The 56,056-nt window shown below is 70.8% G+C and carries 60 protein-coding genes (2 of these 60 cut by a window edge); 29 read left to right on the plus strand and 31 right to left on the minus strand.

The features are described 5' to 3' along the window. Positions 1 to 891: the 5' portion of a YeiH family protein gene (locus tag MZC64_RS30880; RefSeq protein ID WP_247760920.1), read on the minus strand. 45 nt of this gene lie to the left of the window's left edge; 891 of the gene's 936 nt are visible here — the first part of the coding sequence; it begins with the start codon at positions 889 to 891; the stop codon falls past the left edge of the window. A 96-nt stretch (positions 892 to 987) separates the two neighbouring features. On the opposite strand from MZC64_RS30880, the gene MZC64_RS30885 reads away from it, so the two are divergent. Genes MZC64_RS30885 through MZC64_RS30905 form a run of 5 tightly spaced genes read left to right on the plus strand, consistent with a single transcriptional unit; the run spans position 988 to position 6,042 of the window. After that, the gene (locus tag MZC64_RS30885; RefSeq protein WP_247760739.1) at positions 988 to 1,899 is read left to right on the plus strand and encodes a LysR family transcriptional regulator; all 912 of its coding nucleotides are present in this window, start codon (positions 988 to 990) and stop codon (positions 1,897 to 1,899) included. A gap of 54 nt (positions 1,900 to 1,953) precedes the next feature. After that, positions 1,954 to 2,625 carry a hypothetical protein gene (locus tag MZC64_RS30890; RefSeq protein ID WP_247760737.1) on the plus strand — a complete coding sequence of 224 codons (672 nt, stop codon included), beginning with the start codon at positions 1,954 to 1,956 and terminating at the stop codon, positions 2,623 to 2,625. A gap of 41 nt (positions 2,626 to 2,666) precedes the next feature. After that, positions 2,667 to 4,832: an NAD-dependent DNA ligase LigA gene (ligA, locus tag MZC64_RS30895; protein WP_247760735.1), complete on the plus strand. Its 2,166-nt coding sequence runs from the start codon at positions 2,667 to 2,669 to the stop codon at positions 4,830 to 4,832. Next, positions 4,807 to 5,301 (plus strand): GNAT family N-acetyltransferase, encoded by a 495-nt coding sequence (locus MZC64_RS30900; protein WP_247760734.1) that lies wholly within the window; start codon positions 4,807 to 4,809, stop codon positions 5,299 to 5,301. The genes ligA and MZC64_RS30900 overlap by 26 nt, the downstream gene beginning before the upstream one ends. A gap of 9 nt (positions 5,302 to 5,310) precedes the next feature. Next, positions 5,311 to 6,042 (plus strand): 3-keto-5-aminohexanoate cleavage protein, encoded by a 732-nt coding sequence (locus MZC64_RS30905; protein WP_247760733.1) that lies wholly within the window; start codon positions 5,311 to 5,313, stop codon positions 6,040 to 6,042. Between the two features lie 5 nt (positions 6,043 to 6,047). On the opposite strand, the gene MZC64_RS30910 is transcribed toward MZC64_RS30905, so the two are convergent. Beyond that, complete coding sequence (locus MZC64_RS30910; protein ID WP_247760729.1) at positions 6,048 to 6,929, minus strand: Lrp/AsnC family transcriptional regulator; 882 nt, start codon at positions 6,927 to 6,929, stop codon at positions 6,048 to 6,050. A 54-nt stretch (positions 6,930 to 6,983) separates the two neighbouring features. Here MZC64_RS30910 and MZC64_RS30915 point away from each other — a divergent pair, with 54 nt between their 5' ends. Further along, a complete protein-coding gene (locus MZC64_RS30915) occupies positions 6,984 to 7,763 on the plus strand; it encodes a sugar nucleotide-binding protein (protein ID WP_247760728.1) in 780 nt (259 codons plus the stop codon). Here the strand turns inward: MZC64_RS30915 and MZC64_RS30920 are convergent. The 4 genes from MZC64_RS30920 to MZC64_RS30935 form a co-directional block, all read right to left on the minus strand. Further along, entirely contained in the window at positions 7,760 to 8,392 is a 633-nt protein-coding gene (locus tag MZC64_RS30920) for a response regulator transcription factor (protein WP_247760726.1), read from the minus strand. The genes MZC64_RS30915 and MZC64_RS30920 overlap by 4 nt on opposite strands. Next, positions 8,389 to 9,438 carry a sensor histidine kinase gene (locus MZC64_RS30925; RefSeq protein WP_247760725.1) on the minus strand — a complete coding sequence of 350 codons (1,050 nt, stop codon included), beginning with the start codon at positions 9,436 to 9,438 and terminating at the stop codon, positions 8,389 to 8,391. Before MZC64_RS30925 ends, MZC64_RS30920 begins: the two co-directional genes overlap by 4 nt. A gap of 11 nt (positions 9,439 to 9,449) precedes the next feature. Then, on the minus strand, positions 9,450 to 10,913 hold the full coding sequence (locus MZC64_RS30930; RefSeq protein WP_247760724.1) for an alpha/beta fold hydrolase: 1,464 nt from the start codon (positions 10,911 to 10,913) through the stop codon (positions 9,450 to 9,452). A gap of 72 nt (positions 10,914 to 10,985) precedes the next feature. After that, positions 10,986 to 11,639, minus strand: coding sequence for an ACT domain-containing protein (locus MZC64_RS30935; RefSeq protein ID WP_247760723.1), 654 nt, complete (start codon positions 11,637 to 11,639; stop codon positions 10,986 to 10,988). Between the two features lie 187 nt (positions 11,640 to 11,826). Between MZC64_RS30935 and gatC the strand changes: the two genes are divergently transcribed. Genes gatC through gatB form a run of 4 tightly spaced genes read left to right on the plus strand, consistent with a single transcriptional unit; the run spans position 11,827 to position 15,416 of the window. After that, positions 11,827 to 12,123 (plus strand): Asp-tRNA(Asn)/Glu-tRNA(Gln) amidotransferase subunit GatC, encoded by a 297-nt coding sequence (gene gatC, locus MZC64_RS30940; protein ID WP_185009277.1) that lies wholly within the window; start codon positions 11,827 to 11,829, stop codon positions 12,121 to 12,123. 2 nt (positions 12,124 to 12,125) lie between these two features. Continuing rightward, positions 12,126 to 13,649: an Asp-tRNA(Asn)/Glu-tRNA(Gln) amidotransferase subunit GatA gene (gene gatA / locus MZC64_RS30945; RefSeq protein WP_247760722.1), complete on the plus strand. Its 1,524-nt coding sequence runs from the start codon at positions 12,126 to 12,128 to the stop codon at positions 13,647 to 13,649. Next, positions 13,646 to 13,915, plus strand: a complete 270-nt coding sequence (locus MZC64_RS30950; RefSeq protein ID WP_247760721.1) for a hypothetical protein — start codon at positions 13,646 to 13,648, stop codon at positions 13,913 to 13,915. Before gatA ends, MZC64_RS30950 begins: the two co-directional genes overlap by 4 nt. Beyond that, positions 13,905 to 15,416 carry an Asp-tRNA(Asn)/Glu-tRNA(Gln) amidotransferase subunit GatB gene (gene gatB / locus MZC64_RS30955; protein WP_247760720.1) on the plus strand — a complete coding sequence of 504 codons (1,512 nt, stop codon included), beginning with the start codon at positions 13,905 to 13,907 and terminating at the stop codon, positions 15,414 to 15,416. The genes MZC64_RS30950 and gatB overlap by 11 nt, the downstream gene beginning before the upstream one ends. An 81-nt stretch (positions 15,417 to 15,497) precedes the next feature. Here gatB and MZC64_RS30960 read toward each other — a convergent pair whose 3' ends face one another. Further along, positions 15,498 to 16,616, minus strand: coding sequence for a sorbosone dehydrogenase family protein (locus MZC64_RS30960; RefSeq protein WP_247760718.1), 1,119 nt, complete (start codon positions 16,614 to 16,616; stop codon positions 15,498 to 15,500). Positions 16,617 to 16,707: 91 nt separating this feature from the next. On the opposite strand from MZC64_RS30960, the gene MZC64_RS30965 reads away from it, so the two are divergent. Together MZC64_RS30965 and MZC64_RS30970 are read left to right on the plus strand one after the other, a co-directional pair. After that, positions 16,708 to 17,631, plus strand: coding sequence for a 2-hydroxyacid dehydrogenase (locus MZC64_RS30965; protein ID WP_247760717.1), 924 nt, complete (start codon positions 16,708 to 16,710; stop codon positions 17,629 to 17,631). Positions 17,632 to 17,789: 158 nt separating this feature from the next. Further along, positions 17,790 to 18,428, plus strand: a complete 639-nt coding sequence (locus tag MZC64_RS30970; RefSeq protein ID WP_247760716.1) for a DoxX family protein — start codon at positions 17,790 to 17,792, stop codon at positions 18,426 to 18,428. Positions 18,429 to 18,506: 78 nt separating this feature from the next. On the opposite strand, the gene ilvD is transcribed toward MZC64_RS30970, so the two are convergent. Then, positions 18,507 to 20,351 carry a dihydroxy-acid dehydratase gene (gene ilvD / locus MZC64_RS30975; protein WP_247760714.1) on the minus strand — a complete coding sequence of 615 codons (1,845 nt, stop codon included), beginning with the start codon at positions 20,349 to 20,351 and terminating at the stop codon, positions 18,507 to 18,509. A 22-nt stretch (positions 20,352 to 20,373) separates the two neighbouring features. Then, positions 20,374 to 20,760 carry a PH domain-containing protein gene (locus MZC64_RS30980; protein WP_247760712.1) on the minus strand — a complete coding sequence of 129 codons (387 nt, stop codon included), beginning with the start codon at positions 20,758 to 20,760 and terminating at the stop codon, positions 20,374 to 20,376. 279 nt (positions 20,761 to 21,039) lie between these two features. Here MZC64_RS30980 and MZC64_RS30985 point away from each other — a divergent pair, with 279 nt between their 5' ends. The 4 genes from MZC64_RS30985 to MZC64_RS31000 all read left to right on the plus strand — a co-directional run bounded on the left by MZC64_RS30985 (position 21,040) and on the right by MZC64_RS31000 (position 25,018). Beyond that, positions 21,040 to 22,866 carry an acetolactate synthase large subunit gene (locus MZC64_RS30985; protein ID WP_247760711.1) on the plus strand — a complete coding sequence of 609 codons (1,827 nt, stop codon included), beginning with the start codon at positions 21,040 to 21,042 and terminating at the stop codon, positions 22,864 to 22,866. Positions 22,867 to 22,870: 4 nt separating this feature from the next. Beyond that, positions 22,871 to 23,377, plus strand: coding sequence for an acetolactate synthase small subunit (gene ilvN / locus MZC64_RS30990; RefSeq protein WP_247760709.1), 507 nt, complete (start codon positions 22,871 to 22,873; stop codon positions 23,375 to 23,377). Positions 23,378 to 23,406: 29 nt separating this feature from the next. Beyond that, positions 23,407 to 24,420, plus strand: a complete 1,014-nt coding sequence (gene ilvC / locus MZC64_RS30995; protein ID WP_247760703.1) for a ketol-acid reductoisomerase — start codon at positions 23,407 to 23,409, stop codon at positions 24,418 to 24,420. 244 nt (positions 24,421 to 24,664) lie between these two features. Beyond that, complete coding sequence (locus MZC64_RS31000) at positions 24,665 to 25,018, plus strand: hypothetical protein (protein ID WP_247760702.1); 354 nt, start codon at positions 24,665 to 24,667, stop codon at positions 25,016 to 25,018. A gap of 729 nt (positions 25,019 to 25,747) precedes the next feature. On the opposite strand, the gene MZC64_RS31005 is transcribed toward MZC64_RS31000, so the two are convergent. Further along, positions 25,748 to 26,191, minus strand: a complete 444-nt coding sequence (locus tag MZC64_RS31005; protein ID WP_247760701.1) for a hypothetical protein — start codon at positions 26,189 to 26,191, stop codon at positions 25,748 to 25,750. A gap of 296 nt (positions 26,192 to 26,487) precedes the next feature. On the opposite strand from MZC64_RS31005, the gene MZC64_RS31010 reads away from it, so the two are divergent. From MZC64_RS31010 to MZC64_RS31035, 6 genes are all read left to right on the plus strand, one after another. Continuing rightward, positions 26,488 to 27,336: a helix-turn-helix transcriptional regulator gene (locus tag MZC64_RS31010; RefSeq protein ID WP_185009245.1), complete on the plus strand. Its 849-nt coding sequence runs from the start codon at positions 26,488 to 26,490 to the stop codon at positions 27,334 to 27,336. A gap of 68 nt (positions 27,337 to 27,404) precedes the next feature. After that, positions 27,405 to 27,614: a DUF397 domain-containing protein gene (locus tag MZC64_RS31015; protein WP_247760700.1), complete on the plus strand. Its 210-nt coding sequence runs from the start codon at positions 27,405 to 27,407 to the stop codon at positions 27,612 to 27,614. Continuing rightward, positions 27,611 to 27,919 (plus strand): DUF397 domain-containing protein, encoded by a 309-nt coding sequence (locus tag MZC64_RS31020; RefSeq protein ID WP_247760696.1) that lies wholly within the window; start codon positions 27,611 to 27,613, stop codon positions 27,917 to 27,919. The genes MZC64_RS31015 and MZC64_RS31020 overlap by 4 nt, the downstream gene beginning before the upstream one ends. 159 nt (positions 27,920 to 28,078) lie before the next feature. Then, positions 28,079 to 29,677, plus strand: a complete 1,599-nt coding sequence (gene serA, locus MZC64_RS31025; RefSeq protein WP_247760695.1) for a phosphoglycerate dehydrogenase — start codon at positions 28,079 to 28,081, stop codon at positions 29,675 to 29,677. Positions 29,678 to 29,927: 250 nt separating this feature from the next. Continuing rightward, positions 29,928 to 30,533: a DUF6461 domain-containing protein gene (locus MZC64_RS31030; protein WP_247760694.1), complete on the plus strand. Its 606-nt coding sequence runs from the start codon at positions 29,928 to 29,930 to the stop codon at positions 30,531 to 30,533. A gap of 326 nt (positions 30,534 to 30,859) precedes the next feature. Next, on the plus strand, positions 30,860 to 31,900 hold the full coding sequence (locus MZC64_RS31035) for a 3-isopropylmalate dehydrogenase (RefSeq protein ID WP_185009237.1): 1,041 nt from the start codon (positions 30,860 to 30,862) through the stop codon (positions 31,898 to 31,900). A gap of 244 nt (positions 31,901 to 32,144) precedes the next feature. On the opposite strand, the gene MZC64_RS31040 is transcribed toward MZC64_RS31035, so the two are convergent. Together MZC64_RS31040 and MZC64_RS31045 are read right to left on the minus strand one after the other, a co-directional pair. After that, a complete protein-coding gene (locus MZC64_RS31040) occupies positions 32,145 to 32,966 on the minus strand; it encodes a phosphoenolpyruvate hydrolase family protein (protein WP_247760693.1) in 822 nt (273 codons plus the stop codon). After that, the gene (locus tag MZC64_RS31045; protein ID WP_282106174.1) at positions 32,963 to 34,240 is read right to left on the minus strand and encodes a Tm-1-like ATP-binding domain-containing protein; all 1,278 of its coding nucleotides are present in this window, start codon (positions 34,238 to 34,240) and stop codon (positions 32,963 to 32,965) included. The genes MZC64_RS31040 and MZC64_RS31045 overlap by 4 nt, the downstream gene beginning before the upstream one ends. A gap of 162 nt (positions 34,241 to 34,402) precedes the next feature. Here MZC64_RS31045 and MZC64_RS31050 point away from each other — a divergent pair, with 162 nt between their 5' ends. From MZC64_RS31050 to MZC64_RS31070, 5 genes are all read left to right on the plus strand, one after another. Beyond that, on the plus strand, positions 34,403 to 35,887 hold the full coding sequence (locus tag MZC64_RS31050; protein ID WP_247760690.1) for a PLP-dependent aminotransferase family protein: 1,485 nt from the start codon (positions 34,403 to 34,405) through the stop codon (positions 35,885 to 35,887). A gap of 230 nt (positions 35,888 to 36,117) precedes the next feature. Continuing rightward, the gene (gene cimA, locus MZC64_RS31055) at positions 36,118 to 37,755 is read left to right on the plus strand and encodes a citramalate synthase (protein ID WP_247760688.1); all 1,638 of its coding nucleotides are present in this window, start codon (positions 36,118 to 36,120) and stop codon (positions 37,753 to 37,755) included. Between the two features lie 121 nt (positions 37,756 to 37,876). Then, positions 37,877 to 38,659, plus strand: a complete 783-nt coding sequence (locus MZC64_RS31060) for a serine protease (protein WP_247760687.1) — start codon at positions 37,877 to 37,879, stop codon at positions 38,657 to 38,659. Between the two features lie 79 nt (positions 38,660 to 38,738). Then, positions 38,739 to 39,443, plus strand: coding sequence for a response regulator transcription factor (locus MZC64_RS31065; RefSeq protein WP_247760685.1), 705 nt, complete (start codon positions 38,739 to 38,741; stop codon positions 39,441 to 39,443). 9 nt (positions 39,444 to 39,452) lie between these two features. Further along, on the plus strand, positions 39,453 to 40,235 hold the full coding sequence (locus MZC64_RS31070) for a fumarylacetoacetate hydrolase family protein (RefSeq protein ID WP_247760684.1): 783 nt from the start codon (positions 39,453 to 39,455) through the stop codon (positions 40,233 to 40,235). Between the two features lie 261 nt (positions 40,236 to 40,496). On the opposite strand, the gene MZC64_RS31075 is transcribed toward MZC64_RS31070, so the two are convergent. The 5 genes from MZC64_RS31075 to MZC64_RS31095 form a co-directional block, all read right to left on the minus strand. After that, a complete protein-coding gene (locus tag MZC64_RS31075) occupies positions 40,497 to 40,736 on the minus strand; it encodes a hypothetical protein (RefSeq protein WP_247797764.1) in 240 nt (79 codons plus the stop codon). 2 nt (positions 40,737 to 40,738) lie between these two features. Next, positions 40,739 to 41,104: a DUF6247 family protein gene (locus MZC64_RS48880; protein ID WP_247760681.1), complete on the minus strand. Its 366-nt coding sequence runs from the start codon at positions 41,102 to 41,104 to the stop codon at positions 40,739 to 40,741. A 290-nt stretch (positions 41,105 to 41,394) separates the two neighbouring features. Continuing rightward, positions 41,395 to 41,739 carry a hypothetical protein gene (locus MZC64_RS31085; protein ID WP_247760680.1) on the minus strand — a complete coding sequence of 115 codons (345 nt, stop codon included), beginning with the start codon at positions 41,737 to 41,739 and terminating at the stop codon, positions 41,395 to 41,397. Then, entirely contained in the window at positions 41,736 to 42,299 is a 564-nt protein-coding gene (locus MZC64_RS31090) for a hypothetical protein (protein WP_247760679.1), read from the minus strand. The genes MZC64_RS31085 and MZC64_RS31090 overlap by 4 nt, the downstream gene beginning before the upstream one ends. Positions 42,300 to 42,402: 103 nt before the next feature. After that, positions 42,403 to 42,711: a hypothetical protein gene (locus tag MZC64_RS31095; protein WP_247760678.1), complete on the minus strand. Its 309-nt coding sequence runs from the start codon at positions 42,709 to 42,711 to the stop codon at positions 42,403 to 42,405. A gap of 628 nt (positions 42,712 to 43,339) precedes the next feature. Between MZC64_RS31095 and MZC64_RS31100 the strand changes: the two genes are divergently transcribed. Continuing rightward, positions 43,340 to 44,368: an XRE family transcriptional regulator gene (locus MZC64_RS31100; RefSeq protein ID WP_247760677.1), complete on the plus strand. Its 1,029-nt coding sequence runs from the start codon at positions 43,340 to 43,342 to the stop codon at positions 44,366 to 44,368. On the opposite strand, the gene MZC64_RS31105 is transcribed toward MZC64_RS31100, so the two are convergent. The 4 genes from MZC64_RS31105 to MZC64_RS31120 all read right to left on the minus strand — a co-directional run bounded on the left by MZC64_RS31105 (position 44,362) and on the right by MZC64_RS31120 (position 46,739). Continuing rightward, positions 44,362 to 44,925: an NUDIX hydrolase gene (locus MZC64_RS31105; RefSeq protein WP_247760676.1), complete on the minus strand. Its 564-nt coding sequence runs from the start codon at positions 44,923 to 44,925 to the stop codon at positions 44,362 to 44,364. The two genes, MZC64_RS31100 and MZC64_RS31105, sit on opposite strands and share 7 nt — an antisense overlap. 159 nt (positions 44,926 to 45,084) lie before the next feature. Next, entirely contained in the window at positions 45,085 to 45,465 is a 381-nt protein-coding gene (locus tag MZC64_RS48885; protein WP_308301092.1) for a holin, read from the minus strand. Positions 45,466 to 45,522: 57 nt separating this feature from the next. Then, positions 45,523 to 45,804 (minus strand): hypothetical protein, encoded by a 282-nt coding sequence (locus tag MZC64_RS31115; RefSeq protein WP_247760674.1) that lies wholly within the window; start codon positions 45,802 to 45,804, stop codon positions 45,523 to 45,525. After that, positions 45,801 to 46,739: an N-acetylmuramoyl-L-alanine amidase gene (locus tag MZC64_RS31120; protein WP_247760673.1), complete on the minus strand. Its 939-nt coding sequence runs from the start codon at positions 46,737 to 46,739 to the stop codon at positions 45,801 to 45,803. The genes MZC64_RS31115 and MZC64_RS31120 overlap by 4 nt, the downstream gene beginning before the upstream one ends. Before the next feature lie 156 nt (positions 46,740 to 46,895). Here MZC64_RS31120 and MZC64_RS31125 point away from each other — a divergent pair, with 156 nt between their 5' ends. After that, entirely contained in the window at positions 46,896 to 47,360 is a 465-nt protein-coding gene (locus MZC64_RS31125) for a hypothetical protein (protein WP_247760672.1), read from the plus strand. Positions 47,361 to 47,363: 3 nt separating this feature from the next. Here MZC64_RS31125 and MZC64_RS31130 read toward each other — a convergent pair whose 3' ends face one another. From MZC64_RS31130 to MZC64_RS31175, 10 genes are all read right to left on the minus strand, one after another. Further along, the gene (locus MZC64_RS31130) at positions 47,364 to 48,062 is read right to left on the minus strand and encodes a hypothetical protein (RefSeq protein WP_247760671.1); all 699 of its coding nucleotides are present in this window, start codon (positions 48,060 to 48,062) and stop codon (positions 47,364 to 47,366) included. A 67-nt stretch (positions 48,063 to 48,129) separates the two neighbouring features. After that, positions 48,130 to 49,242: a hypothetical protein gene (locus MZC64_RS31135; protein ID WP_247760670.1), complete on the minus strand. Its 1,113-nt coding sequence runs from the start codon at positions 49,240 to 49,242 to the stop codon at positions 48,130 to 48,132. Between the two features lie 5 nt (positions 49,243 to 49,247). Beyond that, the gene (locus MZC64_RS31140) at positions 49,248 to 50,363 is read right to left on the minus strand and encodes a hypothetical protein (RefSeq protein ID WP_247760669.1); all 1,116 of its coding nucleotides are present in this window, start codon (positions 50,361 to 50,363) and stop codon (positions 49,248 to 49,250) included. 98 nt (positions 50,364 to 50,461) lie between these two features. Next, positions 50,462 to 51,340 (minus strand): phage tail domain-containing protein, encoded by an 879-nt coding sequence (locus tag MZC64_RS31145; RefSeq protein ID WP_247760668.1) that lies wholly within the window; start codon positions 51,338 to 51,340, stop codon positions 50,462 to 50,464. Between the two features lie 53 nt (positions 51,341 to 51,393). Continuing rightward, on the minus strand, positions 51,394 to 53,889 hold the full coding sequence (locus MZC64_RS31150) for a hypothetical protein (protein WP_247760667.1): 2,496 nt from the start codon (positions 53,887 to 53,889) through the stop codon (positions 51,394 to 51,396). Between the two features lie 136 nt (positions 53,890 to 54,025). Continuing rightward, positions 54,026 to 54,445: a hypothetical protein gene (locus tag MZC64_RS31155; RefSeq protein WP_247760666.1), complete on the minus strand. Its 420-nt coding sequence runs from the start codon at positions 54,443 to 54,445 to the stop codon at positions 54,026 to 54,028. Beyond that, entirely contained in the window at positions 54,397 to 54,747 is a 351-nt protein-coding gene (locus MZC64_RS31160) for a phage tail assembly protein (RefSeq protein WP_247760665.1), read from the minus strand. Before MZC64_RS31160 ends, MZC64_RS31155 begins: the two co-directional genes overlap by 49 nt. A gap of 44 nt (positions 54,748 to 54,791) precedes the next feature. Continuing rightward, complete coding sequence (locus MZC64_RS31165; protein ID WP_247760664.1) at positions 54,792 to 55,364, minus strand: hypothetical protein; 573 nt, start codon at positions 55,362 to 55,364, stop codon at positions 54,792 to 54,794. 15 nt (positions 55,365 to 55,379) lie between these two features. Continuing rightward, on the minus strand, positions 55,380 to 55,787 hold the full coding sequence (locus MZC64_RS31170; RefSeq protein WP_247760663.1) for a hypothetical protein: 408 nt from the start codon (positions 55,785 to 55,787) through the stop codon (positions 55,380 to 55,382). 46 nt (positions 55,788 to 55,833) lie between these two features. Further along, positions 55,834 to 56,056, minus strand: the 3' portion of a protein-coding gene (locus tag MZC64_RS31175) for a DUF5403 family protein (RefSeq protein WP_247760662.1). The gene runs 65 nt beyond the window's last position; the window shows 223 of its 288 coding nt (coding positions 66-288); the start codon falls outside the window, past its right edge; its stop codon occupies positions 55,834 to 55,836.

Below are 56,056 nucleotides of genomic sequence, written 5' to 3' on the forward strand. Positions count from 1 at the left end.
CAGCGCGGTGGATCCCGCGCCCAGCACCAACGCGCGTGGCCCGGTGGCCAGCAACTCCTTGAGCCGCACCGTGCTGCCGAGGGCGAACAACGCCCCGGCCATCAGCACCGTCGCCGCCAGTTTCGCCACGTCGAGCACCGGCACCGGCAGGATTCCACTGCTGCGCACCAGGATCATCGCCACGAAGCCGAGCACGAACACCGGCGGCAGCCAGCGTCCCTGCCGACGGCCCACGATGGCCACCAGCGGCGCGAGCAGCACCACCCGGCTCAGCTTCACCACCACGGCCACCGACACCGCCGCCGCACCCGCGGGCGCCGCGCCGACCAGCACCTGCGCCACCTCGTGCACGCTCGCCCCGGCCCAGCCGCCGGTGGCCCGCGCGGACAGCCCGAGCAGTTCGGCGACCAGGGGCAGCGCGAGCATCCAGACGCTGCCGAACAGGGTGACCAGCGCCACCGCGGTGGCCACATCCCGGTCCCGCCGCGGCACCACGCCCTCCATCGCGGCCACCGCGGCCGCGCCGCAGATCGAGAACCCGGTGGCCACCAACGTGCTCAGTCCCGCGGGCAGCCCGAGCCAGCGGCCGAGCAGCCGGGTGCCGAGGAAGGTGCCCGAGACGGTGGCCAGCACCACCACCAGCATGCCGCCGCCCAGGTCCAGCACATCGGTCACCGCGAGTTGCAGGCCGAGCAGCACCACCCCGGCGCGCACCAGCCGCTTGGCCGCCCAGGCCAGTCCGGGGCCGCAGCGCTCCGGCAAGAAACCCAGGTTCCCCACCGCGATGCCCAGCACCACCGCCACGGTCAGCGCGCTCACCGCGGGCGCCACCGCCGCCACCGCCAGCGCGATCGCCACACCGATGGCGACCACGGCCAGACCCGGCGCCATTGCCAGGCCACGCACAGAAGTCCTCACCACCTCAGAGTCGCCCCGTCTGTGACACTCCGGTAGGCCGTCTTCGGCAGGTCGTCATACCCTCCGGTTATGAGCAAGCCGCCGGACCCCGAGTCACTCGCCCTGCTCGTCCGGCTCGCCGAGCTGGGCAGCCTGGGCCAGGCCGCCACCCAGCTGGGCATCAGCCAGCCCGCGGCCAGCAAACGCCTGGCCACCCTGGAGAAGCGGCTCGGCCTGGCGCTGGTGGACCGCAGCACCAGGGGCTCCACCCTCACCGAGTCCGGCCAGATGGTCACCGAATGGGCCAAACGGGTACTCGCCGAACTGGACGTGCTGCTGCACGGCGCGGCCGCGTTGCGCGCCCGCCGGGTGGCGCAGCTGAGCGTGGCGGCCAGCATGACCGTGGCCGAGCACCTGGTGCCCGGCTGGATCACCGAACTGCGCCGCGGCAACCCCGAGCTGTACGTGGGCCTGCAGGTGACCAACTCCGCCGCGGTGGCCGAACTGGCCCGCCGCGGCGAGGTCGACCTCGGCTTCGTCGAATCCCCGGCGGTGCCGCGCGGCCTGCGCACCCGGCGGGTGGCGGTGGACCGGCTGGCCGTGGTGGTCGCGCCGGGACATCCGTGGGCGAAACGGCGCAGGCCGGTTGGACCGGGGGAACTCGTGGGTACCCCGCTGGTGGTCCGCGAACGGGGTTCCGGCACCAGGGAAACCCTCGAACGGGCGATGGAACGCACTGGAGTGGGTAAGGTCCGGGCGCTCGTCGAACTGGGCTCCACCACGGCCGTGCGCGGCGCGGTGGCCGCCGGATCGGGTCCGGCGGTGCTCAGCGTGCTCGCGGTCGAGGCGGACCTGGCAGACCGGCGCCTGGTCGAGGTGCCGGTCAGTGGCATCGACCTGCGGCGGGAACTGCGGGCGGTGTGGCCTGCCGGCCGGACCCTGGCGGCGCCGGCGGCAGCATTGCTGGCAGTCGCGACCCGAGCTTCTCGCCCGGCCCGGTGACATCAACGCTACGGTGGGTTCAGATACCGCGATCAGAGGTAAGGAATGGCGGCCATGAAACGGTTCCTGCGCAAACTGCGCGGCGGCTTCGAGCCCGACCCGGTCGAGCCCGCCGACCCGCGGGAGGCCGCCGTGCTGTTCTGGCAGCGCTGGAACGACGAGCTGCTGCCGCAGGTGAGCGCCGCGCTCGGGGACAAGGACCCGGGCCGGGTGGAGAACCTGGTGGTCGAGGCGGTCACCGCGATCCACCCCAACCTCCAGTTCGCCGTCGAACGCGGCCAGCATGCCATCTACGCGCTGGTCCTGAGCGCCCAGGGCGACCCCGACCTGCGGCCCTACACCGACGCCTGGCTGGCCGCCGCGCCCGATCCCGGGCCGATGTGGGAGTTCTACGACGCGGTCCCGCCGGTGCCCGATCCCAACGAGGTCACCGTCAACCTCGGCGCGCACCGGCTGCCGCTGTCCCAGGTGCGGCTGGCCGCGCTGATCGACGAGGAGGCCGGGCTGGTCGACGTAGCGGTGTTCCACCCCGGCATCGCCGCCCTGGACGACGCGGGCAAGGCCGCGATGACCTTCCTGCCGCTGGACGCCACCCTGGGCGAGCGGCTGGCCGGGGACCGGCTGGGCCGGGTGGAGACCGCCGACGCCGAACCCGAGGACGCCATCACACTGGTCGAACTGCGCGAACTCGTGCGGGAGCTGGACCGCCGACACTCCGGCCGCTGACCGGCCGGAACTGTCGGTGGGGATGACTAGTCTTTCCTACTGTGACCAGGAACGACAGCAGTGAGCTAGCCGTCGCGCCGGAGGGCGTGCAGGACCTGTCCGCGGCGGTGCGCGAGCGCCACGCGGAGCTGGCCCAGGAGATCACCGACCACCAGTACCGGTACTATGTGACCTCCCCGATCATCTCCGACGCCGAGTTCGACCTGCTCTTCCGCGAGCTGCAACGGCTGGAGGCCGAGCACCCGGTCCTGATCACCCCCGACTCGCCCACTCAGCGGGTCAGCGGCAGCTTCGCCACCGAGTTCGTCCCGGTGGACCACCTGGAGCGGATGCTCAGCCTGGACAACGCGTTCAACGCCGAGGAACTCCAGGCCTGGGTGGAGCGGGTGCAGAAGGAGGTCGGCGCGGACGCGCACTTCCTGTGCGAGCTGAAGATCGACGGCCTCGCGGTCAACCTGCTCTACCGGGACGGGCGGCTGGAACGCGGTCTCACCCGCGGCGACGGGCGCACCGGCGAGGACGTCACGCTCAACCTGCGCACCCTGGCCGACGTGCCCGAACGCCTGGTCGGCACGGACGGGTACCCGGTGCCGGAGCTGGTGGAGATCCGCGGCGAGGTCTTTTTCACCCTGGTGGAGTTCGCCGAGCTGAACGCCGCGCAGGTGGAGGCGGGCAAACCGCCCTTCGCCAACCCGCGCAACGCGGCGGCCGGCTCGTTGCGGCAGAAGGACCCCAAGGTCACCGCGAGCCGCCCGCTGCGGATGATCTGCCACGGCCTTGGCAAGCGCGCGGGCTTCGAGCCGGAGCGGCAGTCCGACTCCTACAACGCGCTGCAAGCCTGGGGATTGCGGGTGTCCGCGCACACCCGAGTTCTGTCCACAGTGGACGAGGTCACCGCGCACATCGCCTACTGGGGTGAGCACCGGCACGACGCCGAGCACGAGATCGACGGCGTGGTGGTCAAGGTCGACGAGGTCACCCACCAGCGCCGCCTGGGCGCCACCTCCCGCGCCCCGCGCTGGGCGATCGCCTACAAGTACCCGCCGGAGGAGGTCACCACCCAGCTGCTCGACATCCGGGTGAACGTGGGCCGCACCGGCCGGGTCACCCCGTTCGCGGTGACCGAGCCGGTCAAGGTGGCCGGATCGGTGGTCGCGCGAGCCACCCTGCACAACGCCAACGAGGTCCGGCGCAAGGGCGTGCTGATCGGCGACCGGATCGTGCTGCGCAAGGCGGGCGATGTCATCCCCGAGGTGCTCGGCCCGGTGGTGGAGGCCCGCGACGGCAGCGAACGCGAGTTCCTGATGCCGACGGAGTGCCCGGAGTGCGGGGCCACGCTGCGGCCGATGAAGGAGGCGGATGTGGACATCCGCTGCCCGAACGCCGAGTTCTGCCCCGGCCAGCTGCGCGAGCGGCTGTCCTACCTGGCAGGCCGGTCCGCGCTGGACATCGAGGTGCTCGGCTTCGAGGCCGCCGCCGCCCTGGTCGGCTCTACTGTATACACTAACGAGCGCGATCTATTCGACCTGGACGCGGCCAAGCTGGTCCAGGTCCCGCTGTTCCGCACCATGGCCGGCGAGCTGTCCGCGAACGGGCAGAAGCTGCTGGAGAACCTGGAGGCGGTCAAGACCCGGCCGCTGTGGCGGATCCTGGTCGCGCTGTCCATCCGGCACGTGGGCCCCAAGGCCGCCCGGGACCTGGCTCGTGAGCTGGGCTCGATCGAGGCGATCGCGGCGGCCGATGAGGAGCGGTTGGCCGCGGTCGACGGGGTCGGCCCGACCATCGTGGCGGCCGTGCGCGAGTGGTTCGAGGTGGACTGGCACCGCGCGGTGGTCGAAGCCTGGGCCGCGGCGGGTGTCCAGCTGGCCGAGCAGCGCGACGAGTCGGTGCCGCGCACGCTGGACGGACTGTCCATTGTGGTCACCGGCAGCCTGCCGGGCTTCTCCAGGGACGAGGCCAAGGAGGCCATCCTGTCCCGGGGCGGCAAGGCGGTCGGCTCGGTGTCGAAAAAGACCAGCTTTGTCGTGGTCGGCGAGGCACCAGGATCCAAGTACGACAAGGCGGTGCAGCTCAGGGTGCCGGTCCTCGACGAGGACGGCTTCCGGGTGCTGCTGGAATCCGGTCCGGCGGCGGCCACCGAGGTCGCCGCGATCGGTGAGGACGGGAGTGCGCGGGATGGGGATGGGGATTCGGGTCCGCAAGGCTGACCCCGGCGAGATCGAGGCGGTCGGCGCGGTCACCGTGGCGGCCTACGCCGCCGCCGAGGTCATCCCGGAGGGCAGCGGCTATGAGGAGAAACTGCGCGACGCGCAGGCCCGCTCGGACGGCGCGGAGCTGCTGGTCGCGGTGAACGGCGACGGCGCCGTGCTCGGCACGGTCACCGTGGTGCACCCGGGCACGATCTTCGCCGAGATCTCCCAACCGGGTGAGCTGGAGTTCCGGATGCTGGCCGTCGACCCGGCCCAGCGCGGCCGCGGCATCGGCGAGGTGCTGCTCCGCGCGGTGCTGGAACGCGGCCGTGACCTGGGCGTGAGCCGGGTGGTGATGTGCAGTGCGAAGAACATGACCGCCGCGCACCGGCTCTACGAGCGGCACGGGTTCACCCGGTTGCCGTCGCGCGACTTCTCCCCGGTTCCGGGAGTCTGGCTGCAAGGCTTCGTCCGGGAACTCAGCTAGGAGCGAGCAATGCTTCCGCTGCTGCAGTGCTGTCCCAACGGCAACCGACCGGCGGAGGCGCACCCCGCCGTGCCCATCACCCCCTGGCAACTGGCCAGCACGGTGGCCGAGGTCGCCGAACTGGGCGTCACCTCGGTGCACCTGCACCCGAGGGACGCGGTCGGCCTGGAGACCCTGGCCGGCCCCGAACTGGCCACCGTGGTCGCCACCGTGCGCGCCGCGGCCCCCGGCGTGGAGATCGGCGTCAGCACCGGGGCCTGGATCACCCCCGACCCGGTGCGCCGCGCCCAGCTCGTCGCGGGCTGGTCCGGCCTGGCCGCGGGCCGTCCCGACGTGGCCTCGGTGAATGTGCACGAACCCGGCTGGCTGGAGGTCTGCGCGGTGCTGCACCGGGCGGGCATCGGCATCGAACTGGGCGTGTTCACCATCCCGGCCGCCGGCCGCCTGCGGGCCGCCGGTGGCCCGCCACCCGGCACGGTCCGGGTGCTGGCCGAGGTCCAGGAAACCCACCCGGACCGCTCCCTGCCCGCCGCCACCGCCCTGCTCGACGCCCTGGACTTCCTGCCGGACGACCTGCCGATCCTGTTGCACGGCGAGGAGGCCGGCGCCTGGCCGGTCCTGGCCGAGGCCGCCCGCCTGGGGCTGCCGCGCCGGATCGGGTTGGAGGACACGCTGGTGCTGCCCGACGGCGAGCCAGCCGCGGACAACTCGGAGCTGATCCGGGCCGCCCAGGCGTTCTGACCCGGTCAGGTCAGCACCGGTCCGGCCCGTTTCACCGTGCGGATCACCGGCGCGGTCTCCGCGGTGTGCACCTCGTCCAGTCCGCCGATCCGGTCGGTCAGATACCGGTACAGCGCACCGGAATCGCGGCAGGCCACCATCGCGGTCAGGTTGGTCCGGCCGGTGGTGACCGCGCTGAAGACCACCTCCGGGTGGGCGGCGATCGCCGCGGCGACCCGGCGCAGCGCCGAGGGCCGGACGGTCAGCCACAGCCGCGCCTCGGCCCGCAGGCCCAGCGCCGCCGGGGGCAGATCCACCTCGAACACCAGCACTCCGGCGGCGCGCAGGCCCTCGATCCGGCGCTTCACCGTGGACTCCGACCAGCCGGTGGCGGCGGCCAGTTCGGTGTGCCGGGTCCGGCCGTCCCTGGCGAGTGCGGCCAGCAGCGTGTGATCGCCCTCGTCCAGTGCCACCTCGGGGCCGGATTCGCCGAGCAGGGCGTGCGCGCTGACGTCCAGGACCCGGCTGGTGCGCGGCAGTTTGTCCATCAGCAGCTGGTCGCGGGCGGTGTCGGAGCTGGCCTGGACGTTGCAGGAGATCTCGGTGCCGCCGGCGAGCAGGTGCACCCAGAAGGTGTCCGGGCGGCGGGCCAGCGCGGTGGCGATGGGGTCGGCGGCGTCGGGGGTGCAGCGGATGCGCAGGGTCCAGGAGGTGCGGCCGATCAGCGGGCCGTCGACCGAGCCGACCACCCGCAGCACCCCGGCCGCGCGCAGCTTCTGGTACCGGCGGGCCACGGTGTTCTCCGAGACCTCCAGGGCCGCGGCGATCCGGCGGAACGGGGCCCGCCCGTCCGCCCGGAGCCGGCTGACGATTTCCCGCTCCAGCTCGTCCAGCATGACGGATTCCACCGGATCACGGTAAGCCACGGGCGGAAATCCGCACCCCGAGCCAACGCTGGGGGCATGACAACACGGATTCTGGTGACCGGGGCGACCGGCAACGTCGGCCGCGAGCTGCTCGCTCAGCTGTCGGAGGTGGAAGTCGTTACGCCACAACGAGATCGGGTCGATCTGGCGCGGCCGGAGAGCCTGCGGGACTGTCTGCGCGGGGTGGACGCGGTGTTCCTGCTCTGGCCACTGCACAGCGGCGCGGCCCTGCCCGGCGTGCTGGCCGAGATCGCCCGGCACGCGCGCCGGGTGGTGTTCCTGGGTTCGGGCGGGGTGCGCGACCTGAGCATGGACCGGCAGGAGGAGCTGATCCGCCGCTGCGGTCTGGAGTGGACGGTGTTGCGGCCGAGCACGTTCGCGGTCAACACCCGGTGGTGGGCAGGGCAGATCCGGGCCGGGGACCAGGTGCGCGGCAGTCACGGCGGGCTGGGCATGGCGCTGCTGCACGAGGCGGACATCGCGGCGGTCGCGGTGCGCGCGCTCACCGCGGACGGCCATCACGGCCGGGTGTACCGGCTCACCGGGCCCGCGGTGCTCAGCCAGGCCGAGCAGGTGCGGATCCTCGGCGAGGTGCTCGGCCGCCCGCTGCGCTGGGTGGAACTCGACCGGCCCGCCGCCCGCGCCCAGCTGATCGCCGACGGCATTCCACTGTCCTTTGTGGACGTCCTGCTGGATGCCTACGCGACCATGGCCGCCCAGCCCGATCCGGAGATCACCGCTGACGTGGCTGCGGTGACCGGTCGGCCAGCCCGCACCTTCCGGCAGTGGGTGGCCGACCACCGGGCCGAGTTCTAACCCAGGTCGTGCTCGTGCGCGTAGATCACCGCGTGCACCCGGGTGCGCAGTCCGAGTTTGGCCAGCACCCTGGCCACGTGGGTTTTCACCGTGCCCTCGCCCACGCCGAGTTCGGCGGAGATCTCGGCGTTGCTCAGCCCGCGGGCCAAGGCGCGCAACACGGTTCGCTCCCGGCCGGTCAGCGCGGCCAGTTCCGGTCCCGGCGGCGCGGGTGAGAGTTCGGCGAACCGCCGCACCAGGCTGCCGGTCACCTTGGGATCGATCAGCCCGTGCCCCTGGTGGGCCGCCCGGATCGCGCTGGTCAGCAGCTCGGGATCGTTGTCCTTCAACAGGAATCCGGCCGCCCCGGCCCGCAGCGCGCGGTAGAGGTAGTCGTCCAGGTCGAAGGTGGTGAGCACCAGGATCCGGGCCGGGGTGCCTGCCAGCTCCTCGATCGCGGACAGGCCGTCCTGGTGCGGCATCCGGATGTCCATCAGCACCACGTCGGGGCGGCGCCAGCGGGTCAGGTGCACGGCCTCGGCGCCGTTGGCCGCCTCGCCGACGATCTCGATATCGGGTTCGGCGGAGAGCAGCAGGCGCAGTGCCTCGCGCACGGGTTGCTGGTCGTCGGCCAGCAGCACCCGGATCATCGCGGGTCCCAGGGCAGCACCGCGTGCACCCGCCAGCCACCGTCGACCGGCCCCGCCGCACAGGAGCCGCCGAGCAGCTCGGCCCGCTCCCGAAGGCCGCGCAGACCGTGGCCGCCGCTGTTCGACGCCGGCCCGCCCGACCCGTTGTCGCTGACCGTGATCTCCAGCTCCGTCCCGTTCCGCCGCAACTCCACCTCGATCTCCGCCGCGCCCGCGTGCCGCACCGCGTTGGTCAGCGACTCCTGCACGATCCGGTAGGCGTGCTGCCCCAGCAACTCCGGCACCGGCGTGTCCGCCCCGCGCACGGTGATCCGCGGCCCGCCGTGGCCCAGCCGCGCCGTCAGCTCCGGCAGCCGGTCCAGTCCCGGCTCCTCCCGCAGCGCCGCCAGCAACTCGCGGGTCTCGGTCAGCGCCGTCGCGGACAGCTCGGTGATCCGTTCCAGGGCGCCCGGCGCGGCCGTGGGCACCCGGCTGCCCGCCATGGCCTGCAACCGGATTGCGGTCAGGTGGTGGCCCACCGCGTCGTGCACGTCGCGGGCGATCCGCAGCCGCTCGTCCGCGACCACCCGGCCCAGTTCGGCCCGCCGCAGCGAGGCCGCCGACTCCACCCGCTCCCGGTGCAGCCGCAACGCGGTCCCGGCTGCGATCGGGGACAGGCCCAGCAGCAGCGCCTCGGTGATGAACGGGGTCGCGGGCGGGGCGGGCGCGGCGAGACCGTAGAGCACGGTCCAGGTCAGCGACAACGTCACCACCAGCGCGAACCGGTCCCGCCGGTGGTAGACGGCGGAGCAGAACGCGGCCGCGGTGACCGTGCGGCCGGACCAGCCGGGCAGGCCGGTGCCCAGGAAGGCGATCACCGCGCAGACCAGGGCCACGCCGACCGGGTACCGGCGGCGCAGCACCAGCGGCAGGCTCAGCGCCAGGCTGGCCAGCACCGGCGGCCAGGACAGCGTGCCGCGTTCCAGCAGCACGCCGCCGGCCAGGGCGAGGAAGGCGGCCCCGGCCAGGAGGGCGTCCTGGCGCAGGGGCCGCGACAAGGCGATCACGGGGTCAGTGTTCAGGGATTGGCCGGGCAGGTCGTGCCGTTTGGCGGAAGTGCGCCGGTGGTGAAGTAGCGGTGCACGTGGTCCCGCAGGCAGCGGTTGCCGCCGTAGAGGTAGTTCGCGTGCGCGCCGTCCACCGCGATGTGCCGGGAACCGGGCAGCTGCGCGGCCACCCGGCGACCGTAGTCCACTGTGGTCACCGCGTCGTGGATGCCGTCGGCCAGCAGCGACGGCGGCCGGAGCGCGGGCCGGATCGGTTGCGGAGCAAAGGGTTTCACCGCGGGGAAGCCGGTGCACTTGAGCACGTTCACCCACGCGTGCCGCCAGCCCAGCAACGGCGCCACGGTGGCGCGGACATCCGCCACGATCCGGCTCACTTCCGCGTACCCGGTGGGGTAGGGAAAATCCGAGCAGCTGATCAGCCGGTTGACGTCGGTCTCCACCGGGATCGACGGCACGCCAACGAGTTTGCTGGCATCGCCCGCCGCGGCCTCGGCGATGCCCTCGGCCAGCCGCGGCCACTCCCGCTCGAAGTCCGAGAAGGTGCTGGAGATGATCCGCGAGGCCGTGCCCGGCCCGCCGTGCACCGCCCCCGGCGCCGGGATCGGCTGCCGCTCGGCACGGGCCACCAGCTCGGTCCACACCCGCACCAGATCCCGCCCGTGCAGCGCGCAACTCTGGGTGCGATCACACCATTGGGCGAACCGGTGCAGGTTCCGCTCGGTCACCGCGGCCCGCGAGGCCACCCAGTCCCGCTGCGAGCGGTTGGTGTGGTCGTACACGCTGTCCAGGAAGAACCGCCCGGCCCGGTGCGGGAACAGGGACAGGTAGGCCTGGCCGAACACGGTGCCGTAGGAGTTGCCCAGGTAGCGCAACCGGGATTCGCCGAGCGCGGCCCGCAGCGCGTCCAGGTCGTGCGCGACCTGCCTGCTGTCCAGCTTGCCTGCCAGCGGTCCGGCCGCGGCCGTGCAGCTCTCGCCGAAAGCCCGGCTGCGCACGGTGTACTCGTCGAAGGCGGCCTTGGTCGGAAAGGTCCATTCCAGCGGCATGGGGGCCGGACTCGGGCAAGTGATCCCGGCGCTGCGGCCCATCCCACGCGGGTCGAACAGGACCACGTCGTACCACTGGGTCAGGTCGGTGAACTGCTCGCGCAGGTGCGGCAGCAGGTCGATGATCGCGCCCGGCCCGCCGGGGTTGATCACGATGGAGCCGAGGCGGCGGGACTGGTCGCGGGCGGGGAAGCGGGCCAGGCCGAGGTCGAAGCGCGGGCCGGCGGGGGCGGCGTGATCGGTGGGCACGGACAGGGCGGCACACTGGAGGCCGGGGCCGCAGTCCCGCCAGGACAACGAGGGCGGCGGACTCGGCTCGACGGCGTCGGCCATGGGGCTCGGGACGGGCAGGGCACTGGCGGGTTGCCCGATCAGCGCGGCCAGCGTCGCGCCGACCGCCGCGGCGAGCACCCGAAAGGTCAAGTTCACCCGCCCAGGCTCGCCGCCCGGACGGTCCCGCCGCGTCTGCAATCCGGCAGACGCGGGCCGCCGGAACCCGCGCTAGTCGGGCAGGACCACCGCGACGATCCCGGCCAGGTGCGCCAGCCTGGCCACCTCCGCCGCCCGGAACATCGGCCCGCCCGGCCGTCCCACCAACAGCACCCGCTCCGGGTTGCCCAGCGGGGTGGCGGCCAGCTCGGTGCCCAGCTCCTGCCAGGTCTCCGGCACCCACGGCTCCTCGCCGTCGAGCACCGTCGCCTTGTGCAGCGGCAGCCAGGGCAGCTCGATGGCCTTGGTTTCCGGCGCGGCGCTGCTGGCCGCCATCCGGTACGGGCCGTCGCCGTTGACGCCGACCACCACGGCCCAGCCGGCCCGGATGATCCGCGGCACGCCCTCGGTGAACACCGCCAGCCCCTTGCGCGGCTCGGCGGCGATCTCCTCGACCAGTTCCAGCTCACGGTGGGTGTTCAGGATGCCCGCGTACGGCCGGACCGCGTCCACCTCGACGCCCTCGACCGATTCGGCCGCGGTGATCAGCACGTCCGGCAGGCGGCCCGAGGGCAGCTCCACCACCAGGTCGTCGATGGCCACGCCGACCCCGCGTTCGACCACGTCCACGCTGAGAATGTCGGCCCCGATCTCCCCGAGCGCCGACGCGACCGCCCCCAGGGTGCCGGGACGGTCGGGTAGCTGCACGCGGATCAGGAAGGACACGGCCGCCGATTGTCGCAGACCCGGATGACAACGCCGATTCCGCCGTCCACATGTCGGGAGAACCCGCCCAGTTATCCACAGCGTGACCGTCCGACCAACAACCCGTTCGGGACCGCGCATGGGTGCGCCATAGACTCGCCCCGAACAATGCCCCGCATCCGGGCAGCAACTTTCAGGGAGTCCACCAGTGCCCACCATCTCGCGCGACGAGGTAGCGCACCTGGCCAGACTGGCCAGGCTCGCCGTCACCGATGCCGAACTGGACCTGTTCGCCGGCCAGCTGGACGGCATCATCCAGGCGGTGGCCAAGGTCGGCGAGGTAGCCGCCGAGGACGTCCCGCCGACCTCGCACTCGGTGCCGCTGACCAACGTCTTCCGCGCCGACGAGATCGTGCCCTGCCTGTCACACGAGGACGCGCTCGCCGCCGCGCCCGCCAGCGAAGACGGCCGCTTCCGCGTGCCGCGCATCCTCGGGGAGGCGTGATCATGACTGACCTGACCAGGCTCACCGCGGCCGAGCTGGCCGCGAAGATCCACTCGCGGGAGGTCTCCGCGGTGGAGGTCGCCAAGGCGCACCTGGACCGGGTGGCCGCGGTGGACGGCGCGGTGCACGCCTTCCTGCACGTGGACACCGCGGGCGCGCTGGCCGCCGCCGAGGCCGTGGACAAGTCCATCGCCGCCGGAGAGGCCCCGGCCTCGCCGCTGGCCGGGGTGCCGCTGGCGCTCAAGGACGTGCTCACCACCAAGGGCGTGCCCACCACCTGCGGCTCCAAGATGCTCGAGGGCTGGATCCCGCCGTACGACGCCACCGTCACCCGGCGGCTGCGCGAGGCGGGCGTGGTCATCCTCGGCAAGACCAACATGGACGAGTTCGCGATGGGCTCCTCCACCGAGAACTCCGCCTACGGCCCCACTCGCAACCCGTGGGACCTGGACCGCATCCCCGGCGGCTCCGGCGGCGGCTCCTCCGCCTCGCTGGCCGCCTTCGAGGCCCCCCTGGCCATCGGCACCGACACCGGCGGCTCGATCCGCCAGCCCGGCGCGGTCACCGGCACCGTCGGCGTCAAGCCCACCTACGGCGGCGTTTCCCGCTACGGCCTGGTCGCCTTCTCCTCCTCGCTGGACCAGGCCGGGCCGTGCGCGCGCACCGTGCTGGACGCGGCGCTGCTGCACGAGGTCATCGCCGGGCACGACCCGCTCGACTCCACCTCGCTGAACGTGCCGGTGCCACCGGTGGTCGCGGCCGCCCGCCAGGGCGCCACCGGCGACCTGTCCGGCCTGCGCATCGGCGTGGTCAGCGAGTTCAGCGGCGACGGCTACCAGCCGGGCGTGCTGCGCTCCTTCGAGGCCGCGGTGGCCACCCTGGAGAAGCTGGGCGCGGAGGTCGTCGAGGTCTCCTGCCCCAACTTCACCTACGCGCTGCCCGCCTACTACCTGATCGCGCCCAGCGAGTGCTCCTCCAACCTGGCCCGCTTCGACGCCATGCGCTACGGCCTGCGGGTCGGCGGCGACGACCCGTCGCTGGACGCCGAGCAGGTCATGTCGCTGACCCGCGAGGCCGGGTTCGGCGCCGAGGTCAAGCGCCGGGTCATCCTGGGCACCTACGCGCTCTCCGCCGGCTACTACGACGCCTACTACGGCTCGGCGCAGAAGGTCCGCACGCTCATCTCGCGGGACTTCAGCACCGCGTTCGAGCAGGTCGACGTGCTGATCTCGCCGACCACGCCGACCACGGCCTTCCGCATCGGCGAGCGCACCGCCGACCCGATGCAGATGTACCTGGCCGACCTGTGCACCATCCCGGCCAACCTGGCGGGCAACGCGGCGATGAGCGTGCCCAGCGGCCTCTCCGACGAGGACGGGCTGCCGGTCGGGCTGCAGATCATGGCGCCCGCGCTGGCCGATGAGCGGATGTACCGGGTGGCCGCGGCCTATGAGGTCGCGCGCAACGACGCCGAGGGCGGTGCGCAGATCCACCGGGTGCCGGACCTCGCGGCGGGCGTGCGGTGAGCGAACGCAGTGAGCGGGAGGACACCCGCCAGGCGGTCGGCCAGGTGCTGCGGGGACTGGAACTGTTCCCGCTGCCCGAGGGCTGGACGCCGATCGAGGCGCTCGCGGTGGTGAAGTGCCTGGACGCCAGCGGCACGCCCACCTGGTGTACCCGGCGCACCGCCGGGATCAACGACGAGGAACTGCTCGGGACGATGGTGCTCCAGTCCGAGCTGCTCAAGCGGGACATCCTGTCCGACTGGGAGGACGACGGCGATGACGACTGACGTCACGGCAGACCTGCTGCCCTACTCCGACGTGGTCGAGCGCTTCGACCCGGTGCTGGGGCTGGAAGTGCACGTCGAGCTGCACACCAACACGAAGATGTTCTGCGGATGTCCGACACAGTTCGGCGCCGACCCCAACACCCAGGTCTGCCCGACCTGCCTCGGCCTGCCCGGCGCGCTGCCGGTGGTCAACGGCAAGGCGGTCGAGTCGGCCATCCGGATCGGTCTCGCGCTCAACTGCGAGATCGCGGAGTGGTGCCGGTTCGCGCGCAAGAACTACTTCTACCCGGACATGCCGAAGAACTTCCAGACCTCGCAGTACGACGAGCCCATCGCCTTCAACGGCTACCTGGACGTGGTGCTCGACGACGGCGAGATCTTCCGGGTGCAGATCGAGCGCGCGCACATGGAGGAGGACACCGGCAAGTCGCTGCACGTCGGCGGCGCGACCGGGCGCATCCACGGCGCGGAGTTCTCCCTGCTGGACTACAACCGGGCAGGCGTGCCGCTGATCGAGATCGTCACCAAGACGATCCACGACACCGGTGAGCGCGCGCCCGAGGTGGCCCGCGCCTACGTCAGCGCGCTGCGCGACCTGCTCAAGGCCCTCGACGTCTCCGACGTGCGGATGGACCAGGGCTCGCTGCGCTGCGACGCGAACGTCTCGCTGATGCCCAAGGGCAGCACCGAGCTGGGCACCCGCTCGGAGACCAAGAACGTCAACTCGCTGCGCAGCGTCGAGCGGGCCGTGCACTTCGAGATGCGCAGGCACGCCGCGGTGCTGACCAGCGGCGGCGAGGTCATCCAGGAGACCAGGCACTTCGACGAGTCCACCGGCAGCACCAGGGCCGGACGGCGCAAGGAGACCAGCGAGGACTACCGGTACTTCCCGGAGCCCGACCTGGTGCCGATCGCGCCCACCCGGGACTGGGTCGAGGAGCTGCGGGCGACCCTGCCCGAACTGCCCTGGCAGCGCCGCAAGCGCATCCAGCAGGACTGGCAGCTCTCCGACCTGGAACTGCGTGACCTGGTCAACGCGGGCGCGCTGGACCTGGTCGCGGCCACCGTCGAAGCGGGCGCCTCGCCGGATGAGGCCCGCTCCTGGTGGGTGGCCTACCTGTCCCAGCAGGCCAACACCCAGGGCATCGAACTGACCGCGCTGGCCATCACCCCGGCCCAGCTGGCCAGGGTGATCGTGCTGGTGGCCGAGGGCAAGCTGACCAACAAGCTGGCCCGCCAGGTCGTCGACGGCGTGCTCGCCGGCGAGGGTGACCCGGACACCGTGGTGCAAGCCCGCGGCCTGGTCGTGGTCTCCGACGACTCGGCCCTGCTCGCCGCGATCGACGAGGCCCTGGCCGCCCAGCCGGACGTGGCCGAGAAGATCCGCGCCGGCAAGGTCGCCGCGGCCGGCGCCGTGGTCGGCGCGGTCATGAAGGCCACCAAGGGCCAGGCCGACGCCAAGCGCGTCCGCGAACTCATCCTGGAACGCTGCGCCCAGTAGCAAGCTCGTACGACTTGGCCCAACCGGTACGCCCGGTTGGGCCAAGTCGTACGCCGAGTTGGGCCAAGTGGGCAGGGTGGCCTAGTCGTTCCCGCCGCCCCCGCCGCCCTGCGGCGGCAGTACGAACACCCGGTCGTCGCTGGACACCGGTTTGCCGCCGGCCTTGTTCAGCGTGCCCACCCAGGAGTTGCCGTCCGGCGCCAGGTCGACCCCGCCGAGCTGCCCGTAGACGCCCTTCAACGTGGTCTCCGGCCGGCCGGTGAACGCGCCGGTGTTGCTCAGCGCCAGGTTGAACATGCCCGCGCCCGCGGTCAGCGCCACCGACAACCGGTCGGTGTAGGCCGCGCAGCCCGCCACACCAGGGCGGTCCGGCCAGGTCCAGGCCGGGGTGCCCAGCGGCTTGCCCAGGGCGAGCTTGTAGACCACGTCCTGCTTGTCAGCGCGGTCGGTGACCCAGGTGCTGCGGTGGTCGCTGGTGCTGCAGATGCCGCCGGGGCTGGTCAGACCGTTGGCGATGACCGCGCTGGCCGCCGTCGGATTGCCCTCGGCGGGCTTGCCGGAGGTGGTGATCCGCAGGACCTTGCCGGCCAGCGAGGCGGGATCGTTGGCGGCGTTGCCGTTGCCCGCGTTGCCGGTGGCCACCAGCAACGCGCCGGTGCGGTCCTTGGCCAGCGCGCCGCCGTTGTTGCGCGCGCCGCGCGGGATGCCGGTGAGCACCGGCTTGGGGCCGTCACCCTTGGCGATGCGCACCACCCGGTTGTCCGCGCCGGTGGTGATGTAGGCGAAGACCAGGCCGTCCTCGGCGTAGCTGGGCGAGAGCGCCAGGCCGGTCAGCCCGCCGCCACCGGCGCCGTCCACCGGGATGCGGGCGAACTCGACCGGGGCCTGGCCGGGCTGGACCTTGAAGATCCGGCCGCTGACCCGCTCGGCGGCCAGCGCCGACTGCCCGTCCGGCAGCACCGCGACCGCGGCCACCTGGTCCAGGCAGGTCGCCACCACGGCGGGGTCGAAGTCCTTGCAGCCATCCGGCGGCGGCACCGGGGTGTTCGGCCGCTGCTGCTGGCCACCGCCGCTGCCGCCCCCGCCGCCACCGGGCGGCGGACCGCCCTGCGGCTGCAGCCGGGGCTGTTCGGTCCAGTCGGCCTGGCGGACCTCGGGGAAACTCGCGCAGCCGGAGACCAGCAGGGCGAGCGCCACCATCCCGACAAGGGACGTCCGTCGCGTCGAACCCGGGGCTGGCATGGTCACCAGGGTAGGTGGGCGCAGGTGAACCCGGGGTTAGAGTCGGCGGGTGACCCTGACAGTGCTCTTGCCCGACTACCCGGGGGCCGCCGAGCTGGTCTCCGCGATCGACGGGGTGCGGGTGGTCAGTTACGACCCGCAGGACCAGCTCAGCATGCCCGCCGAGGCGGTTGAGGCCGAGGTCTTCGTGCCCCCGTTCCTGGCCTCGCGCAAACTGGTGCCGCTGGCGAAGACCTTCCCGAAACTCAAGCTGGTGCAGCTGCTCAGCGCGGGCGCCGAGGCGTGGATCGGCGCGCTGCCCGAGCACGTGCGGCTGTCCAACTGCCGGGGCGCGCACGGCGGCAGCACCGCGGAATGGGTGGTCGGCGCGCTGCTGTCGATCTACCGCGACTTCCGCGAGTTCGACGCCGCCCAGCGCGCGGGGGAGTGGACCTACCACCCGACCGACACCCTCCAGGACAAGCGGATCCTGGTCGTCGGCGCCGGTGATCTGGGCTACCAGCTCGAACGCAGGCTGACCCCGTTCGACACCGAGGTCACCCTGGTCGGCCGCACCGCGCGGGCGGGCGTGCGTGGCGAGGACGAGCTGCCCGACCTGCTCGGCAACTACGACGTGGTGATCGTGGTGGTGCCGATGACCGAGGACACCCGGCACCTGGTGGACGCCAAGTTCCTGGCCTGCATGGCCGATGGCGCGATCTTCGTCAACGCCGCCCGCGGCCCGGTGGTGGACACCGACGCGCTGCTGGCCGAACTCACCAGCGGCCGCCTGCGCGCCGCCCTGGACGTCACCGACCCGGAGCCGCTGCCTGCCGGCCACCCGCTGTGGACCGCGCCGAACCTGCTGCTCACCCCGCACGTGGCGGGCAGCGTGGCCGGTCAGCACCAGCGGGCGTTCACCATCGTGGCCCGGCAGATCGCCCAGTTCGCCGCCGGCCAGGACCCGGACAACCTGATCCGCGGCAGCTACTGACCCAGCCCGGCCGCCACCGGGCCCAACCTCCGCGGCGAGGCCGATCTCACAGGCCCGCGCGCTGACCAGCGCCGTTGCCGCGTCCACCGCTCGCGCGCCGAACCCCGGCCCACCGCCCGGGTCGCCGAAGTGGCCCGGATCACCTAGCCTGCTTGGGCGTGAGCACTCACGACAGCGGCCCCGGCACCAGCGGGGGCGCGCACCACTTCGACGACGCGGGCTACACGGCCACCGGAACCACGGCGGCGCTGCCCGTTGACCAGGCCGGCGGTGCGGACACCGTGCGGCGCAAGCCCTTCGCGTGGAACGGTGGCGCCGACCTCGGGCTGCTCGTCCTGCGCCTGGTGCTCGGTGGCACGTTCATCGCGCACGGCGCGCAGAAACTCTTCGGCGCGTTCAACGGACCGGGCATCAGCGGATTCGCCAAATTCCTGGAGTCCTTCGGGTTCCAGCAGACCCGGATCCTGGCCTACGTCACCGGGATCACCGAGCTGGGCGGCGGCGCGCTGATCGTGCTCGGCTTCCTGACCCCGCTCGGCGCGGCCGGACTGCTCGGCGTGATGATCAACGTGGTCACGCTGAAGTGGAACAACGGCTTCTTCCTCGGCTCCACCGGCACCGGCTTCGAGTTCGACCTGGTGCTCGGCGCCCTGGCCGCCGCGCTGCTCTTCCTCGGCCCCGGCCGCGCCGCGCTGGACAACGGCCGCGCCTGGGCGCGCGTCCCACTCCCGTGGGGCGTGCTCTTCCTCCTGGTCGCGGCAGGCTCCTCGGTAATCACCCTGGTAGTCCTCCGCTAACCCACTCCGCTCGTCAATTTGGCCCAACTGGTACGCCCAGTTGGGCCAAATTGGCGTCCCAGTTGGGCCAACTGGCCGTTATTTGCCGGGGTCGCGGACGGCGCCGGTGGCGGCTGAGGTGGCCAGCCGGGCGTAGGCGCGCAGGGCCTTGGACACCGGGCGCTGCCGGTCCACCGGCTGCCACGGGTTCTCGCTGGCCTCCATCTTGGCCCGCCGCTCGGCCAGCACCGCCGCGTCCACCAGCAGTTCCAGCTTGCGCTGGTGCACGTCGATGACGATCTCGTCCCCGTCCTGGACCAGCCCGATCAGCCCGCCGTCGGCCGCCTCCGGCGAGATGTGCCCGACCGAGATGCCCGAGGACCCGCCGGAGAAGCGGCCGTCGGTGATCAGCGCGCACACCTTGCCCAGCCCGGCGCCCTTGAGGAACGCGGTGGGGTGCAACATCTCCTGCATCCCCGGCCCGCCCGAGGGGCCCTCGTAGCGGACCACCACGACCTCGCCGGGCTGCACCTGCTTGCCCAGGATCGCCGAGACCGCCTGCTCCTGGCTCTCCACCACCCGGGCCGGGCCGCGGAAGACCCACAGCTCCTCGTCGATGCCGGCGGTCTTGATCACCGCGCCGTCCTCGGCCAGGTTGCCGCGCAGCACCGCCAGGCCGCCGTCCTTGGTGTAGGCGTGCTCCCGGTCCCGGATGCAGCCGCCCGCCGCGTCGGTGTCCAGCGAGGACCAGCGGTTCTCGGTGGAGAATGCCTGGGTGGTGCGCACCCCGCCGGGCGCGGCGTGGAACAGCTCCACCGCCTCGGCCGAGGGCGATTCGGCGCGGATGTCCCAGGCGCCCAGCCACTCGTCGATGTTCGCGCTGTGCACCGTGTGCACCGCGCGGTTGAGCAGCCCGCCGCGGTCCAGTTCGCCCAGGATGGCCGGGATGCCACCGGCCCGGTGCACGTCCTCCATGTGGTAGTCGGAGTTCGGGCTGACCTTGGCCAGGCAGGGCACCCGGCGGCTGACCGCGTCGATGTCGGCCATGGTGAAGTCGATCTCCGCCTCGTGCGCGGCGGCCAGGATGTGCAGCACCGTGTTGGTCGAGCCGCCCATGGCCACGTCCAGGGCCATCGCGTTCTCGAACGCGGCCCGGTTGGCGATGTTGCGCGGCAGCGCGGATTCGTCGTCCTGCTGGTAGTACCGCTTGGCCAGCTCCACCACGGTGGTGCCGGCCCGCTCGAACAGCGCCCGGCGGGCGGCGTGCGTGGCCAGGGTGGATCCGTTGCCGGGCAGGGACAGCCCGAGCGCCTCGGTGAGGCAGTTCATCGAGTTCGCGGTGAACATGCCGGAACAGGAGCCGCAGGTCGGACAGGCTGAGCGCTCCACAATGGACAGGCCCTCGTCATCGACGTCCGGGCTGGCCGAGGCGGCGATCGCGGTGATCAGGTCGGTGGGCGCCTGGGCGACCCCGTCCACCACCACGGCCTTGCCTGCCTCCATCGGCCCGCCGGAGACGAAGACCACCGGGATGTTCAGCCGCAGCGCGGCCATCAGCATGCCGGGGGTGATCTTGTCGCAGTTGGAGATGCACACCAGCGCGTCCGCCGCGTGGCCGTTGACCATGTACTCCACCGCGTCCGCGATCAGCTCGCGGGAGGGCAGCGAGTAGAGCATGCCGCCGTGCCCCATGGCGATGCCGTCGTCCACCGCGATGGTGTGGAACTCCCTGGCCACCCCGCCGGCCTCGGCGATCTTCTCGGCCACGATGTCCCCGAGGTCGCGCAGGTGCACGTGGCCCGGCACGAACTGGGTGTAGGAGTTGGCGATCGCCACGATCGGCTTGCCGAAGTCGGAATCGGTCATACCGGTGGCGCGCCACAGCGAACGGGCGCCTGCCGCGTTGCGGCCGTGGGTGGTCACGCGGGAGCGGAGCGGGGGCACTGCTCCTCCTTAACGGGGTTCGTCAGTCTTTGCCGGGTTCGGTCGTGCCGGACTCGCCGAAGCGGCCGCCACTGGCCTGGGCCAGCGCGTCCAGATCGCGCACCCGCACCGCGGGCAGCGTGACCTCGGACTCGTCGGCCAGCACGGCCTTCACGCCGGAGCGCTTGGTCAGTCGCAGCGAGGCGATGTCCGACCAGGCGATGCTGCGGGCGCCGAACATCGTGCGGATGCGCACCTGTTCGGCGTCGACCACGGTCCTGGTGCGGATCACCCACAGGACCAGTGCGATTGGCACCAGGTAGATCACCTGGAGCCCCGGCGCGCCGAAGGCGAGTGGTGTCGCGCACAGGAACAGCAACGCCACCGGAATCATAGCCGTGGTGGGGATCCGGAAAATCAGTCCGCTCACGGAACCGATCCTCCCACGTGCGTGAACACCCCCTGTCGAAGGTTCTATGTCCCTCGGTCGTGTCCAACATGCGGGAGTACCGTCCCGCAGAGTTGACGCCTGTCCCGGCCAAGGACTAGCGTCGACAGGGTGCAGCGCAAGACTTTCCTCCTCGTACTTCCCAGGCGCGTCGACGCCTAGGAAGCACTCGTCGACGCGCAACCCTCGTATGGCCGACCCGGGCCGACGAGGGTTTTTTGTTGCCCTTAGCTTGCTCACACCGAACACGAGGCAGACCCGATGACCCAGGTGAGGCCCACGCCGCCGCCCCCGCCGTCCCAGGGGGCAAGACCCCGCCCGACCCCGCCGGCCGGCGCTCCGGTCCGGGTGACCGGCGCGCAGTCGCTCGTGCGTTCGCTCGAGTCGGTGGGCTGCGAGATCGTCTTCGGCATCCCCGGCGGCGCCATCCTGCCCGCCTACGACCCGCTGCTGGATTCCACCAAGCTGCGGCACATCCTGGTCCGGCACGAGCAGGGCGCGGGCCACGCCGCCTCCGGGTACGCCCACGCCACCGGCCGGGTGGGTGTGTGCATGGCCACCTCCGGACCTGGCGCGACCAACCTGGTCACCCCGATCGCCGACGCCTACATGGATTCCATCCCGATGGTCGCGATCACCGGTCAGGTGGCCCGCTCCTCCATCGGCACGGATGCCTTCCAGGAAGCCGACATCTGCGGCATCACCATGCCGATCACCAAGCACAACATCCTGGTGACCGAGGCCGCGGACATCCCGCGCGCGATCGCCGAGGCATTCCACATCGCCAGCACCGGCCGGCCCGGCCCGGTCCTGGTCGACCTGCCCAAGGACATCCTGCAGGCCACCACCTCCTTCACCTGGCCGCCGGAGATGCGGCTGCCCGGCTACCGGCCGACCACCAAACCGCACGGCAAGCAGGTGCGCGAGGCGGCCAAGCTGATCGCCGCGGCCAAGCGCCCGGTGCTCTACGTCGGCGGCGGCGTGGTCCGCGGCCAGGCCAGCGCCGAACTGCTCGACCTGGCAGAGCTGACCGGCATCCCGGTGGTCACCACGCTGATGGCCCGCGGCGCCTTCCCCGACTCGCACCGCTCGCACCTGGGCATGCCGGGTATGCACGGCACGGTCGCCGCGGTGGCCGCGCTGCAGCGCTCGGACCTGCTGATCACCCTGGGCGCGCGTTTCGACGACCGGGTCACCGGCCAGCTGGGCACCTTCGCGCCGGACGCGCAGGTCATCCACGCCGACATCGATCCGGCCGAGATCTCCAAGAACCGCAAGGCCGATGTGCCGATCGTGGGCGATGTGAAGGACATCATCGCCGACCTGGTCCCGGCGGTGCGCGCCGAGTACGACGGCGGCACCAGGGCGGACATCTCCGCCTGGTGGACCATGCTCAACGACATCCGCGGCTCGTTCCCGCTGGGTTATGACTGGCCCGCCGACGGTTCGCTGTCCCCGCAGTACTGCATCGAGCGGATCGGCGCGCTGGTCGGGCCGGACGCGGTCTACACCGCGGGCGTCGGCCAGCACCAGATGTGGGCCGCCCAGTTCGTCAAGTACGAGAAGCCGGCCACCTGGATCAACTCCGGCGGGCTGGGCACCATGGGCTTCGCCGTGCCCGCGGCCATGGGCGCCAAGGCGGGCCTGCCGGACACCCAGGTCTGGGCCATCGACGGCGACGGCTGTTTCCAGATGACCAACCAGGAACTGGCCACCTGCGCGATCGAGGGCATCCCGATCAAGGTCGCGGTGATGAACAACGGCAACCTGGGCATGGTCCGGCAGTGGCAGAACCTCTTCTACTCCGAGCGCTACTCCAACACCGACCTGGGCACGCACAAGCACCGCATCCCGGACTTCGTGCTGCTGGGCGAGGCGCTGGGCTGCGCCGGTCTGCGCGCGGAGACCAAGGACGAGGTCGACTCGGTGATCCAGCAGGCGATGGAGATCAACGACCGCCCGGTCGTGATCGATTTCGTGGTGGGCAAGGACGCGCAGGTGTGGCCGATGGTGGCCGCCGGCACCGGCAACGACGAGATCATGGCCGCGCGTGGCATCCGCCCGCTGTTCGACGAAGACGAGGTGTGAGGCGATGACTCGGCACACGCTCAGCGTGCTGGTGGAGAACAAGCCCGGTGTGCTCGCCAGGGTGGCCGGACTGTTTTCCCGGCGGGGCTTCAACATCGAGAGCCTCGCGGTCGGCCCGACCGAACACCCCGAGGTGTCCCGGATGACCATTGTGGTCGCCGTGGAGTTGCTGCCGCTGGAGCAGGTCACCAAGCAGCTCAACAAGCTCGTCAACGTCATCAAGATCGTTGAGCTGGACGGGGCCACCTCGGTGCGCCGGGAACTGTTGCTGGTCAAGGTCAGGGCCGACGCCACCGTGCGCAGCCAGGTGCTGGAGACCGTGCAGCTCTTCCGCGCCAAGGTGGTCGACGTCTCGCCGGAGGCGCTGACCGTCGAGGCCACCGGCACCGCCGACAAGCTCGACGCCCTGCTGCGCATGCTGGAGCCCTACGGCATCAGGGAGATGGTCCAGTCCGGCATGGTGGCCATCGGCAGGGGCGCCCGTTCCATCACCGCGACCGCGGTCCGTTGAGATAACGCACGACAGGAGAAGCAAGAGCAATGAGTGTCGAGATCTTCTACGACGACGACGCCGACATCAGCGTGATCCAGGGGCGCAAGGTCGCGGTGATCGGCTACGGCAGCCAGGGCCACGCGCACGCGCTGAGCCTGCGCGACTCGGGCGTGGACGTCCGCATCGGCCTGCCGGAGACCAGCAAGTCCCGGGCCAAGGCCGAGGAGGAGGGCCTGCGCGTCCTCACCCCCGCCGAGGCCTCCGCCGAGGCGGACCTGATCATGATCCTGGCGCCGGACACCGCGCAGCGGCACATCTACGCCAAGGACATCGCGCCCAACCTCAACGACGGCGACGCGATCTTCTTCGGGCACGGCTTCAACATCCGCTACGGCCTGATCACCCCGCCGTCCAATGTGGACGTCGCCATGGTCGCGCCGAAGGGTCCCGGCCACCTGGTCCGCCGCCAGTTCGTCGACGGCAAGGGCGTGCCCTGCCTGATCGCGATCGAGCAGGACGCCACCGGCAACGGCCAGGCGCTCGCGCTCTCCTACGCCAAGGCCATCGGCGGCAGCCGGGCCGGCGTCATCAAGACCACCTTCACCGAGGAGACCGAGACCGACCTCTTCGGTGAGCAGGCGGTGCTCTGCGGCGGCGCCAGCGCGCTGGTGCAGGCCGGCTTCGAGGTGCTGACCGAGGCGGGCTACGCCCCCGAGATCGCCTACTTCGAGTGCCTGCACGAGCTGAAGCTGATCGTCGACCTCATGTACGAGGGCGGCATCGCGCGCCAGCGCTACTCCATCTCCGACACCGCCGAGTACGGCGACCTGACCCGCGGCCCGCGCGTGATCACCGCCGCGGTCAAGGAGGAGATGAAGAAGATCCTGACCGAGGTGCAGGACGGCACCTTCGCCCGGGAGTGGGTGGCCGAGGACGACAACGGCCGCGCCAACTACCGCAAGCTCCAGCAGGAGGGCGAAGCTCACCCGATCGAGGAGACCGGCAAGAAGCTCCGGGCGCTCATGTCCTGGGTCGACCGCCCCATCACCGAGACCGCCTGACGTCTGCAACCAGCACAGAGCGAACGCCGTCCACCCTGGAGTGGGCGGCGTTCGCGCTGTTCAGGGGGTTACGGAGGGTGATCCGAGATCCCACCCGATCAGTTCATTTCACTCGGTAATTTGCTTATTTAGCATGGAGTTGACAAGTGATCCGCAGTCAGCCGGCAGGGCTTGGGACCCCGGCCCGGCAGCAGGGAGACGGCGGAAGCGCCGCCTCATGACGACGCGGGGAGCGTGCAAAGCCATGACCGGCAACATGACCGGTGGCCTGGACGAGTCTGTCCGAACCCACCTGGCCAAGTTGTTCACCCTCATCCACACCCTCGACGACCCGGACGTGGCCGAGCTGGCCAGGGCAGAGATGCCCCGCCTCATCTCCGCGTTGAAGCTCGTGCTGGACGCGCACGAACCGGACGAGTACGGCCACTGCCGCCAGTGCCAGCCAGGCAAACGCCGCCACCGCCTCCCGTTCGAGCCCTGCCGCGCCTACGACAGCGCCCAGCGCTTCCTGGCCGTGGAACGCGGCCTGCCGCAGATGCTGGTCGCGGCCCAGCACACCGCCTTCGCCGACAGCCGCCCCCGCCACGCCCTGCACTAGCCCACACCCGCCCCCGACGCCCCAGTCCCCACCCGGCCGCCCCACAACGCCCAACGCGGCGTACAACAACGGCCAACACGCGGCCCACAACGGCCAACACGCGGTACGAGAACGGCCAACACTCCCGGCGAAGCCCCACCCGCCCCGAGTGTTGGCCGAAGTCGTACGCCGGGTTGGCCGTTCTTGTACGCCGGGTTGGCCGGAGTGGTACGGCGGATTGGCGCGCGCCGGGAGGCAAGACCTACCCGGGATGCGACGAAGGTCGCTTGCCGCACCAGCACCGCATCCACCAGGCTGCGCGGCAGCGGTGCGGTGGAGTGCCGCTGTTCTGGCGATGCCGTTGACCGCCGGTGCGGTAACCCGGTCATGGTCGATGAAGTGGACGCCGCGGTCCTGCACATCGGTAACGCAAGTTGATGCAACCTGCACAAGACCGCTCCGACGTGTCCAGCGAAGCTGATCCGTTCGGCGGCAGTGACGGTGGGCGCTATCACTCACCGTAGTCAGCGGCGGGTGGCCGCGCGCTCGCGGCCGGGCCTGGACAGCATGATCGGCACGGACCCAGGGATGGTCCGTGCCGACCATGTCCGCCACAAAGTCCTCGCCCCACAACGCCTTCGCCCGCCGCGGAAGCTCTGGCCGGGCGCGGAATCGCCGGCCTGCCGCGAAAATCCGGTCCGCCGCGGAAAATTCGGCCTGGCGCAGCAGTTCCGGTCCGGCGGGCTGGGTTCAGGCCACCACGCCGGGGGCCACCCGCAGGCGATGCCGGGCCCGCTGCACGGGGATGTCGTCCTGGCCCGGCGGGGGGCTACTGGGCCAGGACGACAGCTCAGGGGAGGGCGAATCCTCGACCAGGCACAGCTGGACGTAGGCGATTCGCCAGGTGGGGCAAGGCCATTCGCCGCCAAGGCCCCAGCTGGGGCGGCATAACCGGCAGCGTCGGCGTTTCTTCCGGCCGACGGCGCGGTGCTGGGCGAGCAGGAACTGCCAGCCGTGCACGGTGCGCAGCAAGGCGTTGCGGGCGGCGGGGTCGGGCTGGGTCGCGGCGAGTTCGGCCAGCTCGGCGAGCCGGGTGGCCACCGCGCGGTAGCACTCGCGGCCGCGGGTCGTGCAGCGATCCGGCGGCTCGTGCACATCCAGGATGGGCCTGCCTGACGACCACACGGTCTCCACCGCCCCTAACTTGAGTAGTCTGCGTCACCGAGCGCTTACGACCGGTGGTCGCCGCCGATTTCGGAGAGCGACGACGTGGGTACCTAGCGTGCAAGACGGGCGCCCAGAAATGCAACGTACATACTGCGAAAGACACGATCGGGTGAGAGTGTCGTCCTGCAAACCACAAGCGATTGCAGCTAGCTAGCCTGGGCGGGCACACTGCGCGAGTTCCCTCTCACTGCGTGTCACGGCGGGCGGCCGGCACCGCGCCACGGGCGCGCCGCGAACTCGCGAACTTGCCCGGAGGCCAGGAGATGTCCACCAGTCACAGCCCGACCGTGCGCCGAAGGCGGCTGGCCTCCGAGTTACGGCGCCTACGGGAAAGCTCGAACCTCACCTGTGAGGAGGTCGCGGCGCACCTGGAGTGCTCGGCGGCCAAGGTGAGCCGGATCGAGACCGGCCGCACCGGGGTCAACCCGAGGGATGTGCGGGACATGCTGGTGCTCTACGGCGTCGAGGGTGAACGGCAGAACGCGCTGATCGACCTGGCCCGGATGGCAAAACTCAAGGGCTGGTGGCACAACTACGGCGACGTGCTCACCGGCGGGTTCGCCGGGATGGAGGCGGAGGCGTCCTCGATCCGCACCTTCGAGTCCCTCGTGGTGCCGGGGCTGCTGCAGACCGAACGGTACGCGCTGGCGGTCTTCCGCGCGGTGCGGCCCAAGGCCGCGCCCAACGAGGTCGAGCGCCGGGTCTCCGCCCGGATGGCTCGCCAGGGACTGCTCTCCTCCGACCACGGACCCAAGTACTGGGCCGTGCTGGACGAGGGCGCGCTGCGGCGGCGGGTGGGCGACGCCGACGTCATGCGCGAACAGCTCGACCGGCTGGTGAAGATGAGTTCGCTGCCGAACGTGGAGATCCAGGTGCTCCCGTTCAGCGCGGGCGGGCACGCGGCCTCCGACGGCCCGTTCGTCATGCTCGGCTTCCCCGATCCGCTGGACCCGACCGTGGTCTACGTGGAGAGCCTCACCAGCGCGCTCTACCTGGAGAAGCCGGAGGAGATCCGGTTGTACAGCACGGTTTTCGACCACGTCCGCGCCGCGGCGCTGGGCACCGAGGAATCGGTCGCCCTGATGGCCGCCATGGCGGAGGAGCTCGCATGAGCAGGAGGCAGGCCATCCGGCGCTGCGCTCGACCATCGCACCATCTGTTATCCGGCAAGGAGCAAGTCATGTTGGCCAGCTACAACACCGAATCGCTTTCCTGGCGCGTCAGCAGCTACAGCGGCGGCGGCAACAACTGCGTCGAGGTCGCGCTGCCCGCCGCGGCGGCCGCGGTGCGGGATTCCAAGAACCGTGCCGGCGGCGCGCTGACCTTCAGTCGCGCGCAGTGGCACGGCTTCCTCGCCAGTGCCCCGGCCCTGCACGGGTCCCGGGCGTGACTGGGCAGCACCCCAGCACGGCAGTGCCGAACACCGCGGCGCCTAACAGCAAGGTCCCGGTCTATGACGACAAGGCCGGGATCCGGGACACGCTCGACTTCTCCCAGGCGCAGTGGCTCTCCAGTGAGGAGGACCCGGACGGCACCGGCAAGGTGGAGATCGCCTTCGTCGACTCCGCCGGGACCACCTACATCGGGATGCGCAACAGCGCGCAGCCCGAGGGGCCGACCCTGGTTTTCACCACCAGCGAATGGGAAGCGTTCCTGGCCGGGGCCAAGGACGGGGAGTTCACCGAACCCTGGTGAGTCCTGGCCCTGGTGAACATCGGGTGGAGCGGGGGTGACCAAGCTCGCCCCCGCCACCTGAAACATGCCGGTAACACCGCAGCTAGACTGCGGCTTTCCCGCTCGGGGCACAACGCGGTGACCCGGACCAAGGCAATCCGTCCTCTCAGGAGCGCACCGGTGACCAACCCCAACCGCCCCGTCGTTTTGATCGCGGAGAAGCTCGCGCCCTCGGTGCTCGAGGTGCTCGGCGACGACGTCGAGATCCGGCACGTCGACGGCACCGACCGCACCGCGCTGCTGTCCGCGGTGGCCGAGGCCGACGCGCTGCTCGTGCGCTCGGCGACCAAGGTCGACGCCGAGGTGTTCGCCGCGGCCGGCAAGCTCAAGGTCGTGGCCAGGGCCGGTGTCGGCCTGGACAACGTCGAGGTGCCCGCCGCCACCGCGCGCGGCGTGATGGTGGTCAACGCGCCCACCTCCAACATCGTCTCCGCCGCCGAGCACGCGGTCGCGCTGCTGCTCGCGGTGGCCCGCAACATCGCCCCGGCCGACGCCAGCCTGCGCACCGGCCAGTGGAAGCGCAGCGCCTACGGCGGCGTGGAACTCAACGGCAAGACCGTCGGCGTGGTCGGCCTCGGCAAGATCGGCCAGCTCTTCGCCCAGCGGATCGCCGCCTTCGGCACCACGCTGATCGCCTACGACCCCTACGTGGCCCCGGCCCGCGCGGCCCAGCTCGGCATCGAGCTGGTCAGCCTGGACGAGCTGCTGGAGCGCGCGGACGCCTTCTCCATCCACCTGCCCAAGACCCCGGAGACCCTGGGTCTGATCGGCAAGGAGCAGCTGGCCAGGACCAAGAAGGGCGTGCTCATCGTCAACGCCGCCCGCGGCGGGCTGATCGACGAGGCCGCGCTGGCCGACGCCATCCGCGAGGGCCAGGTCGGCGGCGCCGGCATCGACGTCTTCGCCACCGAGCCGTGCACCGAGAGCCCGCTCTTCGAGCTGCCCAAGGCCGTGGTGACCCCGCACCTTGGCGCCTCCACCGGCGAGGCCCAGGACCGCGCGGGCACCGACGTGGCCCGGTCCGTGGTGCTCGCGCTGCGCGGGGACTTCGTGCCGGACGCGGTGAACGTGCAGGGCGGCGGCGTGGTCGGCGAGGAGGTCCGGCCGTACCTGCCGCTGACCCAGAAGCTGGGCGCGGTGCTGGCCGCCTTCGGCGCCAACAAGGCCCCGGTCTCAGTCACCGTCGAGGTGCGCGGCGAACTGTCCACTGAGGACGTCCGGGTGCTGCCGCTGGCCGCGCTGCGCGGGGTGTTCGCGCACCTGGTCGACGAGCAGGTCACCTTCGTCAACGCGCCCAAGCTGGCCGCCGACCTCGGGGTGGACGTGCGGGTGGTCACCGAGTCCGAGAGCGCCAACCACCGCAGCCTGGTGACCGTGCGCACGGTCGGCGCGGACGGCACCGCCTACAGCGTCTCCGGCTCGCTCAGCGGCCGCAACCAGGTGGAGAAGCTGGTCGAGGTCAACGGCCGCAGCTTCGACCTGCGCGCCGAGGGCCACGTGCTGCTGCTGGAGTACCCGGACCGCCCCGGCGTGATGGGCACCGTGGGCACCCTGCTCGGCGAGGCCGGGGTCAACGTGGAGGCCGCGCAGATCTCCCAGACCCGCGACGGCGCGGACGCCACCATGCTGCTGCGGGTGGACCGCCCGGTCGACGCCGGCGTGCTGGAGCCCATCGGCGCCACCGTCGGCGCGCGCACCGTGAAGGCCATCGCCTTCTAACCCGACCCACAACGGCCAACACCAGGTACGACAACGGCCAACACGCGGTACGACAACGGCCAACACACCGCCTGCAACGGCCAACACGCCGGTCGGGTTCGCACCCGCGCGCGTGTTGGCCGTTGTTGTACGGGGTGTTGGCCGTTTTGGTACCTGGCGTTGGTCGATATGGGCGGGACCGACGGAAGACCGTGGAGTCCGGCGGGTTCTGGTGGCAGCATTCGGCGTATGTGGATCTCCAGGGGTCGGGATGCTCTCCGGCGCGGGTGACGGCGCCGGGGACTACGCGTGGCTGGCCGAGCTGCCGCTGGGGGCGGCGTTCGCACTGGCCTTCGTGCGCGGGGTCGACGAGGCCGAGGTGCTGCGCCGGTTCGGGGCCGATCCGGACACGGCCCGGCCGATGACGCTGGACGCGATCGACCGGGCGCAGCAGGACGCGCTGCCCGAGTCGTTGCTGCTGGCCGCGGTGACCAAGGTGAGCGACTGGGTGCTGGTGCTGGAGCCGAACGGGTTCCAGTCCACTTTGGACGAGGTGCTCTCGGTGGTCTCCGCGGGCGGCGAGGTGCTCTCGGTCTACCGCAACCTGGACTCGGTCGGGCAGATCAGCCACGCGGTGGACGGCGGCCTGCGCACCGCCTTCGACCAGCTGGTGCCGTACCTGCGCTGGGGCAGCCTGCCGGACGCGCTGCTGCCGGTGATGCTGGCGGTCGGCCTTGATCCGGATGGTGGGACCGCGCCCGATCCGGACGCCGCCGCGCTGGCACTGGCGGAGCGGGTCACCGGCGTCCGGCTGAGCCCGGAAACCCTCTCCGGAACGCTGCCGACGGTGGTGCTCTCCGCCCGCGAGCCGGAGTGAGACCAAGCCGCCTACTCACCCAGACGAGTGGACTTTGGGCAAACATCGGCCACGCCCCGCTGGCAGCCGGTTTCGCCCCCGGAAGCCCGGTTAGGCTGCCATCCTCCCGCCCCACGGCGGGACTTCGTCGGTTGAGACGGGCTTTCCACCCTTCGAAACGGCCAAAATCGGGCTCCCTTGACGGGGGAAACCCGATCGGGTGTCCCGCAGTACGGGAGAGATCGGTCGGAAAGCGTGTCCGGACTGCGTTTTCCAGCCCCTCAGCCGGTAACCTGCGCGCAACGGTTTGTCCCTGTAGGTGGGGCAACTAGCCAGGAGGTGTGTGCATGCGGCTCGCGGTGATCCCAGGAGATGGGATCGGCCCCGAGGTGATCGCTGAAGCGCTCAAGGTGCTCGGTGAGGTCCTTCCGACCGCGGAGATCACCCGCTTCGACCTCGGTGCGGCCCGCTGGCACGCCACGGGGGAGCTATTGCCTGAATCCGTGCTGGGCGAGCTGCGCCAGCACGACGCGATCCTGCTGGGCGCGGTGGGCGACCCGTCGGTGCCCAGCGGCATCCTCGAACGAGGGCTGTTGCTGCGCCTGCGTTTCGAGCTTGACCACCACGTCAACCTGCGTCCGGCGCGGCTCTACCCCGGCGTGCGCAGCCCGCTGGCCGACTCGCCAGAGGTCGACATGGTCGTGGTGCGCGAGGGCACCGAGGGCCTCTACGCCGGCAACGGCGGCCTGCTGCGCAAGGACACCCCGCACGAGATCGCCACCGAGGTCAGCATCAACACGCTGTTCGGGGTCGAGCGCGTGGTGCGGGATGCCTTCGCCAGGGCCTCCAACCGGCCGCGCAAGCACCTCACCCTGGTGCACAAGACCAACGTGCTCACCTACGCGGGCCAGTTGTGGTCGCGGGTGGTCGAGGAGGTCTCGCTGCAGTACCCGGACGTCTCCGTGGCCTACCAGCACGTGGACGCCACCACGATCCACCTGGTCACCGACCCGGGCCGGTTCGACGTGATCGTCACCGACAACCTCTTCGGCGACATCATCACCGACCTGGCCGCGGCGGTCACCGGCGGCATCGGCCTGGCGGCCAGCGGCAACATGGACGTCACCCGGCGCAACCCGAGCATGTTCGAGCCGGTGCACGGCTCCGCCCCGGACATCGCGGGGCAGGGCGTGGCCGACCCGACCGCGGCGGTGCTCTCCGTCGCGCTCATGCTCGACCACCTCGGCGAGCCCGAGTCCGCCCGCCGGATCGAGGCCGCGGTGGCCTTCGACCTGGCCACCAGGGACCACACGGCGCCCGGCGCGACCTACGCGGTCGGCGACCGGCTGGCCGCGCTGGTGAGTTCCGGGCAGCGCACCGGAGCCTGATCCCCCAAGCCCAACGGGCCCCGATCGTCCTAAGTGGACGGTCGGGGCCTGTTGTGTTGTAGGTCGTGTTTGGTGGATATTGATCGCGACCAAGGTCCACCAAACACGACCTAGGTGAAGCCCCCCGTGATGACGGGCAACACGGGGGGCTTCGGGGTCGTCCGGTGGGCTGGCGGGCCGCACCGGACGACTGGCAGGCCGACTCGGGTCCTGGGGGAAACCGTCGACGGCCGGGTCTGGGGGGCTAGATCGGGATGCTCTTGAACTCCGCCACCCGCGCGGTCAGCGCGATCTCGGTGGGTAGTCGTTCCATCGAGGAGGCGCCGAAGAATCCGGCCACCCCCTCGGTCCGGGCCAGCACGTACCCGGCGTCGGCGGGTTCGGCGATCGGGCCGCCGTGGCAGAGCACCAGGATGTCCGGGTTCACCGCCACCGCCGCGTCCCGCATGGCCTGCACCCGTTCCACCGCCTCGTCCAGGGACACCGCGGTGGCCGCGCCGATCGAGCCCTTGGTGGTCAGGCCCATGTGCGGCACCAGCACATCCGCGCCCGCCGCGGCCATCGCGGCGGCCTGGTCCGGGTCGAAGACGTACGGTGCGGTGAGCAGATCCCGTTGCGCGGCAAGGCGGATGAGGTCGACCTCCAGATCGAAGCCCATCCCGGTCTCCTCCAGGTTGGCCCGGAACACCCCGTCGATCAGGCCCACCGTGGGGAAGTTCTGCACGCCGGCGAAACCGAGCGCGGCCAGCTGGTCCAGGAAGTGCGGCATGACCCGGAACGGATCCGTGCCACAGACCCCGGCCAGCACCGGGGTGTGCCGCACCACCGGTAACACCTCGCCCGCCATCTCCAGCACGATCGCGTTCGCGTCGCCGTAGGGCATCAGCCCGGCCAGCGAACCGCGGCCGTTCATCCGGTACCGGCCGGAGTTGTAGATGATCAGCAGGTCCGCGCCACCGGCCTCGGCGCACTTGGCGGAGAGGCCGTTGCCCGCGCCCGCGCCGATGATCGGCCTGCCCTGTTCCACTGTGGACCGCAATCCGGCCAGGATTTCCTCGCGGCTCATCGCGCTGGCCCTCCCGCGAGTGCCGCGTTCCCGGTCCGGGCCCCCGCTGTGATCAACTCGTGCAACCGGTCGGCCATCGCGACGGCGAACTCCGGGTCGTTGATGTGCGCGTCGTGCTCGTGCAGTTCCACCGTGCTGCCCGCGAGCGAGGTGCGCAACACGCCGAACAGGGCGGCGTCGGCCACCCGGTCGTCGAAGGGCCCGTCCGTGGCGTCGATCGCGGAGACCCCGCGCAGCGGCACGAACAACGCGGCGGGTCCGGTGGCCGCGCGCAGTTTGGCCGCGATCCGCCTGCCCAGTTCCCGGTTTTCCGCCGGGGTGGTGCGCATCAGGGTCACGGTCGCGTTGTGCACGTACAGGTTCCGCTCGGCGAAGCGTTCCGGCACGGTCTCCAGCGGACCGAAGTTGACCATGTCCAGCGCACCGAGGCTCACCACCTGTGGCAGCCCGGCCCGGCCCGCCGCGGCCAGTCGCTGCGGTCCGGCCGAGAGCACCCCGCCGACCAGGTCGTCGGCCAGTTCGGTGGTGGTCAGGTCCAGCACCCCGGCCAGCAGTCCGCTTCCGGCCAGGGCTTCCATCGACTTGCCGCCGGAGCCGGTGGCGTGGAAGACGAGCACCTCGTAGCCGAGTTCGGTCAGCCGGGCGCGGGCGGCGTCCACCGCGGGGGTGGTGACGCCGAACATGGTCGCGGCCACCACCGGCCGCGGTTCCGTCTCACGCGGGTCGGTGTTCTGCAGTGTGTGCTCGTAGCCCTGGGACATGCCGGCGATCCCGTTGGCCGCGTTGCGCAGGATCAGCTCGGAGACCGAGTTGAGCCCGGCGATGTCCACCACGCTGTACATCATGGCCAGGTCGAGGGCGTCCACGTACGGCGTGGTGTCCCCGGAGGCCATCGTGGAGACCAGCAGTTTCGGCACCCCGACCGGCAGCGCCCGCATCGCGGCGCTGGCCACCGCGGACCCGCCGGAGCCGCCAAGGCCGATGATGCCGTGCAGCATGCCCTGCTGGTGCAGACAGGTGACGATCGCGGCCGCGCCGGTGGCCATCGCGGCCAGCGCCGCGCCCCGGTCCCCGGCCGCGCGCAGCTCGCCCAGCTCCACCCCCGCCGCCGCGGCGACCTCCCGGGCGCTGATGTCCGCCCTGGTCAACGGATCGCCGAGCACTCCGGTGTCCACCAACAGCACCGCGCAGCCCGCCGCGGTGATCCGCTCGGCGAGCCAGGCGTACTCAACTCCCTTGGTGTCCAGGGTCCCGACCAGCACCACGGTCGCCAAGGCGAGCGGCTCCTTCCAGGGGCGGTCCAGCGTGAAGTAACGTCGAAAGAGGTGTGCGCGACAACGGAAATGATCATTCCGATACGTTGCGGCCCATCAGATCAGAGACTGCTCCGGTCCGATCGGGCCTGAGCAGGCCAATTCCGCGGAGGTGGACTGCGGGTGTCCGCTCGACTGGGCAAATCCGCGATCAGCGTCACCCGTCTGGCTGGACTACTCCAGGGATGGACCGAGGAAACCGGGTCCCTGCACCGGCGGCTGGCCCTCGCGATCCGGCAGCTCGTGGAAAGCGGCGAACTGCCCGAGGGCACCCGGCTGCCCGCCGAACGGGCGATGGCGGTATCCCTGGCGGTGAGCCGGTCCACCGTGGTGGCCGCCTACGACGATCTGCGCAGCGAGGGCTGGCTGGCCAGCCGCCGGGGCAGTGGTACCTGGGCAAGGCGGCCCGGTATCGACTATCCGGCGCCGGAGTCCAGGGCGGGCGCGCTCGGCCTCGGCCGCAGTGGCGCGGTCCCGGCTCCGCTCACCGGCGCGCACCTGCCCAACCCGCCGGACACCGTGGACCTGTCCACCGGCGCGCTGCCTGGCCTGCCGATGGTGGCCGAGATCGCCGCCACCCTGGGCGCGGCCGACTACGCCGGCCTGCTGGACCATCACGGCTACTTCGTCGGCGGCCTGCCCGAGCTGCGGGTGGCGCTGGCCGGTCAGCTGGCCGGGCGCGGGGTGCCGGCGGTGGCCGAGGACGTCATCGTCACCAGCGGCTCGCAACAAGCCGTGGACATGCTCGCCCAGGGGTTGTTGCAACCGGGTGATGAAATCGTGCTGGAGGAGCCCACCTACCGCGGCGCGCTGGAGGCGTTCCGGGCCAGGGGAGCCAAGGTGCTCTCGGTGCCGGTGCGCACCGGGCGGCGCGGTCCTGGCGGGGTGGACATCGAGGTGCTGGAGCGGCTGCTGGAGTCCCGCCGCCCGAAGCTGCTCTATCTGCTGCCCACCGCGCACAACCCGACCGGCGCCACTCTCGGCCTGGCCGACCGGCTGCGGGTGGTGCGCGCGGCCGCGGCCACCGGGGTGGCGGTGGTGGACGATGGGTCCACTGTGGACACCTCGCTGAGCTGGCCGCCGCCCGCGCCACTGGCCGCGGTGGCCGCCGAGCACGGCGTGCCGGCCACCGTGTTCTCCGTGGGCTCACTGTCCAAACTGTTCTGGGGCGGACTGCGGGTCGGCTGGGTGCACGGGCCCTCGGAGCTGATCACGCGGCTGAGCCGGGTGAAGAACGCCGCCGATCTGGGCAGTTCGGTGCCCAGCCAGCTGCTCGGGCTGAAGTTGTTGCCGCACAGCGATCACGCCCGGCGGCTGCGGATGGGACAGCTCTCCGCCGGACTGGCCGCGGCCGAACAAGCCGCGCGGGAACACCTGCCCGGCTGGGAGTTCGCCCGGCCGCTGGGCGGGGCGGCGCTGTGGCTGCGCGCGCCCGGCCGGGACTCGGTCGCGCTGGCCGCGCGGGCGCGCAAGCACGGGGTGCTGGTGGTGCCGGGGCCCGCCTACTCCGCGGCCGAGGGCCTGCGCGAGTGGCTGCGGGTCGGCTACTCGGTGTCGCCGGAGCGGGTCAGGGAAGGAATCCGCAGGCTGGCCACCGCTGCTGAGTGACCAGGCGCGTCCCGCGATCTGGGAGCACCCGTCCGTGTGCTGGATATTCGGTGCGGGTCTGTGGCAGCATCTTTGGCGTGACCTCACGTTTCGTGATCATTATTGACGAGCGCGCCGGGTAGTGCCTCTCCAGCACCCGGCGCGCAGACCTCTCGCATTCGCGGGGGGTCTTTTTGTTTGGCCTTCCGACTGTCGAAACCCGTAGTGCCTCCCGCCACATGGAGCCTCCCGTGACCCGCACCAGCCCGGCCGACACCCCGCTCGGCGACAGCTTCCACGTCTACGACACGACGCTGCGGGACGGCGCGCAGCGCGAGGGCATCACCTACTCGGCCACCGACAAGCTCGCGGTGGCCCGGTTGCTGGACTCGGTCGGGGTGGGCTTCATCGAGGGTGGCTGGCCGGGCGCGCTGCCCAAGGACACCGAGTTCTTCGCCAGGGCGGCGGCCGGTGAGCTGCAACTGCGGCACGCTGCGCTGGTCGCCTTCGGCGCTACCCGGCGGCCGGGCGCCAGGGCGGAGACCGATCCGCAAGTGCGCGCGCTGCTGGACTCGCAGGCGCCGGTGATCACGCTGGTGGCCAAGTCCGATCGCAGGCACATCGAACGCGCGCTGCGCACCAGCGTCGAGGAGGCGGCCGCGATGGTCGCCGACACGGTGTCCTTCCTCACCGGGCAGGGCCGCCGGGTGTTCCTGGACGCCGAGCACTTCTTCGACGGCTACGCCCATGACCCGGACTGCGCGCTGCGCGTGCTCGGCGCCGGGGTCGAGGCTGGTGCGGACGTCGTGGTGTTGTGCGACACCAACGGCGGCCAGCTCCCGCTGGGCATCGCCAAGACCGTCACCGAGGTGGTGGAGCGGACCGGGTTCCGGGTCGGCATCCACTGCCAGGACGACACCGCCTGCGCCGTGGGCAACAGCGTGGCCGCCGTGCAGGCCGGCGCCACCCACGTGCAGTGCACCGCGAACGGCTACGGCGAACGGGCCGGCAACGCCGACCTGTTCGCCGTGGTGGCAAACCTGGTGACCAAGCTGGACATGCCGGTGCTACCCACCGCTGCGCTGTCCGAGCTGACTCGCGTTTCCCATGCCCTGGCCGAGATCGCCAACATCGCACCCGACGCCCACCAGGCGTATGTCGGGACAGCAGCATTCGCTCACAAGGCGGGTCTGCACGCGAGCGCGATCAAGGTGGACCCGGATCTGTACAACCACATCGATCCGGCCACCGTCGGCAACGGCATGCGAGTCCTGGTCACCGAGATGGCCGGCCGGGCCAGTATCGAGCTCAAGGGAAAAGAGCTTGGACTGGACCTGGCCGGCCAGGGGGAAGCGGTCACCCGCACCGTGCGCAAGGTCAAGGAACTGGAGGCCCGCGGCTGGTCCTTCGAGGCCGCCGACGCCTCGCTGGAACTGCTGCTGCGCGGCGAGATGTCCACTCCGGACGGTCCACAGGAGACGGTCTCGCCGCCGTTCGTCCTTGACTCCTACCGGGTTGTGCTGGACCACCGCCCGGACGGCGTGGTGATCTCCGAGGCCACGGTCAAGGTTCACGTCGGCGGCGAACGGGTGATCGCCACCGCCGAGGGCAACGGCCCGGTGCACGCCCTGGACGCCGCGCTGCGCAAGGCCCTGCTGCCGCACCTGCCCTGGCTGGCCTCGGTGCAACTCATCGACTACAAGGTGCGCATCCTCACCGAACAGCACGGCACCGACGCGGTGACCAGGGTGCTGGTGGCCTCCTCCGACGGCGCGGCCGAGTGGACCACGGTCGGCGTGCACGGCAACATCGTGGAGGCGAGCTGGCTGGCGCTCTGCGATGCGCTGGCACACAAGGCGATGCGCGTGGAGACGCTCGCCACACACTGATGGCCTAGTGTTCTGCCTCAAAGGGAGAAGTCGAATCCCGTTGCGGGACAACGACTTCTCCCGCTGCTTAGCATTCGGCGGCGGCCCAGCAGGGCTGTCGCCGAGCTAGGGGAGAGCAAGAATGCGGATCGCACGAATCGTGCCGGTGCTGGCGTTGCTGGCGGGGGTGGTGCTCACCGGTGGCACCGCGCAGGCGGCGCCCGCGGCACCGGAACGACTGGCCAGTCCGGTCGCGCCCGCCGGCACCACGGCTGGACCCGGCGCCAAGGATGCCTGGTACTCCAAGACCAACGGCAAGCTGACCTTCGACCTGTCGGACGGGAGCACGGGCGCGTGTTCAGCGGGCTCGATCAACAGCCCGAGCGGCCGGGTCGTGGTGACCGCGGGGCACTGCGTGAGCCGGATCGGGCCTCAGCCCTCGAACTTCGTCTACCACCCCGGCTATGAGCGCGGCGACAAGCTGCCCACCTTCACCCCGTCCTACATCGTGCCCGCGCCGCAGTGGGTGGACAAGCGCGACCGCAAGTTTGACTACGCGTTCCTGGTGATGAACGACCTGCCCGACGGCAGGCGGGTGGTCGATGTGGCTGGCGGGCACGGGCTGATCATCAACACCGTCTACCGCGAGCACGTGCACGTCTCCGGGTACCCGTACCGGATGGAGAACGGCGAGGTCCAGTGGTACTGCTGGGGCATCGCGGCCAAGGACGACTTCAGCAACCGGCACAAGATGACCTGTGACGGCAACGACGGCGCCAGCGGCGGGCCCTGGCTGCGCAACTACCAGCCCACCGGGCTCGGTGACGTGATCAGCGTGACCAGCACCAATGTGGACAAGGTCAACCGGGCGCCGTATTTCGGCCCGGAGGCACGTGATCTCTACAACTCGGTGAAGGATCTCTGAGCCGGGTTCGCCGCGGGAGTCCACAGAGGATTCCCGCGGCGACTCGCTTTCCGGGCCCCGGGTGGTCGACACTGTCCGGATGACGGAGGGCGCGCGCATCCTGGTCGTCGACGACGAGCACTACCTGGCCGACCTGGCCGTCAACGCGTTGCGCCGGGCCGGGTTCCAGGCCGAGGTGGCCGGGACCGGCGGGGCGGCGCTGGCCATGGGACTGAGCCGGCGGCCTGATCTGCTCGTGCTCGACCTGCGGCTGGCCAAGGGGCCGGGTGGTTCCCTGGCCGATCAACTGTGCCGGTTCGGCTGCTCGATCCCGGTGCTGTTCCTGCTCGGCCGGGACGCCACCCAGCAGGACAAGATCACCGGGCTGTCCGTGCCCGGCGCGGACTACCTGGGCAAACCGTTCAGCCTGGGTGAGCTGGTGGCCCGCTGCCGGGCGGCGCTGCGGCGCAGCACCGGGGCCGGCTCGCCGCTGCTGAGCTGCGCCGGGCTGCACCTGGACGAGGACGCGCACCTGGTGCACCGGGACGAGACCAGGGTGGACCTGAGTCCGACCGAGTTCCGACTGCTGCGGCACCTGCTGACGCACCAGAACCGGGTGCTGACCAAGCAGCACATCCTGGACCACGTGTGGGAGTACGACTACGCGGGCGAGGACTCGGTGGTGCCGACCTACATCAGCTACCTCCGCCGCAAGGTCGACGCCCGGCGCGAGCCGATGATCCACACCATCCCGCGCACCGGCTACGTGCTACGTCCCCCGACGCGCCCGGCGCCGCCGTCGTAGGGTGATCCGGTGCGTATCGCTCGTGTAGCCCACCCCGAGGGCATGGCCTTCGCCGCGATCGAGGGCGACCTCGACGGCCCGGCCGATCAGCTGACCGTGGCCGAGATCGCCGAACACCCCTTCGGCCAGGTCCAGTTCACCGGCAGGCGCTGGCCGCTGGCCGATGTCCGCCTGCTGGCGCCGATGCTGCCCAGCAAGGTCGTCTGCGTCGGCCGCAACTACGCCGACCACGCCAAGGAGATGGGTGGCGAGGCCCCGGCCAGCCCGATCATCTTCCTCAAGCCGTCCACCACGGTGATCGGCCCGAACGTGGCGATCAAGCTCCCGGCCAGTTCCGAGCGGGTGGACTTCGAGGGCGAGCTGGCCGTGGTCATCGGCCGCCCGTGCAAGGACGTCCCCGCGGCCAAGGCCAGGGAGGTCATCCTGGGCTACACCATCGCCAACGACGTCACCGCCCGCGACCAGCAGCAGGCCGACGGCGGCTTCGGCCGGGCCAAGACCTACGACACCTTCTGCCCGCTGGGCCCGTGGGTGGAGACCGTGCTGGACGCGGCGGACGTGGAGATCAAGACCGAACTCGACGGCGAGGTCAAGCAGGACGGCCACACCGCGCAGATGGTGCACGACGTCCCGGCGCTGATCGAGTTCATCTCGCACATCATGACCCTGCTGCCCGGCGATGTGATCCTCACCGGCACCCCGGCCGGCGTGGGCCCGATGCGCCCCGGCCAGACCGTCGCGGTCTCCATCGAGGGCCTCGGCACCCTCACCAACCCGGTCGCCGCCAGGTAACCGCCCACAACGGCCAAACCGGCGTACGACAACGGCCATTATCAGCGTGGGATGTCCGCGAGCTGCGGGAATCTAGTACTCGACCATGCCAGCGCCCGGCGTGTCGTGTCAACTAGTGACGAACGTCGCCGAATCGCGCCAGGCACGGACAGGTTGCGGAGGGTGTTTCCCCCCGTTTGCCCCCCGGCGCACGCCGCCCGCACAACGCAGAGCGGCCCCACTCCGTGATCTCGGAGTGGGGCCGCTCTGGCTACGCCGGGGCTAGACGAACTGGACCGTCCAGACGTTCACCTTCACCACGGCCTTGTAGATGCTGTAGCGCAGTACCCCGGCGTCGCCCATGGCGCCGTGCCACATGCCGTCCTTGTCCGAGTACGTACCTGCGCCCTCTGGGTTGGACTCCAGTTGGGCACGCTTTCGGCTGAACGCGGCCCGCTGCTCCGCGGATGCCTTACGCAACGTCTCCTCGACGCTGGTAGTCAACATCACCTTGTAGGGCATGGTCACTTCTCCGGCTGCTCGGCCGGAACCTCAACCAGGCCACTGGAGTCCCCGGACTCGTACTTCTCCCGCGCGGCCTCGGCGTCGGGGTCGGGGTTGGCCATGTTGACGGCAACCGCCCACCAGCTGTCAATGACCTCTTGGAGCCGGGACACGTCGAAGTCGTCGTGTACCTCGCTCAACGCGGCCCGGAAGTCCTGTTCAAACCGGCTGCGGTCTTCTCCACCCAGCCAGCTCCAGACGTCGGGGCCGGTCTTGGCCACCTTGATGGTGGCCGACGGTGGAGCGGTCGCCTCGGCTGCGTCCGGCGCCGGGTCGGCGGCCTCCGGCGTCACGCCGGTCTGGTGGCCGTGATTGTTCGTCTCCACTGCGTTCCTCCCTGTGGATCACCCCTGCCGGACATCCTGCCCGGCCGTTGTGGACGTCGGACCGCGGCCCTGCGGGTGGATGCGGCCCTACGCGGCTCTGTTCGCTGACTGCTGTGCGCTGCCCGGCTAGTTGTCGTTGTGCTCGGCGGAACGGGAGTCCAAGCACAGCTCGCACTCCAACTGGCCGGGCGAGACCTCGACGTGGTCGTGTTCCCCGGTGGGGCTGTTGGGGCACTGATCCGGGTCATGGTCATCGTCAAGGGGTTGGATCACGTGCCACGCGTTCGTCATCACGCTGCCTCGGGTAGTGCTTGCTCGGTTTCCTCCGCCTCATCCGGCGGGTCCAGTTCGGTGACCTTCCGGTGGCTGCACTCCGCAGGCCGCGGGCAGTGGCAGCTGTGCCGTGCCCGTACAGGTGCCGCGGCGTGGCGGGAAACGTTGTGCTTGGCCTCGGCGGCTACCAGGGCGGCGGCCGACCACGAGTCCGGCCTGTCAGGGGTGCGCCGGGGTGACTCGTCGGTGTCCCGGTCGGCCGTCTCCTCGGCAGTCCGGCGCCCCGGCCACATGTCGCGGATGATCCACCCCAGGAACACGCCGGGGACGAACGTCAGCAGTGCAAACACCCACTCGTTCATGGCCGCTGCTCTCCCTGGTCGGCGAGATCGGCGGGTGCCTGGGTGCGGTGCGTGTCGGCGGCAACGTCGGCTTCGGCGCTGGTGTCGGCGGCTCCGCGGAGAGGGCCGTACCGTTCGGCGTGCGCGGCTACCGCAGCGGAGAGCACCGGGGCGTGCGAGTAGGACAGCAGCCACGCCAAGCCCAGCAGGACCAGCATGGCCACTCCGGCGGCGGCCTGGCCGATGTCGTTCAACGGCCAGCCGACCGACGGCCCCCAGACCAGCAACGCAAGGCACGCCGAGGCACCGCCGAGGCTGAGGGCCAACGCTGCCCGGTCGAACCTGCGGACGCGGGCGAACAGGGGGCTCTGCCGGGCAGCGTCACGGGTCAGCGCCCGCTGCGACCGGAACTGGAAGGCGTGGTACAGGTTCACCAGGTCGGCCAGCTCCGGCGGTGCCGAGTGGTCCGGCGGGTGGCTGGCGTACTTCGTGGACACCAGCAGCCGCACGGCCCTGGTTTCCCGGCACCGGCACGGCCGCGGGCAGTCGCAGCGCAGGGCAAGCATGCCGTTCTCGGGCAACCGGAAGTCCGTGAGAATCCACGGGTGCAAGTCGTGGTCCGCGCACGCGCTGCACACCTGCCGGAGCGCCGAAAGCCGCATGGCGCCCTGCCGGAGCAGTGACTTAAACCTGTTGTGCTGCAACGTCTTCAACCTCCCGCCCCTCGGTATCGCCATCGGCCTGCTGGTCGGCCGTCCGTGGCTCCGGGACAGGGGGCAGGTCCGGCAGTGCCGCCGCCCGCCAGGCGAGGTTGGGGAAGTCGCAGGCCAGGCACGGCTGTTTGGTGCACGGCGGACGGCTCGGACAGTCATGCGCCGGGCACGGTCCCCAGTAGGGCGGCACGTTCGCGTTGATCATCACCTCGCCCTTGAAGCTGCACTGGATGCAGCCCTTTCGCTCCGTCTGCTTTCCGCCCATGCTCGCCCCGTTCACCGTTGGGAACGGTGGGGCGTGGGATGCAAGGCGCCCACGCCCCACCGCTTGCTTGGATGGGGGACGAAGATGCGGGACGGCGAACCTCCCGACTCCATCCCCGGCAGCAAGCCGCACGTAGGGACTACGGAGAATCCCAACGTGATGCGGCCATGGCCGGAAGCATCACCAGCGCGCAAGCCAAACGAAACGTCTCCGAGGAATATCCGCAGCCCGGATATTCCTCGGAGGAATATCCGCAGGTCAGACCGTGTTCGTGTCGCTACTCTCCGTGGATGTCAGCAGGTACACTGCCTGCGTGAGGATCGATCGGCCGCGACACGACCCGGCAGCCTGGAACAACCCGGCGGTCAAGTCCGCTCTTGCCTCGCAACACTTCGGTAGGTTCCTGTACGCGTACAGGCACGCCCATAATCCTACAATTTCTCAACTGGCCATGGCGGTATTTCTGGGCATAGGTCAAGCCAGGGTAAGCAAGCTTGAAAGGGCTAGCTCTCCGCCATCTGACCTTAATCGCCTTCGCGAGTGGGCCGAAAGGTTGATAATTCCTCCGCAACTTCTATGGTTCAAGGTAAATTATGCCCTGGAGGAATCGAGATCCGCGACGAGCCAAGGTAGCCTTGAAGCCATGCAGCGCAGAAGCTTCCTCAAGGCCGCAAGCCTGACGGCGACCACCTTGGGTACCTCATTTCTACCGGAGCCGATATCCGATTCAGCTACCGGGACCGCATCCCCGAATGAGAGTTCGGACGTATCTGTAATCAGGGGAATGACGGCGGCGTTTCGACACGCAGACAATAAGCACGGTGGCGGACATAGGGCTATCAGGATCACCATTGATTCGTTTCTTAAGTCCAACGTCCAGCCGCTACTTCACAGGAATGCCAGCAGGGCGAATGAGGATTTCGAGCTATATCGAGCTGCGGCAGAGATGTATCAGGCAGCGGCTTGGATTGCCTACGATACTGGCAACTCTCCGCAAGGTCGGCGACACCTGCGCGAAGCCGTTCAGCTAAGCGATAGGGCCAACGATGAGTCACTTGTGGCAGAAATGTTCGCCGCCATGAGTCATCAGGAAGCATTTTCTGGATCGGCCGAATCGGCTATCGATCTGGCATTGTCGGCCCACCAGAGTGCCAAACGGACTGGAATTTCAGCCCTCTGCTCCGAGACTTCGGTGATGCAAGCTCACGGATACGCTCTGCTTGGCGAAAGGCGCAACAGTCTGGCCGCCTTGACTGAGGCCGAGCGAGTATTCGGTTCATACAGCAGCAGTCAAACACCAGCTTGGCTTTCCTATTTCGATGAGTCATATCTAGCCGCAAAGTTCGCGCACACTTTCCGCGAACTCGGTCAGCTTGACGACGCAGAGCTGTACGCTCGCCGATCATTGGCTATGAACGAAGGCTACGATCGGGGACGTCTGTTCAATACCGCCTTGCTGGCCTCTATCCTTGCCGATAAGCGGCAGCCGGAAGAGGCATGCACCCTCGGAATCAAGGCGCTGGATATGACTCAACGTGTCCGCTCAGTGCGAACAGTGGCGTATCTTGCCGATCTCGGAAACCGCCTGTCCCCATTTCGATCAACCTTGCAGGTTCAGGCGGTCTACGAGAAGATGGAGCAAGCGGGAATTTCAACTCCCGAAAGTCAGTAGTCTTCCGGGTATGCAATCACATGGAGCAGGCCCACCTGAGATGCTGCTCCAATAATCTCGCCAGACGCAATCTTCTTGCGCACGGAATGCAGCGGGACCCAATCAATACGCTCAGCTTCGTTGATATCTTCAGGCTCTCCGATGAAGTCGGCGCCGCGGGCTACGAAAACTAGATTCTCGGCATCCGCACTTCCAACCATGGGTTGCAGGGAAACAAGGGGCCTAACGTTCCGAGGTCGCCAACCCGTTTCCTCTTCAACTTCGCGAGCGGCTGTAATAGCAGGCTCCTCGTTCGGATCTACGTAGCCGCCGGGGAGTTCCCAGACCCACTTGTCCATAATGAATCGGTGTCGATACATCATAAGTACGCAATCATGGTCGTCTATGACAACCATCATTGCCGCTTTCGGCATTCTCAACACGTACTGTTCAAAACGAACCCCATCCGGAAGCTCCACCGATGCAATATTGAGAGACAATCGCCGTGTTGCATCTACTACACGCTCGCCGTGAATGGTCCACCGGGTGGGTTCCGGAGACGTCTGTTCGGAAGTCACCTAGTGGACGCTACCGCCCGTGTTCTATAAACCGCAGCCCCCACACCGCGCTGTCGTCCAGGGTGCGGACGCTGATACCCCAGGTTTCGTCGGAGTCCGTCACAACGACAGGTGGCCCCCGCCCTGCGGTTGCAGGGCGGGGGCGCTGTTGTGGCTGGGTCAGGTGTTGGTCTTGCGGTGGTTGGTGAACCCGGCGGTGCTGGGGTCGCCGACGCCGCGACCGGCCAGGCCGAGGAGCAGCGCGACCAGGGCGGCGCCGAGGGCCACGCCGGTGACCTGGCTGACGTCGACGGTCCAGAGGTTGAACGACTCTCCGCCGAGTGCGCCGACGGCCGCGGCGGCGGCCGTGGTGATCATGCGTTCGGTGAGGTCACGCCAGTAGGCGAGGGTGAACAGGGGGTCTCCTTTCGGTGGGTGGCTGCGGGCCGGGTGCCCGCGGCCGTGAGCTGGTGCGGCGGCCGGACGGCCCGGCGGTGTTCGGCCCGCCAGGCGGTGACTACACGTATCCGGCCACCAAATGCCGGCATTCCGTTCGTGCAGGTCAGAAGCTTGTAGCCGTCCTGCAGGACGGCTACGGAAAGTTACCTCTTCCTGTGGCTACTCGGCCTCAAGGTCGGTGCGCAGCCAGTCCGGCCGGGTGCTGCTGGCCGCCAGCGCGGCGCCCAGGCAGGCCCACAGCCCCCATGCCTCGGCTTCGTCCAGGCCGACGCGGACCGGCTGGCCGATCGCGCAGTAGTAGTCGTATCCGCCCAGCCGGGCACGGACGCTGATTCCCAGGGTCTTGCCGTCCTTGAGCCACCGGACCGGTACGCGGTGGCGGTACATGCCCGCCCCGCGGTACCGGTCCGGCGCGGGCTCCGGCGTCTTCTCCTCGCTCACGCAGCCACCTGCCCGGTGCTGGCGGCCGGGGGCTGGGGCGGGCGCAGCAGGGTGAGCACCTGCGCCACGTCGGTGCGGGTCTGGCCGACGTCGGCGCCGACCACGGTCAGCGCGGCGCGGGCGGCGGCCAGCTCGGTGCGCAGCGCGGCCACCTCGGCGGCCAGCTCGATCACCCGGCGCTTGGTGTCATAGGCGTTGGCGTCGGTGTTGAGCACGAAGCCGCGCAGGTCGTCGTGGTAGTCCGACTGCACCCCGTCGGGGCCGACGTAGCGGGAACGCACCGGTTCGGTGAGGTGGGCCAGGGCGAAGTAGGCGTTGTTGGCCGCGTCGGTGGTCCAGCGGCTTGCGGGCCGGGTCAGCCCCTTGTGGTCGGTGATCTGCTGGTCCCAGGACAGAGCGGTGTTCCCTTCGGTGAGGTGCCGCGCCACGGTGGCGCGGAAGCCGGGCAGGTCGCCCGGCCAGCGGGCCGGGTCGACCTTGCGGCCGGGCGGAAGCGCCCATTCGCGGTGAGCGATGGCGCGGGAGGCCGGGAGGCGCAGGCGGGCCAGCAGCGCGGCCACGCCGCGGGGGTAGCTGGCCAGCTGCGCGCGGGTCCAGTCCCCGCCGCCGGTGGACTCGGCTTCAATGCCGATGGTGTGGGCGTTGCCGTTGTTCCGGCCGCACCACGGCGCGTACCCGTTCCCGGCGTGCCACGCCTGTCCGGCGGCCACCAGGTGCCACGTGCCGTCACGGTCCAAGCCCAGGTTGGCAATCGGGCCGGGCAGCCCTTTGCGGCCGTTGATCAGCACGCCGCGGGAGGGGAAGACCCCGCCGGGCGGCCCGGCGGTGTGGTGCAGCATCACCCCGCGGATGTCGGCGACGTTGCCGTGGCCGCGGGTGGTCCATCCGGGGATCTCGACCACGCGCAGGCCAGCCGCGCGCAGGGCATCCCCCATCCAGGTCAGTGCATGAGGCAGGGCGACCCCTCCAATCAGGGATTGTTGTTGCAGCACAGGGGCGTATTCGGCCTTGGCTGTAGCGCTACGGGCACGCAGAGCGATAGACAGGCGGATACGGCCGCCGGGGGGCGGCCGGTGACTCAGGGGGTTGGCGTGTCGCGGCTGTCTCGGATTCCGCAACAGGTGTTCTTCGGCGCCTTGGCGGTGATCGCGGTTCTCGGCGTGGTGGTGATCGGCCTGGTGACCTCGGGGCCGGACCCGGTGACGGTGGTGGAGCAGCAGCCCAACCCGGTGACGGTGGCCCCGACGGTGACGACGAGTCCGGCCGGGGCGAAGTCGGCGCCGACCTCGTCGGCGCCGGGCGGCGGGCCGGGCAGCCCGGCCGCGGGCAGCTCCGCCCCAGCCTCGGCCAGCAGCACGGCGCCGTCGGCCTCGGCCCGGCCGGGCACCGGGGGCCAGCCGGGTGCGGGCGGCGGGAACGGCGGCGGGGCCAGCAGCACCCCCGAAGCCCAGGTCCCGCCTGCAACCACGACGTGGACCCGGCCGCCGGAGAAGTGCCGCAAGGGCGAGACGGTGCCGGACTGCCTGGACGACGGGTTGCGCAACGGCTCCGCCTGAGCGCTAGCTCTGGACCCCGCTGGCGTAGGCGATACAGGCCCGCACGGTGCCGGTTCCCCCGGTACGGCGGGCCTGTAGCCATACCTCGGCCATTTCGGCCCACCGGCCGACGGCGGGCACGGTCCACCCGCCCAGCTGTTCCGCGAACACCACCTGTTTGGTCTCGCCCAGCTGGGTGCCGCCGGGGTTGGCGTCGGTGCGGCCCCACAGCCGAATTTCGCCGGTGGTGGCCGACTGGTCGGTGGTGTGCCGGGCATCGATGCTCAAGCGGGGGTGCTGGTTGGACAGCCGCACCTTGCTCAGCGTGGTCCACTCCCCGCGGTCGGTCCCCGGCCAGCGCGAGAAGTGGGAGTCACTGACCGACAAGGGGACGTAGGGGCGGGCCAGCCCGGTGCCGGATTCCACGTCGTCGCCGAGGATGATGTTGCCGCTGTAGTCATAGATGGCAACGAACTGGCGGTAGTCGCCGAGGTTGGGGTTGGGGTCGAAGACCGCGATTCTCCACCTGCCGCGGTCATCGGCCAGGTAAGAAATCGGCTGGGGCGACCCGTCGGGGCGGGTGAAGGCTCCGGTGCCGCCGCCGACGAAGAACACCGTGTCCCCGTCGCGGTCCACCTGTTTGATGCCGCCGAGGTCTTGGACGGTCAGGCCACCGGCGGAGATCACCACCGAGTAGAGCGTCCGGCGGTCGGCTTCGTCCATTCTGGACTCAGCCCGTCTCATCCAGTCCAACACGTGATCGTTGGTGCGTGGGGTCAAGGGCATGCGGTCACCTTTCGGCCGGGGTGGCTTCAATGGTCAGAGCCAAGTCGGTGGGGTTGGTGGCCGCGCCGATGCCGATGACGCGGCGGGTGTACTGCCCGGCGGGAATCCAGGGGTGGTCGGTGATGCCGAACACCGCGGTGAAGCCCGGGGCAAGCTGGTGGTGGGAAACCCCACCGGCCGGGACGTTGACCCGGGCGGACCACAGTTCGATCGGCCGCCGGTACAGCGCGGAGTAGGACCGGGCCAACCGGTCCAAGGTGGACAGTTCGCGCACCGAGGTGTGTTCGGTGACGATGTGGTCCACCAGCGGCCAGCCGCGGTCGGTCAACGTGTCGTCGCGGTGCAGGCCGATCAGCGATCCGCGTTCCCACCCGTCCCCGCGGACCCAGGTCCGGGAGGCTTGGTTGGTGGCGTCGGAGTCCACCGCCACCTCGGCCAGCCCGGTGCCGTAGTCCCAGGCCGGGGGCGCCCCTTCCCCGCCCAGGTACGGGGCGCCGATCCGCATGACCCATTCGATCGCGATGCGGTCGGCGCGCAGCCGCGGCCGGAACTCAATGTCCGGCCCGAACTCCTCTGCGGTGATGGTGCGCAGAGCTTCACCGACGCTGCGCAGTTCGTAGCCGCGGTAGCTGCGGGTGTGCTCGCCGGGCAGGCGGGCGGGGAAGACGATCGGCAGCGCCCCGCCGCGGCGGGCGAGGTTGGCGCGCACGATGTCGGCGGCCACCGTGCCCAGGGCGGCCGGGCCGAACGTGGAGTCTGCGGACGGGTCGGTCACCGAGGCGTAGGAGGCGGGCAGGATCGCGCGTTCGGCCAGCAGCTTCCACAACCCCGAGGCGCCCACCACCACGTTCGACCCGGCGACCCGGTGTGTCCACATCGGACCGGCCTGGGCCACCCAGTCGCCGTAGCACCACGCCAGGGAGATCCGGGGGTGGCCGAGGAGTCCGCGGACCCGGTCGCGTTCGGCCTCGGCCAGGTGCGCCACGGGGATGGTGGCTTGCAGGGAGCCGGGTTCGTTGACCCCGGCGGTGAACTGCGGGGCGCCGACGGTGTCGAGTTCGGCCACGATGCGCCCAGTGGTGGTCTCAAACGCCAGGCAGGTCCAGTTGGGAGACAAGGGGGTCAGGCGGGCACCGCCTGCACGATCAGGGAGCCGTTGAACCCGGCGCTACCGATCCGGAAGTTGGCGTCCCCGAATGCCCGGGTCACCAGCAACAGCACGGCGTGCGATCCGGTGAGCACGGCGGAGCGGCCGGGGTGGGTGATGGTCTGGCGGACCAGTCGCCGGGCGGTCCCGCCCGCTCCGCGCACCGCGGCGGTGTCCGGTCCGACGCCTACGCCAATCACCGGCCCGGCCGAGGAGTCCAGGCGCAACGTCAGGTCAGCGCGCCCGGCGGGCACACCCTCGCCTTCCTGATCGGAGGCTATGACCTCGGCGGCGCCGGTGGCCACGATGACGTAGGGCCAGCCCGGGTCGGGGACGGTCAGGTTGGCTACCAGGATCTCTGCTTCGGTGTGGCCGCGTCGTTCGGCCACGGTGGTGGTGATCGGCGGCGGGGCCAGGATGCCGCGCCACAGGGTGCCGTCGAAGTACTCCAGTCCGTTGCGGTGGCGGTAGGCGCCCGGGTGCGCCCCGGCTTCGCCGGGGTCGTCGCCGGGCAGCAGGACGCGCACGGCGCCGCGCAGGACCGCGGAGCGGCGGCGGTCGGTGATGCGGGTGGTGTCGATCGCATCGACTCCGGCCGGGCGGGTCAGCTCGGCCAGCACGATGGCGTTGCCGGGGGTCTCCGGCGGGGCCGGGGTGGGCGAGGCCCGGCCGGTGATGACCTCGGCCACCGGGCCGAGCGGGGCGGCGGGGTCGCCGATGGCGGGGTCCCACAGGCGGGCCACCACCAGGTCGGTGCGCGGGTTGGTCGGGTCGGCCGGGTCGGCGGGCACGGTGAGCGTGGCCGCCGACCAACAGAGGTAGGGGCCTTCGCCGGGGCGGGTGATGACGGCGTGGCCGGGCAGTACCTGGACGGCCCGGTCTGGGGTCGGCGCGGTGATCACCCGCAGGTCGCTCACGCGGCCGTCGGTGGTGGTGGAGGGCAGCACGCCGGGGCGGGTGGTGAACGGTGCGGCGGGCAGGGCGCCGAGGTAGGCGGCCATGGTGTGGCGGCCGTCGCGGGCGGAGTTGCGGCCTTGCAGCGACCACGCGTCGGTCATGGGAACGGCGGCGGGCAGGGTGTCCCCCTTCACTCAGATTCGATGACTTGCTGTAGTCGCCAGCAGTCAGGCCGGCATGAGCCGACCTGGGAAAACGTCCACGCCGGCCGGAGCTGGCGCTCTACGCTGGGTTACCACCAGGTGGTGTGCCACGCCGCGGTCAACAGCGCGTCGGCGGTGTAGCTGGTGGCCCGGAACGCGACGGTGAGCGCCCCGCCGGGCGGGACGGAGAGCCAGGCGGCCTGACGGAGGTAGGGGCGGAAGCCGCCGATGCCGTCGCGGGTGACGGTGCGGCGGTGCGGATGGGTGTCGATCACCAGCCTCTGCCCGGCGGCCAGGTCCCCGGCGAAGGCCAGCCCGGCGCCGGTGGCCGGGTCGATCACCTCGGGGAACTGGACCGGGCCGGTGATGGTGAAGGCGGGCCAGGCCGGGGCGCTGCCCGGGTTGGTCAGGGTCAGCGCGCCCGTGCTGGACGGGGTGCCGAAGTCCAGGCCGCCCAGGCCGCCACCGGTGAAGTCCAGGCTGCCCAGGCCCCCGGTATCCCAGTCCAGGCCGCCGCCGTCGCGGGGCAGCCCGGTGGACAGGGTGTTCGGGTAGGCCGAGTACCGGGCCGGGTCGGGGGCGGCCAGTTGCAGTGACCACCCGGCGTGCCGGGGTCCCTGCTGGTTGATCAGGACCGGGCCGTCCAGCTCCACCAGGCGCACCGAGTCCTCACCGGTGCTGGTGTCGTTGTGCCGCAACGGATACAGCGCGTGCGGATCGGAGCACAGCCCGGCTAGCCGGATCTCCGCGGCCCGCCGGGTAACCGGGTTGGGTGCCCACAGCCACCCGGCCAGGGTGATGACCGCGGCACCGCGCCACGTCGGGGCGCGGTAGGTGCCATGGGTATCGGGGCGGTCTTCCCGGCCGGTGCGCACCGGCGCCGAGGAGAACCAGCCGGACTCATCGGTCACCACGATCTCAGCACCCCCGTTGGCGGCCGGGTCGCCGTTGAAGACCGTCCCGTCCACGGTCCAGGTCTCGGCCAGCGGCAGGCCGGTGGGGAACCCGGCGGTGGGGCTACTCAGCGGAACCTCCCTTGGAAGGCCAGGCGCCGGGCGACTTCGGCGGCTACGGACTCTTCGGACTGGCCTTCGCGCGGGTAGACGTTGATGACCACCCCGCCGGGTGCTCCGGCCGCCAGTTCGGTCCCGCCGGGCGGGCCGAACTCCGGCGGGGCGAACTCGGCCGCCTCGGCCAGCCGGGCCGCGGCGGCCAGGGCCAGGGGAATACCAGCGGTCATCCCGTCGGCGAAGCCCTCGGCGGTGAAGCGGCCGAGGCGGGCAAAGACCTTGCTGGGACTGGAGATTCCCAGGAACCGCTTGATGGCGTCCACCGCTCCGCGGGCCAGGTCACGGACCTTGTCATAGACCCACCGGGCCATGTCGCCGATGCCTTGGATTAATCCACGGACCATGTCCCGGCCGGTGTCCAGCAGCCAGCGGCCAGCGTCGCCGAGGGCGCGGCGGATGGTGCCGCCCAGGTCGGAGAAGAACCGCCCGGCCTCATCCAGCTTGCGGCCGATCCAGTCGGCAAGCTCCCCGATCCGGTCCCCGATCCATTGTGCCGCTTCGGAAATCCTGCTGCGAAGCCAGTTGAAAGCATGAATCACCTCGCTCACCACGCTGATCAAGAACCCTAGGATGTGGGCTGCGATCCGGACTCCGACACTGACCCCTTCCAGCCCGAACTTGACCTGTGGGAGGCTGTCGCTGATCAGCACACCCAGTTCGGTGATGAGCGTGGATATGGGCTCTAGCAACGGGTCTAGCGCATCGAAAAGGGCAAGTACCCCGTCCACCAACGGTTTCCAGTCGATTTTGGACAGTGCCTCGGCCAGTACCGTGAGCAGCTTCCCGGCCAGCTCCGCTATCGCCGGAAGCAGTGGCGCCAGCGCGGCAACCAGGTTCGACACCGCGGTGCCCAGGGGTTCCATGACCGGGGCGATAGTCTCAAGGGAAGTACGCAGCGCGTCCAGCAGGGCTTGCGGTCCGCCGCCGGTCAACAGGGCGGTGATGAACTTCCCGATGGCCGGAACCACCACGGTGCCCACGATCTTGCCGACTTCCAACAGGATCGGCAGCACGGCCGAGGCCACCGAGGCCAGGGTGGAGAACAGGCCGGACAGCATCTGCTGGCCCTCCGCGGAGCGCAGGAACGCACTGACCTGGCCGGTGAGCTGGGTGATGATCTGGAGCAGGCCGCCGCCGGTGTCCTGCCCGGCTTTCAGAACCGCGCCGATGATGTCCACGACGTTGCCCAGCAGTTCCCGCAGGGTGGCCAGGGTCTCCAACCCGGCGCTGATCCACTCGGCCAGACGACCGGATTCCCTTGCCTTGCCTACAAACTCGGCGAACTTCTGCGCTGCTTGCCCGGCCCCGGCGGTCAGGCCGGGCAGGAACTCCGAGGCCACCGCGGCCACGTCGCGAAACGCGGTCAGCAAGGGTTGAACGGCCTCGGTGAGGTTGAACAGCGCGGCCTGGCTGTTGCCGAAGATTCCGGCGGTGTCGCGGATGGTCTGCTGTTCAGCGGCGAAGGCCGCGAATCCGGCCGTGGCGTTGTTCAGGGAGCTGGCGGTGTCCACCAGGCCGGTGCGCAACACCGGAAGGTAGTCCGCCCCCAGGGTTTTCACCCGCTTGGCCATGCCGTCGAACAGTGCGTTCTGCACGTCCATGCGCAGGTCGCGGAAGCCGGGCGCGATCTCCCGCACTGCCACGGCAAAGCCGCGGGCGTTCGGCGCCAGTTGCTTGAGTGCTTCGTTGAATGCCTTGGTGTCGTTGAGAGAAGACAGTGCGTCGCCGAGGCCGTGGAACCCCAGCTTCAACGTCACCGCCGCGGCCCCGGCCGCCAGCAGCGCGGCAGGCAGCAGGGCCACTGCGCCGGATGCCGTCGACGCAGCTCCGGCCAGGCTGACCAGGCCGCCGACGGCCAGGCCCACCCCGCCCGCGGACAGGCCCAGCTGGGTGAGCGAGAGCATGACCTTGCCGACCGCCGCGGCGGCGGCGCCCAGCCGGTCACGGTCCAGCTGCGCCCGCAGGTGAAACACCGCGCCCACGGACAGCCGCCCTACCAAGGCGGCCACGCTCAGCGCCAGCCGGACCGGGGTTTCCTTGGCCAGCTCGGCCTTGATCTCCAGTGCCCGCTGCACCACTGAGAGCTGACGCAGGTGGTCGGCCAGCTGGCCGCGCAGCCGGGCGAAGGCCGAGACTGGCACGGTCACCGGAATTTCCACCGGCGGCGCCGCGGCGGTGGCCAGCCGGGCCAGGATGGCCAATTCGGCCAGCACCTTGCGCACGTCCAGCCCGGCCGCCAGCTCCACCCGCGCAACCCGCTGAGCCACCACGGCGGCGGCCTTGGCCTGGCGGTCCAACCCGCTGGTGTCCAGCACCACCGGCAGGGCCAGCGCGGTGCGGTTCTCGGTGCGCTCGGCGAAGCGCTGTAGGGAGGGGACGAAGTTCCCGGTGTAGGGCCGTACCCGAAGCCGGAGACTTCCGACCTCCGGCCCACTGGCCTCTGCCACCCGCGACCACCCCCCACCCGCACAGGAACGGAGGGAAGCCGGTCAGCCGCGACCGGCCCGCACAACAGTCCATTGCAGACTGTCGCAAGTGGATCGGAGGCTCACGCCGGCGTGAAGGTCCCCGCAGGCCAGAGAACTAGGATTTGCGGGGTGTCCGGGCGCGGTGCCCGGCGATGGTGCGGGAGATCAGCCCGGCCGCGGCACCTCGGCGACGTAGCCGGGGCCGGGCAACGGGTTGTGGTCGGCGGCCGTGTCCGCCACCGCGCTGCCAGTTGCCCAGGCGGGCCGCGTCGGCCAGCGCGGCCAACAGGTAGCGGTCACCGGTCCAGCCGCGGTGTTCCGGGCCGCCGCGCAGGGAGGCCACGGTGGCACTGTCCTCGGGTAGCTGCTCGGCCAGGGCCAGCACACGGCGGGGGCTCAGCCCGGAACCCGGCCGGAGCACGTCGGCCAGGTCCAGGCCGTAGAAGCGGAGCAGGTCGGCCAGCAGGGCCGCGCCGTGGTCGGTGATCAGCTGGCCGAGCGCGAGGCTTCCCCCGGCTGGGTGTGCTCCGCCCACCGCTGAAACAGCACCAGCACCAGGGCGGCGGCTTCGGGCTGAGCGTCCAGCTCAGTGAACAGCCGGTCCGGCTGGTCGGCACACAGACAGAGCACGTGCCGCATGACCGCCATGGTGTCGTTGGTGGTGCGCGTGGTGGAGCCGTCCAGGGAGGAGAGCAGCTGTTCCACCTTGCTGCGGTCGGCCTCGGGCAGGCGCAGGACCGCGCGCAGGCGCACCGGCCCGGCCTCGGTGGTGTAGGTGAAGTCCCCGAACTGGCGTTCCATCTCGGCGTGCAGGTCGGCCAGGGTGAAGCTGGTCATGTCGTCTCGTTTCCGTTGGTGGACAAGGGAACGGTGGTAGTGAGCTACGGGGCCAGGGTGGCGCCGAGGCCGTCGGCAAGCCAGCGCTCGGAGGGCTGGCCGGATGCCTGTAGCCGGGTGAAGCGCAGCGGGAAGCGGAGAAAGTCATCCGCGGCGGCGCCGATGCCGCCGTTGCGGCGGATCGAGGTCCGCGGCCACCACAGCCCGGCGCGCTTGGCACCGTCCAGGAACACCAGCAGGACACCGCGTTCCGCGGTGCCGAACGCTGAGGGTGCGTCGTACTGGCCGGGCTTGGAGGTGTCCCCGCCGGGGCCGTAGAACAGGGTCAGCGTGTCGTTGGTCAGCTGGATGGAGTTCACTGACAGGAAGTCCACTGTGGCCTCGGTGATCTCCCGCAGGTTGCGGACCTGGCGGGAACCCTTGACCTCGGAGTCCCCGCCGTCGGTGTCGAACTCGATGTCTTCCTCGGTGGAGGAGTGGCCGAGGTCATCCCACCCGGCCGGGGCGGTGGCCGGGGCGGCCTTGACCATGGCCAGGGTCGGCGCCGGGCCACCCACCGGGGCGGTGAAGATGTGCACCACCGAGGGCAGGAAGACGGCAGAGTCGTTGAGCGGCAACAGGTTCCTTCCGGATCAGGGGGCAGGTGGCGGGCGGATGCCGAGTTCGTAGCTGGCCCGTATCCGGGTCAGGTTCTCCGGCTGGGCCGCGGTGCGGATCTCGGCCGGGCCGGACAGCTCACGGAAGCTGGCCAGGCTGCCCACCGTGGTGACGGCCTGGCGGCGGTAGGCGCCGAACAGCGCGGCCCGGACCTTCCCGGCGAGTTCGGCCGCGGCCGGGCGGGTGGCCGCCCAGCACTCGGCGGCCAGGGTGGCGCGGTCCAGCCAGAGCGGGTGAACCGCGGCGCCGCCGGTGCGCTGCACCCACACCAGCGGCATCCTGCGGGCCGAGGGCGCCGGGATGAGGGTGACCACGCTCAGGCCCGGCAGGGCCGCGCGCAGTACCGCGACCACCACCACCTCGGCCGGGGGCACCGCGTCCAACCATCACCCCCTCTCGGTCGGCGAGAACGGCGCGGTGCGGGCGGGGTCAGAGTCCGGCGGCCCGGCTGAGGATGTTCAGGCCGGGCACGAACTCGCCCGTGCTGGTGAGGTGGCCGAACTCGATAGCCACGACGGCCTTCCCGTCATCGATCAGGTCCACGGTGGTGTCGGTCTTGTGGCGGTTGACCTCAACGCGGGTGTCCCCGTCGTGGCGATGCTCGGCCAGCAGGCTGGTTGCCCGTGCTCCGATCTGCTTGGCCTCGGCGGCC

This window comes from Crossiella sp. S99.2 (assembly GCF_023094165.1).
In the GTDB taxonomy this organism is placed as follows: Bacteria; Actinomycetota; Actinomycetes; order Mycobacteriales; family Pseudonocardiaceae; genus Crossiella.

Bases quoted from the DNA above. Each gene is read 5' to 3' on its own strand.
- MZC64_RS30885 (WP_247760739.1), top strand. From the start codon at position 988: ATGAGCAAGCCGCCGGACCCCGAGTCACTCGCCCTGCTCGTCCGGCTC.
- MZC64_RS30890 (WP_247760737.1), top strand. From the start codon at position 1,954: ATGAAACGGTTCCTGCGCAAACTGCGCGGCGGCTTCGAGCCCGACCCG.
- MZC64_RS30900 (WP_247760734.1), top strand. From the start codon at position 4,807: ATGGGGATTCGGGTCCGCAAGGCTGACCCCGGCGAGATCGAGGCGGTC.
- MZC64_RS30905 (WP_247760733.1), top strand. From the start codon at position 5,311: ATGCTTCCGCTGCTGCAGTGCTGTCCCAACGGCAACCGACCGGCGGAG.
- MZC64_RS30915 (WP_247760728.1), top strand. From the start codon at position 6,984: ATGACAACACGGATTCTGGTGACCGGGGCGACCGGCAACGTCGGCCGC.
- MZC64_RS30920 (WP_247760726.1), bottom strand. From the start codon at position 8,392: ATGATCCGGGTGCTGCTGGCCGACGACCAGCAACCCGTGCGCGAGGCA.
- gatA (WP_247760722.1), top strand. From the start codon at position 12,126: ATGACTGACCTGACCAGGCTCACCGCGGCCGAGCTGGCCGCGAAGATC.
- gatB (WP_247760720.1), top strand. From the start codon at position 13,905: ATGACGACTGACGTCACGGCAGACCTGCTGCCCTACTCCGACGTGGTC.
- MZC64_RS30960 (WP_247760718.1), bottom strand. From the start codon at position 16,616: ATGGTGGCGCTCGCCCTGCTGGTCTCCGGCTGCGCGAGTTTCCCCGAG.
- MZC64_RS30985 (WP_247760711.1), top strand. From the start codon at position 21,040: ATGACCCAGGTGAGGCCCACGCCGCCGCCCCCGCCGTCCCAGGGGGCA.
- ilvN (WP_247760709.1), top strand. From the start codon at position 22,871: ATGACTCGGCACACGCTCAGCGTGCTGGTGGAGAACAAGCCCGGTGTG.
- ilvC (WP_247760703.1), top strand. From the start codon at position 23,407: ATGAGTGTCGAGATCTTCTACGACGACGACGCCGACATCAGCGTGATC.
- MZC64_RS31000 (WP_247760702.1), top strand. From the start codon at position 24,665: ATGACCGGCAACATGACCGGTGGCCTGGACGAGTCTGTCCGAACCCAC.
- MZC64_RS31010 (WP_185009245.1), top strand. From the start codon at position 26,488: ATGTCCACCAGTCACAGCCCGACCGTGCGCCGAAGGCGGCTGGCCTCC.
- MZC64_RS31015 (WP_247760700.1), top strand. From the start codon at position 27,405: ATGTTGGCCAGCTACAACACCGAATCGCTTTCCTGGCGCGTCAGCAGC.
- MZC64_RS31030 (WP_247760694.1), top strand. From the start codon at position 29,928: ATGCTCTCCGGCGCGGGTGACGGCGCCGGGGACTACGCGTGGCTGGCC.
- MZC64_RS31035 (WP_185009237.1), top strand. From the start codon at position 30,860: ATGCGGCTCGCGGTGATCCCAGGAGATGGGATCGGCCCCGAGGTGATC.
- MZC64_RS31040 (WP_247760693.1), bottom strand. From the start codon at position 32,966: ATGAGCCGCGAGGAAATCCTGGCCGGATTGCGGTCCACAGTGGAACAG.
- MZC64_RS31060 (WP_247760687.1), top strand. From the start codon at position 37,877: ATGCGGATCGCACGAATCGTGCCGGTGCTGGCGTTGCTGGCGGGGGTG.
- MZC64_RS31065 (WP_247760685.1), top strand. From the start codon at position 38,739: ATGACGGAGGGCGCGCGCATCCTGGTCGTCGACGACGAGCACTACCTG.
- MZC64_RS31075 (WP_247797764.1), bottom strand. From the start codon at position 40,736: ATGCCCTACAAGGTGATGTTGACTACCAGCGTCGAGGAGACGTTGCGT.
- MZC64_RS31085 (WP_247760680.1), bottom strand. From the start codon at position 41,739: ATGAACGAGTGGGTGTTTGCACTGCTGACGTTCGTCCCCGGCGTGTTC.
- MZC64_RS31100 (WP_247760677.1), top strand. From the start codon at position 43,340: ATGCAGCGCAGAAGCTTCCTCAAGGCCGCAAGCCTGACGGCGACCACC.
- MZC64_RS31120 (WP_247760673.1), bottom strand. From the start codon at position 46,739: ATGGGGGATGCCCTGCGCGCGGCTGGCCTGCGCGTGGTCGAGATCCCC.
- MZC64_RS31130 (WP_247760671.1), bottom strand. From the start codon at position 48,062: ATGGACGAAGCCGACCGCCGGACGCTCTACTCGGTGGTGATCTCCGCC.
- MZC64_RS31160 (WP_247760665.1), bottom strand. From the start codon at position 54,747: ATGACCAGCTTCACCCTGGCCGACCTGCACGCCGAGATGGAACGCCAG.